Annotated in this window: 50 protein-coding genes, 1 tRNA gene and 2 pseudogenes (1 of these 53 cut by a window edge); 27 read left to right on the top strand and 26 right to left on the bottom strand. The window is 73.6% G+C overall.

All coding sequences use genetic code 11. The annotated features are described in order from the left end of the window. Window positions 1-69 precede the first annotated feature (69 nt). On the top strand, window positions 70-1347 hold the full coding sequence (locus ABFY03_RS29835) for an MFS transporter (RefSeq protein WP_319013320.1): 1278 nt from the start codon (window positions 70-72) through the stop codon (window positions 1345-1347). Here ABFY03_RS29835 and ABFY03_RS29830 read toward each other — a convergent pair. Further along, window positions 1294-1911 carry a HEAT repeat domain-containing protein gene (locus ABFY03_RS29830; protein ID WP_319013321.1) on the bottom strand — a complete coding sequence of 206 codons (618 nt, stop codon included), beginning with the start codon at window positions 1909-1911 and terminating at the stop codon, window positions 1294-1296. The genes ABFY03_RS29835 and ABFY03_RS29830 overlap by 54 nt on opposite strands. A gap of 352 nt (window positions 1912-2263) precedes the next feature. Here ABFY03_RS29830 and ABFY03_RS29825 point away from each other — a divergent pair, with 352 nt between their 5' ends. From ABFY03_RS29825 to pssA, 9 genes are all read left to right on the top strand, one after another. After that, complete coding sequence (locus ABFY03_RS29825) at window positions 2264-4045, top strand: 3-hydroxyacyl-CoA dehydrogenase family protein (protein WP_319013322.1); 1782 nt, start codon at window positions 2264-2266, stop codon at window positions 4043-4045. A 100-nt stretch (window positions 4046-4145) separates the two neighbouring features. Continuing rightward, window positions 4146-4979 carry a TetR family transcriptional regulator gene (locus ABFY03_RS29820; protein WP_346171248.1) on the top strand — a complete coding sequence of 278 codons (834 nt, stop codon included), beginning with the start codon at window positions 4146-4148 and terminating at the stop codon, window positions 4977-4979. Between the two features lie 420 nt (window positions 4980-5399). Next, window positions 5400-6737 carry a crotonyl-CoA carboxylase/reductase gene (gene ccrA, locus ABFY03_RS29815; RefSeq protein WP_346171247.1) on the top strand — a complete coding sequence of 446 codons (1338 nt, stop codon included), beginning with the start codon at window positions 5400-5402 and terminating at the stop codon, window positions 6735-6737. A 15-nt stretch (window positions 6738-6752) separates the two neighbouring features. After that, a complete protein-coding gene (locus tag ABFY03_RS29810; protein ID WP_346171246.1) occupies window positions 6753-8813 on the top strand; it encodes a protein meaA in 2061 nt (686 codons plus the stop codon). Next, the gene (locus ABFY03_RS29805; protein WP_319013326.1) at window positions 8810-9781 is read left to right on the top strand and encodes an HpcH/HpaI aldolase/citrate lyase family protein; all 972 of its coding nucleotides are present in this window, start codon (window positions 8810-8812) and stop codon (window positions 9779-9781) included. Before ABFY03_RS29810 ends, ABFY03_RS29805 begins: the two co-directional genes overlap by 4 nt. A gap of 4 nt (window positions 9782-9785) precedes the next feature. Next, window positions 9786-10310 (top strand): MaoC family dehydratase, encoded by a 525-nt coding sequence (locus ABFY03_RS29800; RefSeq protein WP_319013327.1) that lies wholly within the window; start codon window positions 9786-9788, stop codon window positions 10308-10310. A 2-nt stretch (window positions 10311-10312) separates the two neighbouring features. After that, entirely contained in the window at window positions 10313-11518 is a 1206-nt protein-coding gene (locus ABFY03_RS29795) for an acyl-CoA dehydrogenase family protein (RefSeq protein WP_031004478.1), read from the top strand. A 169-nt stretch (window positions 11519-11687) separates the two neighbouring features. Then, complete coding sequence (locus tag ABFY03_RS29790) at window positions 11688-12344, top strand: phosphatidylserine decarboxylase (RefSeq protein WP_319013328.1); 657 nt, start codon at window positions 11688-11690, stop codon at window positions 12342-12344. Then, a complete protein-coding gene (pssA, locus tag ABFY03_RS29785) occupies window positions 12337-13212 on the top strand; it encodes a CDP-diacylglycerol--serine O-phosphatidyltransferase (RefSeq protein ID WP_319013652.1) in 876 nt (291 codons plus the stop codon). Before ABFY03_RS29790 ends, pssA begins: the two co-directional genes overlap by 8 nt. Window positions 13213-13277: 65 nt before the next feature. On the opposite strand, the gene ABFY03_RS29780 is transcribed toward pssA, so the two are convergent. The 6 genes from ABFY03_RS29780 to ABFY03_RS29755 form a co-directional block, all read right to left on the bottom strand. After that, window positions 13278-14264, bottom strand: coding sequence for a GNAT family N-acetyltransferase (locus tag ABFY03_RS29780; RefSeq protein ID WP_346171245.1), 987 nt, complete (start codon window positions 14262-14264; stop codon window positions 13278-13280). A gap of 93 nt (window positions 14265-14357) precedes the next feature. Continuing rightward, window positions 14358-15626 carry an ABC transporter substrate-binding protein gene (locus ABFY03_RS29775; protein ID WP_319013330.1) on the bottom strand — a complete coding sequence of 423 codons (1269 nt, stop codon included), beginning with the start codon at window positions 15624-15626 and terminating at the stop codon, window positions 14358-14360. Further along, on the bottom strand, window positions 15623-16690 hold the full coding sequence (locus ABFY03_RS29770) for a branched-chain amino acid ABC transporter permease (protein ID WP_319013331.1): 1068 nt from the start codon (window positions 16688-16690) through the stop codon (window positions 15623-15625). The genes ABFY03_RS29775 and ABFY03_RS29770 overlap by 4 nt, the downstream gene beginning before the upstream one ends. Further along, window positions 16683-17573, bottom strand: a complete 891-nt coding sequence (locus ABFY03_RS29765) for a branched-chain amino acid ABC transporter permease (RefSeq protein WP_346171244.1) — start codon at window positions 17571-17573, stop codon at window positions 16683-16685. The genes ABFY03_RS29770 and ABFY03_RS29765 overlap by 8 nt, the downstream gene beginning before the upstream one ends. Further along, on the bottom strand, window positions 17570-18415 hold the full coding sequence (locus ABFY03_RS29760) for an ABC transporter ATP-binding protein (protein ID WP_319013333.1): 846 nt from the start codon (window positions 18413-18415) through the stop codon (window positions 17570-17572). Before ABFY03_RS29760 ends, ABFY03_RS29765 begins: the two co-directional genes overlap by 4 nt. Next, window positions 18412-19260, bottom strand: coding sequence for an ABC transporter ATP-binding protein (locus ABFY03_RS29755; RefSeq protein WP_319013334.1), 849 nt, complete (start codon window positions 19258-19260; stop codon window positions 18412-18414). Before ABFY03_RS29755 ends, ABFY03_RS29760 begins: the two co-directional genes overlap by 4 nt. A 208-nt stretch (window positions 19261-19468) precedes the next feature. Between ABFY03_RS29755 and ABFY03_RS29750 the strand changes: the two genes are divergently transcribed. The 3 genes from ABFY03_RS29750 to ABFY03_RS29740 all read left to right on the top strand — a co-directional run bounded on the left by ABFY03_RS29750 (window position 19469) and on the right by ABFY03_RS29740 (window position 21736). Then, on the top strand, window positions 19469-20668 hold the full coding sequence (locus ABFY03_RS29750; protein WP_319013335.1) for a PucR family transcriptional regulator: 1200 nt from the start codon (window positions 19469-19471) through the stop codon (window positions 20666-20668). Between the two features lie 67 nt (window positions 20669-20735). Beyond that, window positions 20736-21116 carry a hypothetical protein gene (locus ABFY03_RS29745; protein ID WP_346171243.1) on the top strand — a complete coding sequence of 127 codons (381 nt, stop codon included), beginning with the start codon at window positions 20736-20738 and terminating at the stop codon, window positions 21114-21116. 23 nt (window positions 21117-21139) lie between these two features. After that, window positions 21140-21736: a hypothetical protein gene (locus ABFY03_RS29740; RefSeq protein WP_346171242.1), complete on the top strand. Its 597-nt coding sequence runs from the start codon at window positions 21140-21142 to the stop codon at window positions 21734-21736. Window positions 21737-21780: 44 nt separating this feature from the next. Here the strand turns inward: ABFY03_RS29740 and ABFY03_RS29735 are convergent, their stop codons facing one another. After that, window positions 21781-22932: a glycerate kinase gene (locus tag ABFY03_RS29735; protein WP_346171241.1), complete on the bottom strand. Its 1152-nt coding sequence runs from the start codon at window positions 22930-22932 to the stop codon at window positions 21781-21783. 112 nt (window positions 22933-23044) lie between these two features. Here ABFY03_RS29735 and ABFY03_RS29730 point away from each other — a divergent pair, with 112 nt between their 5' ends. Genes ABFY03_RS29730 through ABFY03_RS29720 form a run of 3 tightly spaced genes read left to right on the top strand, consistent with a single transcriptional unit; the run spans window position 23045 to window position 26330 of the window. Further along, the gene (locus ABFY03_RS29730; protein ID WP_319013339.1) at window positions 23045-24751 is read left to right on the top strand and encodes a BCCT family transporter; all 1707 of its coding nucleotides are present in this window, start codon (window positions 23045-23047) and stop codon (window positions 24749-24751) included. Further along, on the top strand, window positions 24748-25839 hold the full coding sequence (locus ABFY03_RS29725; RefSeq protein WP_346171240.1) for an ADP-ribosylglycohydrolase family protein: 1092 nt from the start codon (window positions 24748-24750) through the stop codon (window positions 25837-25839). Before ABFY03_RS29730 ends, ABFY03_RS29725 begins: the two co-directional genes overlap by 4 nt. Further along, the gene (locus ABFY03_RS29720) at window positions 25836-26330 is read left to right on the top strand and encodes an NUDIX hydrolase (RefSeq protein ID WP_319013341.1); all 495 of its coding nucleotides are present in this window, start codon (window positions 25836-25838) and stop codon (window positions 26328-26330) included. The genes ABFY03_RS29725 and ABFY03_RS29720 overlap by 4 nt, the downstream gene beginning before the upstream one ends. Window positions 26331-26337: 7 nt before the next feature. Here ABFY03_RS29720 and ABFY03_RS29715 read toward each other — a convergent pair whose 3' ends face one another. Together ABFY03_RS29715 and ABFY03_RS29710 are read right to left on the bottom strand one after the other, a co-directional pair. After that, window positions 26338-26514 (bottom strand): hypothetical protein, encoded by a 177-nt coding sequence (locus ABFY03_RS29715; protein ID WP_319013342.1) that lies wholly within the window; start codon window positions 26512-26514, stop codon window positions 26338-26340. Continuing rightward, window positions 26511-26714: a type II toxin-antitoxin system VapB family antitoxin gene (locus tag ABFY03_RS29710; RefSeq protein ID WP_030497067.1), complete on the bottom strand. Its 204-nt coding sequence runs from the start codon at window positions 26712-26714 to the stop codon at window positions 26511-26513. The genes ABFY03_RS29715 and ABFY03_RS29710 overlap by 4 nt, the downstream gene beginning before the upstream one ends. A 64-nt stretch (window positions 26715-26778) precedes the next feature. Here ABFY03_RS29710 and ABFY03_RS29705 point away from each other — a divergent pair, with 64 nt between their 5' ends. Continuing rightward, window positions 26779-27498 (top strand): SIR2 family NAD-dependent protein deacylase, encoded by a 720-nt coding sequence (locus tag ABFY03_RS29705; RefSeq protein WP_319013343.1) that lies wholly within the window; start codon window positions 26779-26781, stop codon window positions 27496-27498. Here the strand turns inward: ABFY03_RS29705 and ABFY03_RS29700 are convergent, their stop codons facing one another. From ABFY03_RS29700 to ABFY03_RS29675, 6 genes are all read right to left on the bottom strand, one after another. Then, window positions 27499-28017: a methylated-DNA--[protein]-cysteine S-methyltransferase gene (locus ABFY03_RS29700; RefSeq protein ID WP_319013344.1), complete on the bottom strand. Its 519-nt coding sequence runs from the start codon at window positions 28015-28017 to the stop codon at window positions 27499-27501. Between the two features lie 12 nt (window positions 28018-28029). Further along, the gene (locus ABFY03_RS29695) at window positions 28030-29499 is read right to left on the bottom strand and encodes an AlkA N-terminal domain-containing protein (RefSeq protein WP_319013345.1); all 1470 of its coding nucleotides are present in this window, start codon (window positions 29497-29499) and stop codon (window positions 28030-28032) included. A gap of 56 nt (window positions 29500-29555) precedes the next feature. After that, complete coding sequence (locus tag ABFY03_RS29690) at window positions 29556-30335, bottom strand: metallophosphoesterase (protein WP_319013346.1); 780 nt, start codon at window positions 30333-30335, stop codon at window positions 29556-29558. A 103-nt stretch (window positions 30336-30438) separates the two neighbouring features. Further along, window positions 30439-31059 (bottom strand): L-threonylcarbamoyladenylate synthase, encoded by a 621-nt coding sequence (locus ABFY03_RS29685; protein WP_319013347.1) that lies wholly within the window; start codon window positions 31057-31059, stop codon window positions 30439-30441. 9 nt (window positions 31060-31068) lie between these two features. Then, window positions 31069-32502, bottom strand: a complete 1434-nt coding sequence (locus ABFY03_RS29680; RefSeq protein ID WP_319013348.1) for a phytoene desaturase family protein — start codon at window positions 32500-32502, stop codon at window positions 31069-31071. A 200-nt stretch (window positions 32503-32702) separates the two neighbouring features. Next, window positions 32703-33551 (bottom strand): inositol monophosphatase family protein, encoded by an 849-nt coding sequence (locus ABFY03_RS29675; RefSeq protein WP_346171239.1) that lies wholly within the window; start codon window positions 33549-33551, stop codon window positions 32703-32705. Window positions 33552-33740: 189 nt separating this feature from the next. On the opposite strand from ABFY03_RS29675, the gene ABFY03_RS29670 reads away from it, so the two are divergent. From ABFY03_RS29670 to ABFY03_RS29640, 7 genes are all read left to right on the top strand, one after another. After that, window positions 33741-34793 carry a PucR family transcriptional regulator gene (locus tag ABFY03_RS29670; RefSeq protein WP_319013350.1) on the top strand — a complete coding sequence of 351 codons (1053 nt, stop codon included), beginning with the start codon at window positions 33741-33743 and terminating at the stop codon, window positions 34791-34793. A gap of 159 nt (window positions 34794-34952) precedes the next feature. Beyond that, complete coding sequence (locus ABFY03_RS29665) at window positions 34953-35366, top strand: hypothetical protein (protein WP_346171238.1); 414 nt, start codon at window positions 34953-34955, stop codon at window positions 35364-35366. A 114-nt stretch (window positions 35367-35480) separates the two neighbouring features. Further along, the gene (locus ABFY03_RS29660) at window positions 35481-37484 is read left to right on the top strand and encodes an SPFH domain-containing protein (RefSeq protein ID WP_346171237.1); all 2004 of its coding nucleotides are present in this window, start codon (window positions 35481-35483) and stop codon (window positions 37482-37484) included. A gap of 79 nt (window positions 37485-37563) precedes the next feature. Further along, on the top strand, window positions 37564-42417 hold the full coding sequence (locus ABFY03_RS29655) for a DNA repair ATPase (RefSeq protein ID WP_346171236.1): 4854 nt from the start codon (window positions 37564-37566) through the stop codon (window positions 42415-42417). Between the two features lie 127 nt (window positions 42418-42544). Beyond that, window positions 42545-43846, top strand: coding sequence for a Na+/H+ antiporter NhaA (nhaA, locus tag ABFY03_RS29650; RefSeq protein WP_346171235.1), 1302 nt, complete (start codon window positions 42545-42547; stop codon window positions 43844-43846). 133 nt (window positions 43847-43979) lie between these two features. Then, entirely contained in the window at window positions 43980-45044 is a 1065-nt protein-coding gene (lplAB, locus tag ABFY03_RS29645; protein WP_346171234.1) for a lipoate-protein ligase LplAB, read from the top strand. 85 nt (window positions 45045-45129) lie between these two features. Next, entirely contained in the window at window positions 45130-45936 is an 807-nt protein-coding gene (locus tag ABFY03_RS29640) for a S1 family serine peptidase (protein WP_346171233.1), read from the top strand. A gap of 70 nt (window positions 45937-46006) precedes the next feature. Here the strand turns inward: ABFY03_RS29640 and ABFY03_RS29635 are convergent. The 8 genes from ABFY03_RS29635 to ABFY03_RS29600 form a co-directional block, all read right to left on the bottom strand. Then, window positions 46007-46091: transfer RNA gene (locus tag ABFY03_RS29635), tRNA-Leu, on the bottom strand. A gap of 96 nt (window positions 46092-46187) precedes the next feature. Continuing rightward, entirely contained in the window at window positions 46188-46601 is a 414-nt protein-coding gene (locus ABFY03_RS29630) for a VOC family protein (RefSeq protein WP_319013357.1), read from the bottom strand. Between the two features lie 335 nt (window positions 46602-46936). Further along, the gene (locus tag ABFY03_RS29625) at window positions 46937-47821 is read right to left on the bottom strand and encodes a branched-chain amino acid aminotransferase (RefSeq protein WP_346171232.1); all 885 of its coding nucleotides are present in this window, start codon (window positions 47819-47821) and stop codon (window positions 46937-46939) included. Further along, window positions 47818-49107, bottom strand: coding sequence for an ATP-grasp domain-containing protein (locus ABFY03_RS29620; RefSeq protein WP_346171231.1), 1290 nt, complete (start codon window positions 49105-49107; stop codon window positions 47818-47820). The genes ABFY03_RS29625 and ABFY03_RS29620 overlap by 4 nt, the downstream gene beginning before the upstream one ends. A 17-nt stretch (window positions 49108-49124) precedes the next feature. Next, complete coding sequence (locus tag ABFY03_RS29615) at window positions 49125-50141, bottom strand: DMT family transporter (RefSeq protein ID WP_319009105.1); 1017 nt, start codon at window positions 50139-50141, stop codon at window positions 49125-49127. Beyond that, a complete protein-coding gene (locus ABFY03_RS29610) occupies window positions 50135-51427 on the bottom strand; it encodes a DUF6421 family protein (RefSeq protein ID WP_346171230.1) in 1293 nt (430 codons plus the stop codon). Before ABFY03_RS29610 ends, ABFY03_RS29615 begins: the two co-directional genes overlap by 7 nt. After that, window positions 51424-51993: a type 2 periplasmic-binding domain-containing protein gene (locus tag ABFY03_RS29605; protein WP_319009107.1), complete on the bottom strand. Its 570-nt coding sequence runs from the start codon at window positions 51991-51993 to the stop codon at window positions 51424-51426. The genes ABFY03_RS29610 and ABFY03_RS29605 overlap by 4 nt, the downstream gene beginning before the upstream one ends. 266 nt (window positions 51994-52259) lie before the next feature. Next, window positions 52260-53375 carry a helix-turn-helix domain-containing protein gene (locus tag ABFY03_RS29600; RefSeq protein WP_346171229.1) on the bottom strand — a complete coding sequence of 372 codons (1116 nt, stop codon included), beginning with the start codon at window positions 53373-53375 and terminating at the stop codon, window positions 52260-52262. A 167-nt stretch (window positions 53376-53542) separates the two neighbouring features. Here ABFY03_RS29600 and ABFY03_RS29595 point away from each other — a divergent pair, with 167 nt between their 5' ends. Continuing rightward, window positions 53543-54247, top strand: a complete 705-nt coding sequence (locus tag ABFY03_RS29595; RefSeq protein ID WP_346171228.1) for a hypothetical protein — start codon at window positions 53543-53545, stop codon at window positions 54245-54247. Window positions 54248-54312: 65 nt separating this feature from the next. On the opposite strand, the pseudogene ABFY03_RS29590 reads toward ABFY03_RS29595, so the two are convergent. Continuing rightward, window positions 54313-54849, bottom strand: a pseudogene (locus ABFY03_RS29590) (amidohydrolase family protein); the annotation flags it as partial. Between the two features lie 135 nt (window positions 54850-54984). Here ABFY03_RS29590 and ABFY03_RS29585 point away from each other — a divergent pair. Further along, complete coding sequence (locus ABFY03_RS29585; protein ID WP_319013834.1) at window positions 54985-55164, top strand: AfsR/SARP family transcriptional regulator; 180 nt, start codon at window positions 54985-54987, stop codon at window positions 55162-55164. A gap of 429 nt (window positions 55165-55593) precedes the next feature. After that, window positions 55594-56256, top strand: coding sequence for a LysR substrate-binding domain-containing protein (locus tag ABFY03_RS37960; protein WP_386723548.1), 663 nt, complete (start codon window positions 55594-55596; stop codon window positions 56254-56256). Here ABFY03_RS37960 and ABFY03_RS29580 read toward each other — a convergent pair. Continuing rightward, window positions 56190-56475, bottom strand: a pseudogene (locus ABFY03_RS29580) (sigma-70 family RNA polymerase sigma factor) (it continues 613 nt past the right edge of the window). The gene ABFY03_RS37960 and the pseudogene ABFY03_RS29580 overlap by 67 nt on opposite strands.

The following is a 56475-nucleotide window of genomic DNA, read 5'->3' as shown; positions in this document are numbered from 1 at the left end:
CCGTCGTCCCCGCACGCCCGGCGCGCTCCCCCGATCGGTGACGCGCGCCCTCTTCCGAGGAACACCACCATGTCCGTGTCACCCCCTGCACCGACGCCTGCCCCCGCCCCTTCGTACGCGGCGGTCCTGCGGGCCCCGCACGCGCGCCGGACCTTCGGCGCCGCCCTGCTCGGCCGGCTCTCCTACGCGACGGCCCCGCTCTCCCTGCTGCTCTCCGTGAAGGCGGCGACCGGCTCGTACGCCACGGCCGGCACCGCGCTCGCCGCCTTCGGGCTCACCTCCGTCGCCCTGTCCCCGGCCCGGGCCTCCCTCGTCGACCGGTACGGCCCCGGCCGCGCCCTCCCGCCGCTGGTCCTCGGGTACGGGGCGCTGCTCACCGCCCTCGCCGTGGTCTGCGCCCGGCCCGGCACGCCGGGCGCCGTCCTGGTGGCCCTGTCGGCCGCGGCGGGCACGGCGACGCCGCCGCTGGGGCCGGTGATGCGGGCGCTGTGGAGCCGGCTGCTCGCCGACCGGGACCTGCTGCGGCGGGCGTACAGCCTGGACACGGTCGCGGAGGAACTGCTCTTCGTCACGGGCCCGCTGCTGGTGGGTCTGGTGCTGCTGGCGGCGGCGCCGGCAGCGGGGCTCGCGCTGGGCGCGGCCCTGATCCTGACGGGCGGTCTGCTCTTCGCCGCCTCGCCGCTGACCAGGTCCGTCCCGGGCGCGGCGGCGGCCCCCGCCGCGGCGCCGGCCGCGGGCGGCCGGTCCCTGCGCGGTCTCGGGAGGGCGGTGGCCGGGTCGGCCGCCCTGGGGCTCTGCCTGGGCGCGGTGGAGCTGCTGGTGGTGGCGTTCACCGACGCGGCCGGGCGGCCCGGTCTGATGCCGTGGGCGATGGCGGCGCTCTCCGCGGGCAGCGCGGTCGGCGGGCTGCTGTTCGGCGCCGTGCCGTGGCGCGGCTCCCTCGCCACCCGGCTCGCGGTCCTGGGGCTCGCGCTCGGCGCGGTGCTGGGCGCGACGGGGCTCGCCCCGCATCCGTACGTCCTGGTCGCCGGGGTCGCGCTGGGCGGGCTGTGCGTGGCGCCGGCGCTCACGACCGCGTACCTGCTGGCCGACGAGGCCGTCGCGGCGGAGCGGCGTACCCGGGCCGGCGCCTGGGTCAACACGGCCTTCAACGCGGGCAACACGGCGGCCACCGCCGGCGCGGGGCTGCTGGTGGGCCGGCTTCCGCTGGCCGTCTGCTTCGCGCTGGCGGCGCTGCCGCCGGTGCTGGTCGGGCTCGCCGGGGTCCTCGCGACGGCCCGGGGCCGCGCCCGGTCACACCGCGGGGCCGCCCAGCAGGGCCAGCGAGCGCTCGGCGGCGCGGCCTAGGCGGGGGTGCGGCAGGGCGGCCTCCAGGACGTCCCGGGCGAGCGGGTCGCCCAGGGCGCCGAGACCCTCGACACAGGCCAGGCCGACCCGCCAGTGCGGGTCGCCGGCGGCGAGCCGGCGCTCCAGGACGGTGACGAGGGCCGGGACGGACTCCGGGGCGCGCAGGTCGGCGAGCAGCCGTACCGCCAGGAGGGCGTAGGCGACCCGGAGTTCGTTGGTGGCGAGGGCGGCGGCGGCCCGGGCGGTGCGCGGGTCGCCGAGCCGGAGGAGGGCGTGGGCGGCGGTGACGCAGCGCTCGGGGTCCCGGTGGTTGAGGAGGAGGACGAGGGCCTCGAAGGCGCGGGGGTCGCCGGCCGTGCCGAGCCGGTAGGCGGCGATCTCGCGCGCCCAGAGCGGCTGTCCGGGGGCGGTGAGCCGGGCGTGGAGTTCCTCGGGATCTCCGGTGCGGGCGAGTTCCTCGAATGCGCCGGGAACGGTTCCTTCTTCGTTCTCGATCTCGTCCCGCAATCGATCGATCATCGAGCAGAATTCGGGATCCCGGGAGAATCCCTCGGAGTTTTCCATGAATCCGAGGCTATCCGCGATCCACATCACATTTTCCCGACTTCCCAGGACTGGCGTGCTCGTTACCGGCCGGTTAATCTCAAGTGAGCGGGGAACCCCCGCACTTCTCGCCGCGGCCTGGTGACGCAGCCGTGGTGAGCGCTGGTCGGTTCGGCAGTTCTCGACGTGGCTCCGGGACAGAGCCCTCGTCCTCCTTTTCTCCTGGCCTTCGCCGCCGTGCGGCGGGGCCGCATCCCGTCACACCGCGGCGCCGCCTCCGTGCGGCCGGCCGCGCTCCGGGTATTTCCGCGCCACTTCTCCCTCCGCGCGCGCACCGCCCTCAGTCGTCACTCTTCCTCCCAGGAGTCCCCTGATGGACACCCCTCTCTCCACCATCGCCGTCGTCGGCCTCGGCACCATGGGCACCGGCATCGCCGACGTCCTCGTCCGGGCCGGCCGCGAGGTCGTCGGCATCGACATCAGCGAGTCCGCGGCCGCCCGGGCCGTCGCCGCCCTGGAGGCGTCCACCGCCCGCGCGGTGGCCCGTGAGCGCATCACCGAGGACGAGCGGCAGGACGCGCTGGCGCGCTTCCGCGTCTACTCGGACCTCCAGGCCGCCGCCGCGGCCGACCTCGTCATCGAGGTGGTCCCGGAGGCGTACGAGACCAAGCAGGAGGTGTTCCGGGCGCTCGACGGGATCGTCCGGCCGGACGCCATCCTCGCCACCGGCACCAACGCCCTCTCGGTGACCCGGCTCGCCGCCGACTCGGCGCACCCGGAGCGCGTCCTCGGCCTGCACTTCTTCGCGCCGGTCCAGGCGATGAAGCTGGTCGAGGTGGTCTCCTCGGTGCTGACCGACCCGCGGGCGGTGGACGCGGTCACCCGGCTGGCCGAGGACCTCGGCAAGGAGCCGGTGGCGGTCGGCGACCGGGCCGGTTTCGTCGCGGACGGCCTGCTCTTCGGCTACCTGAACCAGGCGGCGGCCATGTACGAGGCCCGCTACGCCTCCCGCGAGGACATCGACGCGGCGATGAAGCTGGGCTGCGGCCTGCCGATGGGCCCGCTGGAGCTGCTCGACCTGGTCGGCATCGACACCGCCCGTACCGTCCTCGACGCCATGTACCAGGCGTCGCACGACCGGCTGCACGCCCCCGCCCCGATCCTGAAGCAGCTCTCCGAGGCCGGTCTGACCGGCCGCAAGGCGGGCCGCGGCTTCTACACCTACGCGGCGCCGGGCTCGGCCGAGAAGGTCGCCGACGGGCAGACGCCCGCGGCGTCCGGCACCGGCGGCGCGGGCCGCGAGGTGCGCGCGGTGGGCGTGGCCGGCTCGGGCACGATGGCCTCCGGCATCGCCGAGGTCTTCGCCAAGGCCGGGTACGACGTCGTCCTCGCCGCCCGCTCGCAGGAGAAGGCGGACGCGGCCAAGGCGTACATCGCCAGGTCGCTGGCCCGCTCGGTGGAGAAGGGCCGGCTGACCGGCGAGGCCCGCGACGAGACGCTGGCCCGGATCACCCCGGCCGGTTCGCTGGACGCCTTCGCCGACGTCGACCTGGCGGTCGAGGCGGTCGCCGAGGACCTGGGGATCAAGCAGGAGCTCTTCGCCCGCCTGGACAAGATCTGCAAGCCGGGCGCGGTGCTCGCCACCACGACCTCCTCGCTGCCGGTCGTCGCCTGCGCGAAGGCGACGAGCCGCCCGCAGGACGTCATCGGGATGCACTTCTTCAACCCGGCGCCGGCGATGAAGCTGGTCGAGATCGTCCGGACGGTGCTGACCGCCGACGAGGTGCACGCCACCGTCCGCGAGGTCACCGCGAAGATCCGCAAGCACGGCGTGGACTGCGGCGACCGGGCCGGCTTCATCGTGAACGCGCTGCTGTTCCCGTACCTGAACAACGCGGTCAAGATGGTCCAGGAGCACTACGCGACGCTGGACGACATCGACACGGCGATGAAGCTGGGCGGCGGCTACCCGATGGGCCCGTTCGAGCTGCTCGACGTGGTCGGTCTGGACGTCTCGCTGGCGATCGAGAAGGTGCTGCACCGCGAGTTCCGCGACCCGGGCCTGGCCCCGGCGCCGCTCCTGGAGCACCTGGTGGCGGCCGGCTGCCTCGGCCGCAAGACGGGGCGCGGCTTCCGCGAATATGCCCGGCGCTGAGCCCACCGATCCGGCACAGGCGTGGGGCGGGCTGCTGGAGCCTTCCGGCGGCCCGCCCCCGCGGGCGCGTCCTCCTGCACGGATGCAGTACGTTCGGGTCATGCCCAAGGCCGTGAAGACACCCCGTGCCACCTCCCCGTCCGACGCTCAGGAGAGCGCGGCGGGGACCCGTGCCGCCGCGCAGCGGCTGAAGATGCGGCGGGAGCTGGCGGCCGCCGCGATGGAGCTCTTCGCGACGAAGGGGTACGAGGCCACCACGGTCGACGAGATCGCGGCGGCGGCCGGGGTGGCCCGGCGGACCTTCTTCCGCCACTTCCGGTCCAAGGAGGAGGCGATCTTCCCGGACCACGACGACACGCTGGTGCGGGCGGAGGCGGTGCTGAACGCGGCCCCGCCGCACGAGCACCCGCTCGACACCGTGTGCCGGGGCATCAAGGAGGTCATGAAGATGTACGCGGGCTCCCCCGCCATCTCCGTGGCGCGGTACCGGCTGACCCGTGAGGTGCCGACGCTGCGGGAGCGCGAGATCGCCTCGGTGGCCCGCTACGAGCGGCTCTTCACCCGCTATCTGCTGGGCCACTTCGACGAGCGGGACCACCACGACGGCAACGACGACCCGCTGCTCGCCGAGGTGGCGGCCTCGGCGGTGGTCACCGCCCACAACCACGTGCTGCGGCGCTGGCTGCGGGCGGGCGGCCAGGGCGACGTGGAGGGCCAGCTCGACCACGCCTTCGCGATCGTCCGGGAGACCTTCGGGACGGGCATAGGCGCGGGGCGCCCGGCCCCCTCCCCCCAGCAGGCCGACCGGGCCCCGCAGGAGGCGCCGCCGGCCCGGGTCGCCGCCTCGGGTGACGTGGTGGTCGCGGTGGCCCGTACGGACGCTCCGCTGGACGAGGTGATGCGGACCATCCAGCAGGCACTCACGAAGGGCTGAGCGGCACTTCTCCCGCACCTTCGAAGGTCCGACACGAGGGCCGTCCCCGGTTTCCCGGGGGCGGCCCTCGTCGCGTTCTCCCAGCTCAGGGGCCATTTCGATCGATCATCGCTCATCCGTGAGTGCCTTTTCGCATCTGAGAGAAATTGTTGGCACCGAGTGCCTTGCCACGTGACACGGCGTGCCATACGTTGAGGGTGTCCGGGCGGCCGGAGCACAGCGAAAGACCGTGTTCCGGCTGTCCCCGCAGCCCTACGGCCGCGCGCCCGGACGCCTGCGTCACAGGCACCCTCGCGCCCCACCATCGGCGCCGCCACCGCACCACCCGAGCCGAACCGACGGCACACCTCCACAGCAGCAGCACTTCCCGACGTATCCCTCAGGCGTCCGCTCCCGGACGCTCTCCGCCGGAGGCACACCGTGAAGGAAATCCTGGACGCGATCCAGTCGCCGGACTCCACTTCCGCCGACTTCGCCAACATCAGGCTCCCCGAGTCGTACCGGGCCGTCACCGTCCACAAGGACGAGGCCGAGATGTTCGCCGGAGTCGCCAGCCGCGACAAGGACCCCCGCAAGTCGCTCCACCTCGACCAGGTCCCGGTCCCCGAGCTCGGCCCGGGCGAGGCGCTCGTCGCCGTCATGGCCAGCTCCGTCAACTACAACTCGGTCTGGACCTCGATCTTCGAGCCCGTCTCGACCTTCGGCTTCCTGGAGCGGTACGGACGCCTCTCCGAGCTCACCAAGCGCCACGACCTGCCGTACCACGTCATCGGCTCCGACCTCGCCGGCGTCGTGCTGCGCACCGGCCCCGGCGTCAACGCCTGGAACCCGGGCGACGAGGTCGTCGCGCACTGTCTGTCGGTCGAGCTGGAGTCGTCCGACGGCCACAACGACACCATGCTCGACCCCGAGCAGCGGATCTGGGGCTTCGAGACCAACTTCGGCGGCCTGGCAGAGATCGCGCTCGTCAAGTCCAACCAGCTGATGCCGAAGCCGAAGCACCTCAGCTGGGAGGAGGCCGCCGCCCCCGGCCTGGTGAACTCCACCGCCTACCGCCAGCTGGTCTCCCGCAACGGCGCCGGCATGAAGCAGGGCGACAACGTCCTCATCTGGGGCGCCTCCGGCGGACTCGGCTCCTACGCCACCCAGTTCGCCCTGGCCGGCGGTGCCAACCCGATCTGCGTCGTCTCCTCCCCGGAGAAGGCCGACATCTGCCGGGCCATGGGCGCCGAGGCGGTCATCGACCGCAACGCCGAGGGCTACAGGTTCTGGAAGGACGAGAACACCCAGGACCCGCGGGAGTGGAAGCGCTTCGGCTCCAAGATCCGCGAGCTGACCGGCGGCGAGGACATCGACATCGTCTTCGAGCACCCCGGCCGCGAGACCTTCGGCGCCTCGGTCTACGTCACCCGCAAGGGCGGCACCATCACCACCTGCGCCTCCACCTCGGGCTACATGCACCAGTACGACAACCGCTACCTGTGGATGTCGCTGAAGCGGATCATCGGCTCGCACTTCGCCAACTACCGCGAGGCGTGGGAGGCCAACCGCCTGATCGCCAAGGGCAAGATCCACCCCACCCTGTCGAAGACGTACACCCTGGAGGAGACCGGCCAGGCCGCCTACGACGTCCACCGCAACCTGCACCAGGGCAAGGTCGGCGTCCTCGCGCTCGCCCCCGAGGAGGGCCTCGGCGTCCGCGACCACGAGCTCCGGGCCCAGCACATCGACGCCATCAACCGCTTCCGCAACATCTGAGCCCGGGGACCGTACATGACTGAGCGCCAGAAGGATCGGCCGTGGCTCATGCGGACGTACGCCGGTCACTCGACCGCCGAGGCGTCCAACGAGCTGTACCGGCGCAACCTCGCCAAGGGCCAGACGGGTCTGTCGGTCGCCTTCGACCTGCCGACCCAGACGGGCTACGACCCCGACCACGTCCTCGCCCGCGGCGAGGTCGGCCGGGTCGGCGTCCCCGTCTCGCACCTCGGCGACATGCGGCGGCTGTTCCAGGACATCCCCCTGGAGCAGATGAACACCTCGATGACCATCAACGCCACGGCGATGTGGCTCCTGGCGCTCTACCAGGTGGCGGCCGAGGAGCAGGGTGCGGACATCACCAGGCTTCAGGGCACCACCCAGAACGACATCGTGAAGGAGTACCTGTCGCGCGGGACGCACGTCTTCCCGCCCGGCCCGTCGCTCCGCCTCACGACCGACATGATCGCGTACACGGTCAACAACATCCCGAAGTGGAACCCGATCAACATCTGCAGCTACCACCTGCAGGAGGCGGGGGCCACTCCGGTCCAGGAGATCTCGTACGCGATGTCCACCGCCATCGCGGTCCTCGACTCCGTCCGCGCCTCGGGGCAGGTCCCCGAGGAGCGGTTCGGCGAGGTCGTGGCCCGCATCTCCTTCTTCGTGAACGCGGGCGTCCGCTTCATCGAGGAGATGTGCAAGATGCGCGCCTTCGGCCGCATCTGGGACACGATCACCCGCGAGCGGTACGGGATCGAGGACGCCAAGCAGCGGCGCTTCCGCTACGGCGTCCAGGTCAACTCGCTCGGCCTCACCGAGGCCCAGCCGGAGAACAACGTCCAGCGGATCGTCCTGGAGATGCTGGCCGTCACCCTCTCCAAGGACGCCCGCGCCCGCGCCGTCCAGCTCCCGGCCTGGAACGAGGCCCTGGGCCTCCCCCGGCCCTGGGACCAGCAGTGGTCGCTCCGCATCCAGCAGGTCCTCGCCCACGAGTCCGACCTCCTGGAGTACGACGACATCTTCGCCGGCTCCCACGTCATCGAGGCCAAGGTCGACGCCCTCGTCGCCGAGTGCCTGGCCGAGATCGACCGGATCCAGGAGATGGGCGGCGCGATGGCCGCCGTCGAGTCCGGCTACCTCAAGGCCCAGCTGGTCTCCTCGCACGCCGAGCGGCGCGCCCGGATCGAGTCCGGCGAGGACAAGATCGTCGGAGTGAACGTCTTCGAGACGACCGAGCCGAACCCGCTCACCGCCGACCTCGACACGGCCATCCAGACCGTCGACCCGGCCGTCGAGGCCCGCGTGGTCGAGGCCGTCACCCGCTGGCGCGCCGAGCGGCAGGAGTCCACGGACCGCCAGGGCAACGGCGACCCGTTCGTCTTCCCGACCACCCAGCAGGCCCTGGAGCAGCTCAAGGAGGCCGCGCGGGGCACCGAGAACCTCATGGAGGCCACCCTGGAGTGCGCCCGCGCCGGCGTCACCACCGGCGAGTGGGCCGGGGCGCTGCGCGAGGTCTTCGGCGAGTACCGCGCCCCCACCGGCGTCTCCTCCGCCCCGGTCGCCGTGCCGGCCGAGTCCGGCTCCCCGCTGGCCGAGGTCCGCCGCAAGGTCGACCGGACCGCCGAGGACCTGGGCATCGGCAAGCTCCGCTTCCTGGTCGGCAAGCCGGGCCTGGACGGGCACTCCAACGGCGCCGAGCAGATCGCCGTCCGGGCCCGCGACGCCGGGTTCGAGGTGGTCTACCAGGGCATCCGGCTCACCCCGGAGCAGATCGTGGACGCCGCCCTGGAGGAGGACGTGCACGCCGTCGGCCTGTCGATCCTCTCGGGCTCGCACGCCCAGCTCGTGCCGGACGTCCTGGACCGGCTCAAGCAGGCCGGCGCCACCGACATCCCGGTCGTGGTGGGCGGGATCATCCCGAACGCGGACGGCGAGGAGCTGCGCCGCGCGGGCGTGGCCGCCGTCTTCACCCCGAAGGACTTCGGTATCACCGAGATCATCGGCCGTATCGTCGACGAGATCCGGAAAGCCAACAAGCTCAACCCCCTCGAAAGTACGGAGGTCCCCGCATGACCAGCGCTTCCCCTGTGAACCGGCTGCGCCCCCGCCGCTCCTGCCTCGCGGTGCCCGGCTCCAACCCGCGCTTCCTGGAGAAGGCCCAGGGCCTCGCCGCCGACCAGGTCTTCCTCGACCTGGAGGACGCCTGCGCCCCGCTGGCCAAGCCCGAGGCCCGCCACACCATCGTGAAGTTCCTCAACGAGGGCGACTGGACCGGCAAGACCCGCGTGGTCCGCGTCAACGACTGGACGACCCACTGGACGTACCGCGACGTCGTCACCGTCGTCGAGGGCGCCGGCCAGAACCTCGACTGCATCATGCTGCCGAAGGTCCAGGACGCCCAGCAGATCGTCGCGCTCGACCTGCTGCTCACCCAGATCGAGAAGACCATGGGCTTCGAGGTCGGCAAGATCGGCATCGAGGCGCAGATCGAGAACGCCCAGGGCCTGACGAACGTCAACGCGATCGCCCAGGCGTCCCAGCGCGTCGAGACGATCATCTTCGGCCCGGCCGACTTCATGGCCTCCATCAACATGAAGTCCCTGGTCGTCGGCGAGCAGCCGCCCGGCTACCCGGCGGACGCGTACCACCACATCCTGATGAGCATCCTGATGGCGGCCCGCGCCAACAACCTCCAGGCGATCGACGGCCCGTACCTCCAGATCCGCAACCAGGAGGGGTACCGCGCGGTCGCGCAGCGCGCCGCCGCCCTGGGCTTCGACGGCAAGTGGGTGCTCCACCCGGACCAGGTCGCCGCCGCGAACGAGATCTTCTCGCCCTCGCAGGAGGACTACGACCACGCCGAGCTGATCCTCGACGCGTACGACTACTACACGTCCGAGGCCGGCGGGAAGAAGGGCTCGGCGATGCTCGGCGACGAGATGATCGACGAGGCGTCCCGCAAGATGGCCCTGGTCATCTCCGGCAAGGGCCGCGCCGCCGGCATGCAGCGCACCAGCAAGTTCGAGATCCCGGAGGCCTGACCCCATGCAGTTCGGACGCACCTACGAGGAGTTCGAGGTCGGGGCGGTCTACAAGCACTGGCCCGGGAAGACGGTCACCGAGTACGACGACCACCTCTTCTGTCTGCTCACCATGAACCACCACCCGCTGCACATGGACGTGAACTACGCGGAGAACACGACCGACTTCAAGCGGAACGTGGTGGTCGGCAACTACATCTACTCGCTGCTGCTCGGCATGTCCGTGCCGGACGTCTCCGGCAAGGCCATCGCCAACCTGGAGATCGAGTCGCTGCGGCACGTGGCTCCGACCTTCCACGGCGACACGATCTACGGCGAGACCACGGTCCTCGACAAGACCCCGTCGAAGTCGAAGACCGACCGCGGCATCGTGTACGTCGAGACCAAGGGCTACAAGCAGGACGGCACCCTCGTCTGCGTCTTCCGCCGCAAGGTGATGGTCCCGACCGCCGAGTACATCGACGCCCGCGGCGGCGAGCAGCCCGGCCGCCCCGAACTCATCGAGCCCTCCAAGAAGCCGGAGAAGTAGTCATGGCGCGACTCGCCCAGACCCACGGTCTGACCGATGTCCAGCAGGAGATCCTCGCCACCGTGCGGGACTTCGTCGACAAGGAGATCATCCCGGTCGCGACCGAGCTGGAGCACCGCGACGAGTACCCCCAGCAGATCGTGGACGGGCTCAAGGAGCTCGGCGTCTTCGGTCTGATGATCCCCGAGGAGTACGGGGGCCTGGGTGAGTCGCTGCTCACCTACGCGCTGTGCGTGGAGGAGATCGCGCGCGGCTGGATGTCGGTCTCCGGCATCATCAACACCCACTTCATCGTCGCGTACATGCTGAAGCAGCACGGCACCCAGGAGCAGAAGGAGTACTTCCTTCCGCGGATGGCGGCCGGCGAGACGCGCGGCGCGTTCTCGATGTCCGAGCCGGGCCTCGGCTCGGACGTGTCGGCCATCACCTCGAAGGCGGTGAAGGACGGCGACGAGTACGTCCTGAACGGCCAGAAGATGTGGCTGACCAACGGCGGTACGTCAACGCTGGTCGCCGTTCTCGTCCGAAGTGACGAAGGCCACCCGGAGGGCACCGCGCCCCACAAGTCGATGACGACCTTCCTGGTCGAGAAGGAGCCCGGCTTCGGAGAGGTCCGCCCCGGCCTCACCATCCCCGGCAAGATCGACAAGATGGGCTACAAGGGCGTCGACACGACCGAGCTCATCATGGACGGCCTGCGCATTCCGGCCAATCGGGTCCTCGGCGGGGTCACCGGCCGAGGGTTTTACCAAATGATGGACGGCGTCGAGGTCGGCCGCGTGAACGTGGCGGCCCGTGGTTGTGGCGTCGCTCAGCGTGCTTTCGAACTGGGCGTCCAGTATGCCCAGCAGCGTCACACTTTCGGCAAGCCGATCGCCCAGCACCAGGCGATCCAGTTCAAGCTGGCCGAAATGGCTACCAAGGTCGAGGCCGCCCATGCCATGATGGTGAACGCAGCACGCAAAAAGGACTCCGGGGAACGAAACGACCTCGAAGCGGGGATGGCGAAGTACCTCGCCTCCGAATACTGCAAGGAGGTCGTCGAGGATGCCTTCCGCATTCACGGCGGCTACGGGTTCTCGAAGGAGTACGAGATCGAGCGTCTCTACCGCGAGGCGCCGATGCTGCTCATCGGTGAAGGTACCGCCGAGATCCAGAAAATGATCATTGGCCGCCGCCTCCTGGAGGAGTACCGCTTCCAGGGCTGATTGTCGGTTTTGAGTCGATTCGGCCGCGAAGAAGATCACACACCGTGCTCGTCTTCCGGCCCTCGACTCGGTTCCTGGCTTGCCCAGTTGCGCCCCGCAACCGATAGCATCGCCGGAAAGCCGCCGTCCCCCGTTGCCAGCGCGGCATCATCCGCTACGAAGGTCATCCATGCCCCACAGCCCAAACTCTGCACACCGCGACAGCCTCAAGGGCGCACGCATCGCACGCGGAGCATCGCCGTGGCTCCTGCCGACCGTCGCCACGGCGGCGCTCAGCCTCGCGCGCTCCGGCCGCTCGAAGCGCGCCCGGGCCATCGCCGTGCCGACCACCGCGCTCGCGGCCGGCATGCTGTGGTTCTTCCGCGACCCCGAGCGCGAGATCGCTCAGGGCCGCGTCATCTCCCCGGCCGACGGCGTGGTGCAGAGCATCATGCCGTGGAAGGACGGGCGCACCCGGGTCGCCATCTTCATGAGCCCGCTGAACGTGCACGTCAACCGTGCGCCGCTGGCCGGCACGGTGACCTCGGTCGAGCACGTCCCCGGCGGCTTCGTCCCGGCCTTCAACAAGGAGTCCGAGAACAACGAGCGCGTCGTCTGGCACTTCGACACCGAGCTCGGTGACATCGAGATGGTGCAGATCGCGGGTGCCGTGGCGCGGCGGATCGTGCCGTACATCCCGCAGGGGACGAAGGTCGAGCAGGGTGACCGGATCGGCCTGATCCGCTTCGGCTCGCGGGTCGACATCTACCTCCCGGAGGGTGTCGAGGTCGCCGTCGAGGTGGGGCAGGTCACGACCGCGGGGGTGACTCGCATTGACCGTGATTGATCCCGACACACGAGCCGCCGACTGGGCCGCCGACGCCGAGGCGGACGGGGTCGACGAGGCGGAGGAGATGCCGCTGTCGCTGAGGCTGTCCATAGCGGACGCCCTCACGCTCGGCAACGCCACGTGTGGCTTCATGGCGGTGTACTTCACCACCACGGGCATCCTCATCCCGCACCTCACCGGCAGCACGGAGACGGGCATGGCGCGCAACAGCGCCGCCACCGCCGTGATACTGATGCTGTGCGCGGCGATCTTCGACCTCTTCGACGGCATCGTGGCGCGCAAGCTCCGCAGCTCGCCGATGGGCGCCGAGCTCGACAACCTGTCGGACCTGATCAGCTTCGGTCTGGCCCCGGCGTACTTCGTGCTCGTCTACGGCATGGTCGCGGACGACGCGCAGCAGAAGGTCTCGGCGGTCGCCGCGATCGTGGTGCTGCTCGCCGTGGTGCTGCGGCTGGCCCGGTTCTCCTGCGTGACGATGAAGGACGGCATGTTCCAGGGCATGCCGAGCCCCTTCGGCGCGCTGACGGTGGTCTCGATCATCCTGCTCGAGCTGCCGTTCATCCCGACCCTGCTCGCGATCATCGGCACGGCGTGGCTGATGGTGAGCCGGGTCGAGTACCCCAAGCCGCGGGGTGTCCTCGCCGCGGCCATGCTCAGCTGGATCGTCGGAGCGATGGCCATGCTGGCCGCCTGGGCGTTCGACGCCCCCGGCGGGCAGTTCCTGCTCCAGGCCGGCTGTGCCCTCCAGGTCGTGCTGGGCGCCGTGATCCCCCTCTTCGCGACGGCCCGCCGAGTCAACACCTTCCGCGGCAACCGGCGGGAGAGCCGGGAGGCGCGGCAGGCGGAGGCGGCGCAGCTGCGCTGACCCCGGCCGCACGGAACGGGTGAAGGGCCCGGAAGCATCGCGCTTCCGGGCCCTTCGTCATGCCGTCACGCCGCCAGGAGCTTGTAGTAGAGGGTCGTGGGCCGCAGGACGCCCGCCGGGTCGGCGGCGTACTCCGGGACGGTGCCGGCCGCGGTCCAGCCGGCGCCCCGGTACAGGCGCTCGGCGGGGCTGTCGGTCTGGGTGTCCAGGACGAGGAGGGTGAGGCCGGTGGCGGCCGCGTGGGCCTCGGCGGCGGCGAGCAGGCGGCGGCCGAGACCCCGCCCGCGGGCCGAGCGGTGGACGAGGAGCCGGGCGATCTCGCCGCGGTGGCTGCCGTTGGCGGTGGTGGTACGGAGGAGGGTGACGGCCCCGGTGACGGCGCCGTCCGGCCCGAAGGCCGCCCAGACGTCCCGGGTGCCCGCGGTCCCGGCCCACCAGGCGGCCGCCTCGGCCGGCTCCACGGGCGCCAGGAAGCCGACGGAGGCGCCGCCGTCCACGGCGTCCACGAGGAGGGCGGCGAGGCCGTCGGTGTGCTCCCGTACGCGGTCGGGGGCGAGCAGCTCGACGCGGTCGCCGGGCGCGAGGCGCTTCTCCAGGAAGAGCAGGCCCGGCCGGTCCTCCCAGGGCTCGGCGGGCTCGAAGCCCAGCTTCCGGTAGAGCGCGAGCGGGCCCTCCCGCCACTCCCAGACGGTGAGCCGCACCGCGGGGGCGCCCGCCGCGGCGGCCCGGCGCAGCGCCTCGCCCATGAGCGCCCCGGCGAGCCCCCGGCCACGGGCTTCCGGCTCGACCCAGACGCGCTTGACCTCGGGGACCGCCCCGGACTTCAGGACCAGACAGCCGACGGCCTCGCCCGTCTCCGGCGCGGCGGCGAGCAGCACGGTGTCGGCGGCGAAGGCGGTGACGGGGTCCTCGGCCTCGGCGCGGCGGGCGGCCGGCAGGTCGGCGGGCCCGGTCACCGCGGCGCCCTTCTCGGCCTCGGTGGCGAGGTGGTAGGCGGTGAGCAGGGCGGGCAGGCGGGGGTGCGCGGCGTTCTCCTCGATCAGTGCGTTCATGATCCGAGCATCACACCGGAACATTTCCTCCAGGTGACGCGCCCGCGGGGCGAGGACGATGGTCGTCCTCGCCCCGCGGCGCGTCGGAGCCGGTCAGGGGGTGTAGCTCTCGGCCGCCTCGGAGACGAAGGGCTGCCGGACCGTACGCATCCCGCCGGGCACCTTCTTGTCGGGCTGGAGGATGACCGACTGGCGCGACGACGGGGCCTTCGGGTCGCTGAAGTCGTGGGTCATGCCGAAGCCGGGGTCGTGGGCGCTGAGGATGAGGAGCGCCTTGGCGACGCCCTCGCGGCTGAGGTCGCCCTTCTCGCACGCCTTCTTCAGGATCTCGCCGAAGGCGGACGCCGCGGTCCAGCCGGCGACGACGCCGTTGTCGAGGCCGTCGTCCGGGTAGGCGGCCGCGTAGTCGGCGGCGAGCTTCTTCGCGGCCGGGGTGTCGGCGCCGATGGGGAGGCTCGGGGAGGCGAACCAGTACATCTTCTCCAGGGCCGGTCCCGCCTGGGTGCCGAGGAGCTGCGGGGCGAAGGCCGAGTTGTTGCCGACGACGGGGACGCGCAGGCCGGTCGCGGCGGCGACGCCGACCAGGGAGGCGGCCTGGCGGGGTCCCGCGCTGACCAGGACGGCCTTCACGCCGGCCTGCTTGAGCGCGGCGACCTGGGCCGACATGTCGTTGTCGGTGGGCTTGATCTTCTGCTCGACGACGGTGAGACCGGCCTTCTCGGCGGCGTGCTTCGAGCCCTTGAGCGCGTTCTCGCCGTAGTCGCCCTCGAAGTAGACGTGCCCGAGCTTGTCGCCCTTGGCGAGGCCCTTCTCGGTGACGAGGAAGTCGACCGCGTTGATCGTCTCGACGTCGTAGGTGGCGCCGAGGACGCGGATGTACGGGGAGCCGAGCAGCGAGGCGGACCACGCCTGGGGCATGACCAGGCCCTTGTCCTGGCCGTCGACGCGCTGCTTGACGGCGGCGACGAACGGGGAGCCGATGAACTGGGGGTAGCCGACGACCTTGGGCTCCAGCTCGGTGTAGGCGGCGAGCGCCTTCTGCGGGTCGTAGCCGTGGTCGCGGACGGTGAGCTCCAGCTTCCGGCCGCAGATGCCGCCGGCGGCGTTGACCTGCTTCACGTACAGCTGCTGGGCCTGGGTGACGCTCTTGCCGAGGGTGGCGTAGACGCCGGTCATGTCGGTGAGCGCGCCGAGCGTGATGGTGGTGTCGGTGACGCCCTCGCCGGTCTTGATCCCGCCCGCGCCGGTCTCCTTGCCGTCGCCGGTCTTCGCCTTGGAGCTGCAGCCGGCGGCGGTGAGCGCGACCAGCGTGGCGAGCGCCGCGGCGAGGCCCCGCACGGCCGCCTGTCGTCTGTGCTTCATCGTGACTCCCCTGAGGGTCGGTGGATCGGGGTTCGCGCGACGAGCCTCGCGAGGCCGCCGGGCAGGAAGAGGACGACGCCGACGACGGCGGCGCCGTAGAGGTAGCGGGCGGCCTCGCCGGGGGCGACGCCGCCGGTGCCGGGGGCGGAGACCAGCGGCAGGGCCTCGGCGTACCGGCCGAGGACCTGCGGGAGCAGGGCGACGAAGACGCCGCCCGCGACGGCTCCGGCGACCGAGCCGAGCCCGCCGATGACGATCATCGCGAGGTACTCCAGGGAGAGCGCCATGCCGAAGTACTCGGGGACGGTCCGCTGGAAGACCAGGGCGAGCAGGACGCCGGCCAGGCCCGCGTACATGGAGGAGAGGACGAAGACGGCGGCCCGGTGGCGGGCCACCGGGATGCCGAGGACGCCGGCGGCGATCCGGTGGTCGCGGATGGCGTTCATGGCCCGCCCGGGGCGGCCCCGGAGCACCCCGCGGGCGAACAGCACCCCGCCGAGGAGGAGGGCGAGCCCGAGGTACCAGAGCTTCTCGACGGAGCCGAACGGCACCTGGAGGACCAGGAGTTCGGTGTCGTCGAAGGTGAGGCCGAAGAGGTTGAGCGGGGGCACGGCCCGCCCGTTGTAGCCGCCGGTGAGACCGTGGGCGTTGAAGAGGAGGTGCTGGCCGATGAAGATCAGCGCGAGGGTGGCGATGCCGAGGTACGCGCCGTGCAGCCGGCCCGCGATGGGGCTGAACACGCCTCCGGCGAGGCCCGCGAGGCAGACGGCGAGGACCGCGGCGAGCCAGCCGGGCAGGCCGAGGCCGGAGAGCCCGTCGGTGCCGTCGCCGGCGAGGGCGCAGTAGCCGTAGGCGCCGACGGCGAGGAAGAAGGCGTGGCCCATGGAGAGCTGGCCGGTGGCGCCCGTGAGCAGGTTGATGCCGACGGCGCCGAGCGCGGCGGCCATGGCGAAGAGCCCGGCCTGGAGCCAGAACCGCTCCAGGTAGAAGGGCAGGACGAGGAGCACGAGACCGGCGGCGGCGTAGCCGTACGCCTTCGGGGGGATCCTGCGGCGCTCAGACACGGGCGAGCTCCTTGGTGCCGAAGAGGCCGGCCGGGCGGATCAGCAGCACCGCGACCATCACCAGGTACGGGGCCAGGTCGCCGATCCCGCGGCCGAGGAAGGCCAGGTCGGACTGGTAGCCGGTGGCGAGGGACTCGGTGACGCCGACGATCAGTCCGCCGGCGAGCGCGCCGGTGGTGGAGTCGAGGCCGCCGAGGATGGCGGCGGGGAACGCCTTCAGCGCGGCGAGCGAGGTGCCCCGCTCCAGGCCGGGGGTGGGGAAGACGGTGAGGAAGAGCGCGGCGACCGCTGCCAGGGCCCCGGCGACCGCCCAGGCGCCGAGCGAGACCCGGCCCAGCCGGACGCCCATCAGGGCGGCGGTCTCCTGGCTCTCGGCGGCCGCCCGCATGGCCACGCCCCAGGAGGTGTGCCGGAAGGCGAGGAGGAAGGCGGTGATGAGGAGGCCGGCGGCGAGCAGGGCGGCGATGCGGGTCTCCGCGATCGTCACCGATCCGAGGGTGACGACGGCGTCGCCCCACGGGTCGCCCAGGGCGAGGATGTCGGTGCCGATGCGGCGGGTCAGCTCGGTGGCGAGGAGGATGTCGACGCCGATGGTGACGATGGCGAGGACGCTGTGGTCGGCGCCCCGGTGGCGGCGCATCACCAGGAACTCGACGGCGGCGCCGACGACGGCCGCGCCCGCCGTCCCGGCGGCCAGCGCGGGCCAGAAGCCGAGCGGTTCGTGGAGGACGGCGACGAGGTAGCCGCCGGCGAGGAGCAGCGAGGCGTGGGCGAAGTTGACGACCTCCGTGGCCCGGAAGATGACGACGAAGCCGAGGGCGATGAGGGCGTAGACGGAGCCCAGGGAGAGCCCGTTGATGAGGAACTCGGCGAAGGTGCTCACGCGGCGGTCTCCTCTCCGAGGTAGGCGCGGACGACCGCCGGGTCGTTCTGGACGTCGGCGGGGCTGCCGTCGGCGATGCGGCGGCCGAATTCGAGGACGGTGACGGAGTCGGCGAGCCGCATGACCAGGCCCATGTCGTGCTCGACGAGCAGCACGGAGATGCCGAGGCCGTCGCGGACGCCGGCGATGACGGCGGCGGTGTCGCGCCGCTCGTCGGCGGTCATGCCGGCGACGGGTTCGTCGAGGAGGAGCAGGGTGGGCTCCATGCAGAGGGCCCGGGCCAGTTCGGCGAGCTTCTGCTGTCCGTACGGGAGGGAGCCCGCGGGTTTCGCGAGCTGGTCGCCGAGGCCGACGAAGTCCGCGATCTCGCGGACGCGGGCCCGGTGCCGGGCCTCCTCGCGGGATGCGGACGGCAGCCGGAGCCCGGCGGCGAGGAAGCCGGTGCGGGTGAGCCGGTGGCGGCCGAGCATCAGGCTGTCCTCGACGGTGGCGCGCGGCGGCAGCGCCAGGTTCTGGAAGATCCGGCCGACGCCGAGGCCGGCGATCCGGTGCGGAGGCAGCTCGGTCAGCTCGTGGGCGCCGAGGCGCACCGAGCCGGAGGTGGCCTTGTACACCCCGGAGAGCACGTTGAAGCAGGTGGACTTGCCGGCGCCGTTGGGCCCGATGAGGGCGTGCACGGTGCCGGGGCGGACGGTGAAGTCGACGCCGTCGAGGGCGGTGAGCCCGGCGAAGCGGACGGTGAGGCCGGTGACGGTGAGGGCGGGGACGTCGTCGCGGGCGGACGGCGCGCCAGGAGTGCGCGGGGCGGGGACGGTCGGCTCGTCCGGGGTGCGCTCGCTCATCGGGGGGTCTCCTTGCGGCGCGGGCCGCGGGGTGCTTCGTCCCAGCGGGACAGGACGGGGTGGGCGGCCCGGGCGCGGGCGGCGTCCTCCGCCGCCTCGGCGTCGACGACGCCGAGGTAGCGGCGGCGGACCTCGTCGGAGGCCGCGAGTTCCGCCGCCGGGCCGGAGAGGGTGACCTCGCCGACCTCCAGGACGTACGCGTGGGAGGCGAGCCGCAGGGCGAGCGCCGCGTTCTGCTCGACGAGCAGCACGGCCGTGCCCTGGGCGTTGATCTCCCGGACGGCGTCCGCGATCCGGGCCGCCATCAGCGGGGCGAGGCCGAGCGACGGCTCGTCGAGGAGCAGCAGTTCGGGGGCGGCCATGAGGGCGCGGCCGACGGCGAGCATCTGCTGCTCGCCGCCGGAGAGCAGCCCGGCGGGCTGCCGGGAGCGCTCCGCGAGGACGGGGAAGAGTTCGTGGACCCGGCGCAGGGCGGCGGCCTTCGCGGCGCGGTCGCCGCGCCGGGCCAGCCCGCCGGCCCGCAGGTTGTCCTCGACGGTCATCCGGGCGAAGACCTGCCGGCCCTCGGGGACCTGGCAGACGCCGGCGGCCACGACCCGGTCGGGCGGCAGCCCGTCGAGCGGCCGGCCGGCCGCGGCGACCGTGCCGGAGACCACGGCGCCGCCGTGGAACCGCAGGGTGCGCGAGACCGCCCGCAGCAGTGTGGACTTGCCGGCGCCGTTGCCGCCCAGGACGGTGACGACGGCGCCCGCGGGCACGGTCAGCGACACGCGCCTGAGCGCGTGCACCGGTCCGTATCCCGCCGTCAGGTCCGTCACCGTCAGGGCGGGTGCGGTACCTCCCATGACTCCCCTTTCCCCGGCCGCCGTTGTTACTCGTGCGTGCTACTCGGCCGTTCGGTGGCGCTCACCCCAGCACCGCGCGGACCTCCCGTCCACGCCCGGCGGGAGAAACGCTGCCGGTGACCAGCGGGGCCGCCGGGGGGCTGTGCATGCGCACAACGCTGCGCGTCAGGGCGTTGCCGTGGGGCCCGGGGCGGTGGATGCTCCCGGCATGGGACGGCGCAGACGGCGGACCGGTGACGACTGGAAGGTGCTCGCGCGGGCGTGCACGGCGCTTCTGGAGCGGGTGCCGGAACTGGTGGACGAGCATCTGACGGAGCTGCACGCGTACGAGCCCGCCTACGGGCGGATCGTGCCCTACGACCAGCACTGGCAGGAGGCTCAGGAGGCGATGCGGATCGGGATCGAGATGATCTCGGCGCCCCGGCACTCGCCCCGGCGGGACCTGGAGCACGCGGAGCTGCTGGGCCGCCGGCGGGCCGAACAGGGCCTGCCGCTGGAGCTGGTGGTGCACGCGTACCGGCACGCCGGGCACCTGGTGTGGGACGCGCTGATCGAGGGCGCGGGCCCGGACGCGGCCCAGCTGGCGGCGCTGATGCAGTCGGCGACGACGGTCTGGTCGGCGGTGGACGCGCAGGCGGACCGCGCCTCGGAGGCGTACCGGGCCACCGAGGCGGAGCTGCGGCGCCGCACGGACGAACAGCTGCAGGCGCTGCTGGACGCGCTGTTGCAGGGGCAGCGGGCGCCGGAGATGGTGGCGCGGGCCGCGGCGGGCCTGGACCTGCCGGAGCAGGGGCGGTACGCGGTGGTGGTGCTGCGGCCCGACCGGCGCGAGGAGCGGGAACCCTTCCACCGGCAGGTGCGGGCGGAGGGGCTGCGGTTCCTGTGGCGGATGCGGGCCGACTGCGAGATCGGGGTGGTGGCGCTGGCCGACGGCACGGACCTCGACGCGCTGGCGGAGCTCCTCGACGGGCGGGCGCCGGGCCCGGGCGGCATCAGCCCGGTCGTCACGGGCCTCACCGAACTGGGCCGCGCCCGCCGCCTCGCCGAACTGGCCCTGCGCACCTGCCCGCCCGGTTCCCGCCAGGTCGTCCGGCTGGACCGCCGCATGACCGGCGCGCTGATCGTGGGCCAGCCGGACCTGGCGGACCTCCTCGTCACGGACGTCCTCGGCGGCCTCCTCGAACTGGACCCGGCGGACCGGGCGGTGCTGCTGGAGACGCTGGACGCGTGGCTGGAGTGCGAGGGGTCGGCGGGCCGGGCGGCGGGCCGCCTCTACTGCCACCGCAACACGGTCTTCAACCGGCTGCGGCGGCTCGAGCAGTTGACGTCCCGGTCGCTGTCCCGGCCGCGGGACCTCACGGAGATGACCTTGGCACTGGACGCGTTCCGGCTGACTGCGTCAGGGTGAGCGGATGACGCCCGAGCCTTCGCTGTCCTTGGCCCCGCCGGAGCCGCCCGGTTCCGGGAGGACGCCCGTGCCCGCCTGGGTGGTGGTGGTCCCGTCGGTGTTCCTCGCCATTTTCGTGCTGGCCGTGCTGGGGACGCTGTACAGCGTCGCCACCGACGGTCCGCGCTACCTGGAGACCGCCGACGTCGTCGGCGTCTGGACCGAGGAGGGCGGCGAGGGGCGCCTGACGCTGCGCGAGGACGAGACGTTCGAGCTCGTCGAGACCCCGTCGGACATCGGGGCGCCACGCCGGGGGACCTGGAGGGTGGGCATCCTCGACGAGCCGGACCTGGTCCAGTTGGACTTCCCGAACGGCAGGAGCCTGTATGTCGACGAGTCCGGCCGCCGGGCGACCCTGTACAGCTTCAACGGAGACTCCTCGGCCGAGTACGTACGCGCACCCGGGTGACCTGGCAGGATTCCCCCGTGACCATGACGACGAACACGCGTACGACACCACGGCGGACGACCCTCGGGAAGGTGCTGATCGCCGTGGGGCTGCTGGCTCCGGTGGTCCAGGCGCTGGGGTCGCCGGTGGCGGAGTCGACGCGGCTGGTGGTGCTGCTGGCCGTGTTCGGGGCCCCGTGGCCGTACTGGCTCGCCATGGCGGTGCTGTGCGCGGTGGGCGTCCGGCTGGCCGGCAGGCGGGGGTGGGCGCGTGAGGGGCTGTTCGCCGTGTGCGCGGCGGCGGCCGTCCTGCTGGTGTTCCTGCGGGTGGTCCTCGGCGGCTTCCTCTCCCCCGGCTGGGAGGAGTCGGAGCGCTGGGCCGCGCCGGGCGGTGCGGAGCGGTACGTGACGGTGGACACGGGCGCCGCGCTCATCGACCCGCTGTGGCGCGTGACGGTGGTCTCCGGCTCGGGTCTCACCGCCCGGAGCCATCCGGTGGCCACGTACGGCGAGCGGTCGGGCTTCGTCGCGGTCGCCTGGGACGGCCCGGACGCCCTCCTGGTCACCGGCAGCGACGGTACGACACGGATCACTCTGGACCCGTCGACCGGCGCGCCGGACCGGACGGTCGACGCGGGCTGACGGCCGCGCGGGCCGGACGTCACGGGACGCCCGGCCCGTACCCGCTACGCCAGGAAGTCGCGGGCGATGTGGGAGGCGACCTCCTCCAGGAGGGGGCCCGCGTTCGGGATGGACTTGGCGGGGTCGGGCTCCAGGGCGGAGAGGGGGTAGGCGCGGCGGATGCCGGCCGCGCCGAGGGTCTCGGGCGGGAGGGCCAGGCGGCCGCAGACCGCGACGACCTCCTTGCCGGCCGCGCGGGCCGCCGCCGCGACGCCCGCGGGGGCCTTGCCGTGGAGGGTCTGCGCGTCGAGCGAGCCCTCGCCGGTGATGACGAGGGTCGCGCGCTCCAGCGCGGGGGCGAAGCCGAGGACCTCCAGCATCAGCGCGATGCCGGGGCGGAAGCTCGCGCCGAGGAGGAGCGCGCCGTAGCCGATGCCGCCCGCGCCGCCCGCGCCCGGGGAGGCGGCGAGCTCGGTGGCCTTCGGGCCGATCGCCCGCTCCAGGACCTGGGCGTAGTGCGCGAGGGCCGCGTCGAGGGTCTCGACGTCCTCGGGCGTGGCGCCCTTCTGCGGGCCGTAGACGGCGGGCGCGCCCTTGGGACCGGTCAGCGGGTTGTCGACGTCGCTGGCCAGGATGAACTCGACGCCGTCGAAGCGCGGGTCGAGGGCGGTCAGGTCGGCGGAGGCCAGCTCCGCGAGGGCCGCGCCGCCCGGGCCGACCGGCCGGCCGTCCGCGTCGAGGAAGACCGCGCCGAGCGCGGCGAGCATGCCCGCGCCGCCGTCGGTGGTGGCGCTGCCGCCGACGCCGAAGACGATGGTGGTCGCGCCCGCGTCGAGCGCGGCCCGCAGCAGCTCGCCGGAGCCGTACGTCGTGGCGGTCAGCGGGGCGAACGTGCCGGGCGGGAGGAGCTGGAGCCCCGACGCCTCCGCCATCTCGACGACCGCGGTGGTGTCGCGCAGCGCGAACGCGGCGGTGACGGGGTCGCCGACCGGTCCGGTGACCCGTACCTCGCGCCGCTCGAATCCGGCCGCGACGGCCGCCGCGACGGTGCCGTCGCCGCCGTCGGCGACGGGCAGGGCCTCGACCGAGAGGCCGGGGACGACCTTCCGGAGCCCCGCCGTGACCCGCTCCGCGACCTGTACGGCCGTGAGCGAGCCCTTGAACTTGTCGGCCGCCACCAGCACGTGAGCGACCTGAGTTGCTGCTCCGTCCGTCACCTTGCATCCCTTGCTTTCGAACAGGCAGTCGCGCCAGGGCCGACCCTATCCGTACGGCCAGACGGCGTGCCACCCCCGGATGAAGCGAAATGTCCGACCATAGTGGGCTCACATGAGCACGGATATGAACGAGGGACCCTCCCCGGATCACGTACCGGAACGGCACGCGCCCGACGCGCAGGTCATCGGGATCGGCGTGGCCGCCGTCGTCGGGGTGGTCGCCTGGGCGGCACTCGGCAAGGAATCCTTCGACAGCGCCTCCTCCGCCGCCCTCTCCTGGGTCCTGGACAACTTCGCGTGGCTGTTCGTGGTCGGCGCGGACGCCTTCCTGGTGCTGTGCGTGGTGCTCGCGATGAGCCGCTTCGGCCGGATCCGGCTGGGCGCGGACGACTCCGAGCCGGAGTTCACCAACCTGGCGTGGGTCGCGATGATGTTCAGCGCCGGCATGGGCATCGGCCTGATGTTCTACGGCGTCGGGGAGCCGCTCCAGCACTTCCTGGACCCGCCGCCGGGCGGCGGCCCGGCGGGCACGGGTGCGGCGGCCCGGACGGCGATGGAGTACTCCTTCTTCCACTGGACGCTGACCCCGTGGGCGATCTACGGCATCGCCGGTCTGGCCCTGGCGTACGCGGGCTTCCGCAAGGGCCGCGGCAACCGGCTGAGCAGCGCTTTCGTCCCGCTCCTCGGCGCCCGCCGGGCCGCCTCCTGGCAGGGCAGGGCGATCGACCTGCTCGCCGTCTTCGCGACCGTCTTCGGCACGGCCACCAGCCTCGGCCTGGGCGCGCTCCAGGTCTCCGAGGGACTCGACCTCACGATGGGCGTCGAGGACTCGACGGCCACCCAGCTGATCATCATCGCCTCGCTGTCGGCGGCGTTCGTCCTGTCGGCCTTCTCGGGCCTGCACAAGGGCGTCAAGTGGCTGTCGACGCTGAACATCGTGCTCGCCGCCTGCCTGGCGCTCTTCGTCTTCCTGCTCGGACCGACGGTCTACATCCTGGACACCATCCCGGCCTCGGTCGGCGGCTACCTCCACCAGCTGCTGCCGATGGCGAGCCGCACCGGCGCCTTCACCGACCGCGCGTGGCTGGGCGCCTGGACGATCTTCTACTGGGCGTGGTGGCTGTCCTGGGCGCCGTTCGTCGGCACCTTCATCGCCCGGATCTCGCGCGGCCGGACGATCCGCGAGTTCCTGGTGGGCGTGCTGCTCGTGCCGTCGGGGGCGACGGTGGTCTGGTTCTGCGTGATGGGCGGCACGGCCATCCGGCTGGAGTCCACCGGCGAGGCCGATCTGGCGACCGCCGTGAAGGACGGGGCGGAGGCCTCGCTCTTCGCGATGCTGGAGGCGCTGCCGCTGGGCACGGTCACCTCGGTCATCGCGATGCTCCTGGTGATGACGTACTTCGTGACCAGCGCCGACTCGGCCTCCCTCGTCATGGGCTCGCTGACCAGCCGGGGCTCGCTGCACCCGCCGACCTGGCTGGTGGTGACCTGGGGCGTGCTCATGGCGGCCGTGGCGGCGGTGCTGCTGGTGGTGGGCGGCCTGAACTCGCTCCAGACGGCGACGATCCTGGTGGCGCTGCCCTTCGTGGTGGTCATGCTGCTGCTGTGCTGGGCGCTGGTACGCGAGCTGCGGGAGGACCCGGGCGCGGGCCCGGCCCGGCACCACGCCCTGCACGGGATGCGGGACGCGGTACGGGCCCTGGTCGGCGAGGCGATGACCGAGCAGGGCGGCACGGCCCGGCACCACCGGCTGCGCCGCGCGGCCCGCTCCCGCGCCGACGCGGAGGGCGGCGAGCCGCCGCGGGAGGGAGGGGCGTGACGGCCGGCACGGCGCCCCGGCCGGCGCCCGCCGGACCGGACCTCGCCGACCGGATCCTCGGCGGCTGGACCGGGCGGATCGCCGGGAACATGCTCGGCAAGCCGGTCGAGCAGGGCGAGCACTGGACGCGGGAGCGGATCGACGCCTATCTGCGGCTCACCGGCGCGCTGCCCCTCACCGACTACCTGCCGCCCCCGCCGGACGGCGCGCAGGGCTTCGAGCTGCGGCCCGAGTGGCCGGCGTGCGTGCGCGGCGGGATCCGGGAGAGCTGCCGGGACGACGACGTCGACTACACCCTGCTCGGGCTGCACCTGCTGGAGACGCACGGCTTCGGCTTCACCACCGAGCAGGTGGGCGAGCTGTGGCTGCTGCGGCTGCCGTACCTCCAGACGTACACCGCCGAGCGGGCCGCGTACCGGAACCTCGCCAACGGGCTGAGACCGCCGCTGACCGCCACGTACGACAACCCCTACCAGGAGTGGATCGGGGCGCTGATCAGGGCGGACGTCTACGGCTGGACGAGCCCGGGCGACCCGCGCAGGGCGGCCGGCCTGGCCCGCCGGGACGCGGTGGTCTCGCACACCGGGAACGGGGTGTACGGGGCGATGTGGGCGGCCGCCCTGGTCGCCGCCGCCTTCACCGCGCCCGACGCCCGCTCCGCCCTGGTCGCGGCCCTGGAGGTGGTGCCGCCGGGCTGCCGGCTGGCCCGGACCGTGCGCGAGACGATCGCGCTGTACGAGGCGGGGCTCGGCTGGTCGCGGACGCTCGACGAGATGGCGGAGCGCACGGCCGGCCTGGGGTGGATCCACGTCGTGCCCAACGCGGCCGTGCTCACGGCCGGGCTGCTCCACGGCGAGGGCGACTTCACCCGCACGATCGCGCTGACCGTCCGCGGCGGCCTGGACACGGACTCCAACGGGGCGACGGCCGGATCGGTGGCCGGGGTGCTGTGCGGGGCGGCGGCGATCCCGCCGCAGTGGTCGGCGCCGCTGCGCGACCGGGTGCGCAGCGCGGTGTACGGCTTCGACGGCGCCGGGATCGGCGAACTCGCCGCGCGGACGCTGCGGCTGGCTACGCTGGCACCGTGACCGTCACCGACTACGCCACGTACATCGCCGGCCTCCCCAAGGTGCTCGCCGGTGCCGCCGCGCTCTTCCGGGACGCCCGGGGCCGGGTCCTCGTCGTGGAGCCGAACTACCGCGAGGGCTGGGCCCTGCCCGGCGGCACGATCGAGTCCGACACGGGCGAGACGCCCCGGCAGGCGGCCCGCCGCGAGACCGCGGAGGAGATCGGCCTGGACGTGCCGCTGGGGCCGCTGCTCACGGTGGACTGGGTGCAGAGCACGCTCCGGCCGCCGATCGTGGCGTACGTGTACGACGGCGGGGTGCTGTCCGAGGAGCGGTTCGCGGAGATCCGGCTCCAGGAGGAGGAGTTGCTCTCCTGGAAGCTGATCGAGCCCTCCGAGGTGACCGCGCACCTGCCGGGCAGCCTGGGCCTGCGGGTGCTCGCCGCGCTGGACGTGCTGGCCGGCGGGCACGGTCCGGTGGAGCTGGAGAACGGCCTCCCCGCCGCCAACTGACGGCTCGTCACATGGAGGGTGTGGGGACGGGCTCGGAGTCGTGGCCGTCGCGGTCGTAGAAGCCCGTGATCGCCACGGACATCAGCAGCATCGCGACGGCCGCGAGCACGATCCCGCCGATGACGACGCCGAAGCAGCCGCCGAGGAGCAGCCGGGCACGCCGGTCGGGGTCCGGTGCCGTCATCCCTGCGGGGGTTCGGGCGGCAGCATCTCGCCCGTGCGGTTCGCCTCGTCGCGGGTGGCGGTCCGGGCCTCCGTGCGGTGGCCGCGCGCGATGTAGTCGCGGACGACCGCCTCCACGGCGTCCTGCGGGCTGCCGACGCCTGCCAGGACCATGACTTCCACGACGAGTTCCGCGTCGAGCGCGATGTTCACCTTGGCCATGAGCGGAACCTAGCACCGGGAAACCCGGTCGCGGGAGCCGGTCCGCGGTGCCTACCCTCCCGCCATGACGATGGTCGCGATCCTCAGCGGTGCCGGTATCTCCACGGACTCGGGCATCCCGGACTACCGGGGGCCGAACGGGCTGTGGCGGCGGGACCCGGAGGCCGAACGGCTGGTCACCTACGGGCCGTACATGGCCGACCCGGAGGTCCGCCGCCGGTCGTGGCTGATGCGGCGGGACACGCCCGTGCTGACGGCGGAGCCGAACGCGGCGCACCGGGCGATCGCGGCGTTCGAGCGGACGGGCGGCCACGCGCTGCGGGTGATCACTCAGAATGTGGACGGGCTGCACCAGGCGGCCGGGGTGCCGGACCGGAAGGTCCTCGAACTGCACGGCACCGTACGGTCGGTGGTGTGCACGGCCTGCCATGCCCGCTCGCCGATGGCGGAGGCGCTGGAGCGGCTGGCGGCGGGCGAGCCCGATCCGGCGTGCCGGGCCTGCGGCGGGATCCTGAAGCCGGCGACGGTGATGTTCGGGCAGCGGCTCGACCCGGTGGTGCTCGGCGACGCGATGTCGGTCGCCAAGGCGGCCGAGGTGTTCCTCGCGGTCGGCACGAGCCTCCAGGTGCAGCCGGCGGCCTCGCTGGCCGGGATCGCGGCCGAGCACGGAGCCCGGCTGATCATCGTGAACGCCGAGCCGACCCCGTACGACGCGCTGGCCGCCGAGGTCGTGCGCGAACCGATCGGCACGGCCCTGCCGGCCCTCCTGGAGCGGCTGCGCTAGTCAGAAGAGCGCGTCCGGGGCGGCGGCGCCCGACTCGAAGGCGAGCAGCCGCTGCTTGCGGTCGAGGCCGCCGCCGTAGCCGGTGAGGCTGCCGCCGGAGCCGATGACGCGGTGGCAGGGGACGATGACGCTGACCGGGTTCTTGCCGTTGGCGAGGCCGACCGCACGGGAGGCGCCCGGGTTGCCGAGGGCCTCGGCGAGCTCGCCGTACGTGCGGGTCTCCCCGTACGGGATGAGCCGGAGCTGCTCCCAGACGCGCAGCTGGAACGGCGTGCCCTCCAGGTGGAGCGGCAGGTCGAAGTCGGTGAGCTCGCCCGCGAAGTAGGCGTCGAGCTGGCGGATCGCCTCGCCGAAGGGGCGCGGATCGGGTGCGCCGAAGGTCTCCTCGGGCGGGCGGTGGCGCTGGCCGGTCATGTGGACGCGGCTGAGGACGCCGTCGACGGCCACCAGGGTCAGCGGCTCGTAGGGGCTGTCCACGACCGTGTGCACGACCGTGCGGGACGCGGCGGTGCGGGGCATGGCGGAACGTCCTTACGCGGGGAGGTGGTTGATCGGGTGGGCGTCGGTCGCCCACAGGTACTGGACGGCGTAGGCGCGCCACGGCGCCCAGTGGGCGGAGCGGACGGTGAGGGCTGCGGGGCTGCCGGGCAGGCCCAGGCCCTCGGCGGCGCGGCGGACGCCGAGGTCGCCGGGGAGGAAGGCGTCGGGGTCGCCGAGCGCCCGCATGGCGATGACCTCGGTGGTCCAGGGGCCGAAGCCGGGCAGGGCGAGCAGCCGGGCGCGGGTCTCGGCGCGGTCCGTGTCGGGGCCGAGGGCCAGCTCGCCGTCGGCGAGGGCCCGGACCAGGGTGAGCAGGGTGGTGCGCCGGCTGCGGGGCAGGGCGAGGGTCTCGGGGTCGAGCCCGGAGAGCGCCTCGGGGGTGGGGAAGAGGTGGGTGAGGCCGCCCTCGGGGTCGTCGACGGGGACGCCGTGGGCGGTGACGAGCCGGGCCGCGTGGGTGCGGGCGGCGGCCGTGGAGACCTGCTGGCCGAGGACGGCCCGGACGGCGAACTCGGCCGGGTCGACGGTGCCGGGGACCCGGCGCCCGGGCGCCTTGTCGACGAGCGGGGCGAGCAGCGGATCGGCGCGGAGCCGGTCGTCGACGGCGACGGGGTCGGCGTCGAGGTCGAGGAGGCGGCGGCAGCGGCTGATGGCGTGGGTGAGGTCGCGGGGGTCGGTGAGCGAGAGCCGGCAGGCGATGTGGTCGGGGCGCGGGGCGAGGGCGACGATGCCGTGCCCGTACGGGAGGGCCAGGGTGCGCCGGTAGGCGCCGTCGCGCCACTCCTCGACGCCGGGGACGGCGGTGGCGGCGAGGTGGCCGAAGAGGTTGGACGGTTCGAGCGGGGCCCGGAAGGGCAGCCGGAGGCTGATCACGCCGGGGGTGTGCGGCGCGGCGGGCCGGGCGGCCCGGGCCCGCAGTTCGCCGGGGGTGAGCGCGAAGACCTGGCGGACGGTGTCGTTGAAGGAGCGGATCGAGGAGAAGCCGGCGGCGAAGGCGATCTCGCCGAAGGGCAGCCCGGTGGTCTCGACGAGGGTGCGGGCGGTCTGCGCGCGCTGGGCGCGGGCCAGGGCGAGCGGGCCGGCGCCCAGCTCGGCGAGGAGCTGGCGCTCGACCTGCCGGGTGGACCAGCCGAGCCGCCGGGCGAGCCCCGGCACGCCCTCCCGGTCCACCACCCCGTCCTGGATGAGCCGCATCGCGCGGGCGACGGCGTCGGCGCGCACGTTCCACTCCGGGGAGCCGGGGCTGGTGTCGGGGCGGCACCGCTTGCAGGCCCGGAAGCCGGCCCGCTGGCAGGCGGCGGCGCTGGGGTGGAACTCCATGTTCTCGGGCTTGGGCGGGACCGCCGGACAGCTCGGCCGGCAGTAGATCCGAGTGGTGCGGACGGCGGTGAAGAAGACGCCGTCGAAGCGGGCGTCCTTGGACTGGACGGCCCTCACGCAGCGCTCGGTCTCGGTGTGCATGGATCCAGGATCGGGGATCGGCGGGCGCCCGGCTGGCAGAAAAGCGACATGGACGTTCAGTCGGCGACGGGCACCGTCCGGTAGTGGGTGGTGAGGCGTCCGTCGTCGCCGAGGACGTGGAAGGCGACCCCCGGCGGGGTGTCCAGGTGGACGTGCGGGCTGTCCGGGCCGGGGTGCTCCCAGGGCAACCGGATCGTGGAGACGGTGCCGGGGGCGACGAGCAGGGGGCGGCCGGCGAAGGTGGTGGCGGCTGCGGTGTGGGCGTGGCCGGCCAGGAAGGCGGTGAGGTGGGGGTGGCGGTCGGCGAGCGCGGCGAGCCGGTCCTCGCCGAACTGGCGGATCTCGTCCACGTACGGGGTGTGCAGCGGCACCGGCGGGTGGTGGAAGGCGACGAGGACGGGGGTGTCGCGCGGGGTGTCGGTGAGGACCCGGTCCAGCCGCTCCAGGGTGCCGTCCTCCAGGTGGCCGTCGTGCTTGCCGGGGATGGAGGAGTCGCAGACGGCGAGGACGAAACCGTCGCCGCGCAGCACCTGGTCGACGGGGGCGGTGGGCGCCGGGTCGCCGTCCTCGTGGAGCAGCGGCCCGAGCCCGGCCCGGAAGGCGGCGCGGTCGTCGTGGTTGCCGGGGCAGACGACCAGCGGGTGACGGCCGGCGAGGAGTGCGCGGGCGCGGTCGTACTCGGCGGGGGCGCCGTGGTCGGCGATGTCGCCGGAGACGAGGACGGCCGCGAGGTCGTACGGCAGGTCCTCCAGGTGGCGCAGGACGGCGCGGGTGCGCGCGGCGGCCCGCTCCTCCGTGTCGATGTGGATGTCGCTGACATGGGCGATGACGATCACGCGGTGGCCTCCGGCGGTCGGGGTGAACGGTGGTTCACCCGTCCGACCGTACGGTGATCGCCTGCGGGCGCGTAAGGGCCACCTGGCGCGGGGGCCCTTCCGGTCACTCGAAGCGGGTGGGGTCCCCGGCGCCGACGCGGACGATCTCGGGGTCGCCGCCGGAGAAGTCGACGACGGTGGTGGGGACGGTGCCGCAGTCGCCGGAGTCGAGGACGGCGTCGACCTGGTGGTCGAGCCGCTCCTTGATCTCCCAGCCCTGGGTCAGCGGCTCCTCCTCGTCGGGCAGCAGCAGGGTGCTGGAGAGCAGGGGTTCGCCGAGTGAGGCGAGCAGCGCCTGGGTGACGGTGTGGTCGGGGATGCGGACGCCGACCGTCTTCTTCTTCGGGTGGAGGAGCTGGCGGGGCACCTCCTTGGTGCCCGGCAGGATGAAGGTGTACGCGCCGGGGACGGCGGCCTTGACGGCGCGGAAGACCCGGTTGTCGATGTGCACGAGCTGGCCGAGCTGGGCGAAGTCCGCGCACATGAGGGTGAAGTGGTGCCGGTCGTCGAGGCGGCGGATCTCCCGGATGCGCTGGAGCCCGTCGTGGTTGCCGATGCGGCTGCCGAGGGCGTAGCAGGAGTCGGTGGGGTAGGCGATCAGCCCGCCCTTGCGGATCGAGTCGGCCACGCCGTCGATGATGCGCGGCTGGGGGTTCGCGGGGTGCACGTCGATGTACTTCGCCATGGCCCGAGTCTAGGTTCCGCGGCCGTCCAGGTTCCTGAGGTGGCGCCAGACGGCCTTGGCCGCGTTGTGCCCCGACATGCCGTGGACGCCGGGGCCGGGCGGGGTGGCGGCGGAGCAGAGGAAGACCGAGGGGTGGGGGGTGCGGTACGGCCACGGGGAGAGGGTGGGGCGCAGGACGAGCTGGAGGCCGCGGGCGGCGCCGCAGGCGATGTCGCCGCCGATGTAGTTGGCGTTGCGGGCGGCGAGTTCGGGCGGTCCGGCGGTGGCCCGGGCGAGGATCCGGTCGCGGAAGCCGGGGGCGAAGCGCTCGATCTGCCGCTCGATGGCGTCGGTGAGGTCGCCGCGCCAGCCGTTGGGCACGTGCCCGTACGCCCAGAAGACGTGCTTGCCCTCGGGGGCCCGGCTGGGGTCGACGAGGCTGGGCTGGGAGGTGATGAGGAACGGCACGTCGGGGGCGGTGCCGGAGGACGCCTGGCGCAGCGCGGTGTCGATCTCGCCGGCGGTGGGCCCGACCTGGACGGTGCCGGCCCGGCGGGCGGCCTCGGCGGTCCAGGGCACGGGGCCGTCCAGGGCGTAGTCGATCTTGAAGGCGGAGGCGCCGTACCTGTAGTGGGCGTAGTGGTGGGCGCCGAAGCCGGTGATGCGGGCGAGGGCGGTGGGCGAGGTGTCGAAGAGGTAGGCGCGGGCGGGCGGCAGGTCGTCGAGGCGCTTGACCTCGAAGCCGGTGTGGACGGTGCCGCCGAGCTCGGTGAGGTACGCGGTGAGGGCGTCCGGGATCGCCTGGGAGCCGCCCCGGGGCACGGGCCAGCCGACGGCGTGCGCGGCGAGCGCGAAGACGAGGCCGACGGCGGAGGTGGCGAAGCCGTCGAGGGGGGCGATGACGTGCCCGACCATGCCGGCGAGGAGGCCGCGGGCCTTCTCGTCGCGGAAGCGGCGCAGCAGCCAGGTGGAGGGCGGCAGTCCGGCGAGGCCGAAGCGGGCGAGACCGACCGGGTCGCGGGGCAGCGCGGTCAGCGGCAGCTGCATGAAGTCCCGGAAGAGGGTCTCCCACCGGCCGAGGAAGGGGGTGACGAGCCGGCGGTACGTGCCGGCGTCGCGCGGCCCGAGGGAGGCGGCGGTCTCGGCGACCGAACGGGACAGGACGGCGGCCGTGCCGTCGTCCCACGGGTGGGCCATGGGCAGGTCGTGGTGCAGCCATTCCAGGCCGTACCGGTCGAGCGGCATGGTCCGGAAGACGGGCGAGCCGGCGCCGAGCGGATGGACGGCGGAGCAGGGGTCGTGGCGGAAGCCGGGGAGGGTGAGCTCCTCGGTACGGGCTCCGCCGCCGACGGTGTCCTTGGCCTCGAAGACGGCCACGGAGTGGCCGCGCCGGGCCAGTTCGACGGCGGCCGTCAGACCGTTGGGCCCCGCCCCCACGACGACGGCATCGAGCAGCGACGTCACCTCGGACTCCTCCCGTCGGCCGGCGGTTCGGCAGGGCCAGGATAGGCCCGTGTCCCCCGGCGGTGGCGCGGCCCCTCGGGAGCCGCCGGTTCCGCCGCCGGACCGGGGTGGCGGCCCCGGTGCGGGAAGGGGCGGTTCCGCGGCCGGCCCCGGTCGGCGGAGGGCCTGTTCCCCGGCCGGGCGGGCCTCGTGACCACGCGTCAGTCCCCGGCCGGGGCGCCGGCGAGGAGGGCGCGGATCCGCTCGGCGGTGGCCGCGTCCCGCGCCGCCGTGAACGGCAGCGTGTTGCCCCCGGCGATCCGGAACGGCTCGCCGGTGACGGTGGCCTGCGCGCCGCCGGCCTCGGCGACCAGCAGCAGCCCGGCGGCGTGATCCCACGCGAGTTCCCAGCTGAAGGCCGTCGCGTCGAGGGTGCCGCGGGCGAGGGACAGGTACTCCAGGCCGGCCGAGCCGCACGGCCGGGGTCGTACGCCCTCGGTGACCAGGCCGAGCAGGGCGCGCTTCTGGTCCGGGGTGGTGTAGTCGGGGTGCGAGGTGGCGACCTCCAGGACCGCGCCCGGGGTGGGCGAGCCGCAGCGGAGCGGCCGCCCGTCGAGCGTCGCGCCGCGTCCCCGCACGGCGACGGCCAGCTCGCCGAGGGCGGGCGCGTAGGTCCAGGAGGCGAGGACCTCGCCGTGCCGGGCGAGGGCGACGAGGCTGCAGAAGCCCGGATCGCCGTGGACGAACTGGCGGGTGCCGTCGACGGGGTCGACGATCCAGACGGGCGCGTCGCCGCGCAACGCGCCGTACAGCCCCGGGTCGGCGTCCACGGCCTCCTCGCCGACCACGACGGAGCCCGGCAGCAGGGCGGTCAGCGCCCGCGTGAGGTGCTCCTCGGCGGCCCGGTCGGCGACCGTCACCAGGTCGTAGGGCCCCTTCTTCTCGCTGATCTCGTGGTCGGCGAGCCGGCGGAAGCGCGGCATGATCTCCGCCGCGGCCGCCTTGCGGACCGCTTCCTCCACCTCGGTCGTACCGCCGTCGAGGACGTGCTCAAGGAAGGATTCGATCATGCGTCCAGCTAAGCACGCGGGTCGGACAACCGGTACGGGGCCTCCGCGGACCGGCCGCGGGCGGGCGGCCGACGCCCGCGGCCGGTGCCCCCGCGGGGCCCTGCCGTTAGGATCGTCCGCTGGTCGGCCGCAGTCCAGGGGGCGGTCTCCTGGTCACGGCGAGGGCCGGGCGGGGAACGGGGCGGGGAGATGACGGACGACGACACCCATGCGTACGCGGCGCTGTTCGCGGAGGTCGTGGCCACCGGCCGGCGCCTGACCCGGGGCGAGATCGAACGCCGCCGGGAGTCGGGCGAGGAGGCGGCCCGCGCGGGACACTCCCTGCGGGAACTGGTCGGCGGCCAGCTCCGCGCGGTGCGGTCCGCCTGGCCCGAGCAGACCCTGGACCGCAGGACGGCCCTGGACCTGCTCTCCGCGGTCGAGCAGTCCGTCGACGCCTTCTCCTCGGGGTTCGAGCGGGCCCAGCGGCTCGCCGTCCGGCAGGAGGAGGCCGAGCGCCGCGAGTTCATCGACGACCTGCTGTACGGGCGCAGCGACCTGGGCCGGACGGCCGAGCGGGCCGAGCGGTTCGGGCTGCGCCTCTCCCGGGCGCACGCGGTCGCCGTCGCCCGCGGCCCCCACCCGTACACCGAGGCCGACTCCGCCCCTCAGCAGGTGGAACGGGCGCTGATCGGGAGGTTCGGTGACCGGCACATCCTGCTCACCACGAAGGGCGGCCGGATGGTCTGCGTCGCCCCGGGCGACCAGCGCGAGGTCCTCGCCTCCTTCGCCAAGCAGGCGTACGCCGCCACCGGCGGGGGCCAGACCGCGATCGGCCGGCCGCAGCCCGGGCCGCGCGGGGTCGCCCACTCCTACGAGGAGGCGCTCGGCGCGCTCGACCTCGCCGACCGGCTCGGGCTCGACGCGCCGGTCCTGCACGCCGCCGACCTCCTCGTCTACCCGGTCCTCACCCGCGACCGGCAGGCGATGGAGGACCTCGTGCGCAGCACGCTCGATCCCCTGCGGTCCTCCCGCGGCGGGGCGGAACCGCTCCTCGACACGCTGACCGCCTACTTCGACAGCGGATGCGTGACGACGAAGACCGCCCAGAACCTGAACCTGTCGGTCCGGGCGGTCACCTACCGCCTGGACCGCATCCACCGGCTGACCGGCACCGACCCGGCCGACCCCGCGAGCCGCTACACCCTGCAGACCGCCGTGATCGGCGCCCGCCTCCTCGGCTGGCCCGCCAAGGAGTTCTGACCGGCCCCGAGGGGGTGAAGCCCGGCATCAAGAAGTCGTCAAGACTGCCGGACTCCGGCAATGCGGCCGCCGGCCGGTTCCCGCCAGAATGGCCCCGGTGGCGCCGCGGCGGCGCCACCGCTGCCGGAGTGCGGCAGCACCGGACGGGGGGAGGCGGGCATGGGCGAACTCATGGACGCGGCCTTCGGCTTCCCCGCGCTCGTCCTGACCGCGGCGCTCGTCGCCGTGATCGGTTTCCGGGTGCTGGTGCTCTGCCGCGCGGTCGCGCCGGACGCCTTCGACTCCGACGCGGAGCGGGGAGCGCTGGGCCTCGGTGACCTGCCCGTCGCCACGGCCGCGTCCGTCTTCGTCGTGACCGGCTGGGTGCTCGACGTCGCCGGCATGGTGCTGCTCGGCCGGTCCGGGCTGCCCGGCGCGTGGCGCCTGCCGCTCTCCGTCGTCCTGCTCGCGGGGGCGCTGGTCTTGGCCCGGCGGCTGACGACGTGCCTGGCCGGCCGCCGACGGCGGGCCGCCTCCGCCGGCGCGGCGCGGGGCGCCGTGCCCGAACCGGGTCCCTCGCGCACCTCCGTCTGAGCGGCGGCGCGGAGCCGTCTCGCCTTCGCCTTCTCCTCGTCTTCCCTCGTCTTCCCTCGTCTTCCCTCGTCTTCTTCTTCGTCTGCTTCTTCGATCGACTCGGGGTTCTCTCTCATGGATGCCATCACCTCGGGCGTCGGCGTGCTCGCCGCCGTCGTCCTGCTCGCCGCCGTGGCGGCGCTGTTCGCGGTCGGCCGGCTGTTCCGGAAGGTGGAGCAGGGCAAGGCACTGATCGTCTCCAGGATGCGGAAGGTCGACGTGACCTTCACCGGGCAGGTGGTCCTGCCCGTGCTCCACAAGGCCGAGGTCATGGACATCTCGGTGAAGACCATCGAGATCTCCCGGACCGGCCGGGACGGCCTGATCTGCCGGGACAACATCCGGGCCGACATCCGGATCTCCTTCTTCGTCCGGGTCAACAAGACCGTCGAGGACGTCATCCGGGTCGCGCAGGCGATCGGCACCGCCCGCGCCAGCGACCAGGCCACCCTCCAGGACCTGTTCAACGCCAAGTTCTCCGAGGCCCTCAAGTCCGTCGGCAAGCAGATGGACTTCACCGACCTCTACACCAAGCGCGAGGAACTCCGCTTCCGCATCATCGAGTTGATCGGCATCGACCTCAACGGCTACAGCCTGGAGGACGCGGCCATCGACTACCTGGAGCAGACGCCGCTGACCCACCTCGACGCCGGGAACATCCTCGACGCCCAGGGCATCCGCAAGATCACCGAGCTGACCGCCGCCGAGAACGTCCGCACCAACGAGCTGCGGCAGCACGAGCAGAAGGAGCTCACCCGGCAGAACGTCGACGCCCGGGAGGCCATCCTGGAGCTGGAGCGCCGCCAGGCGGACGCCGAGATCAAGCAGCGCCGCGAGATCGAGACGGTCCGGGCCCGCGAGGAGGCCGAAACCGCGAAGATCGTCGAGGAGGAGCGGCTGCGCGCCCAGAGCGCCTTCCTGCGGACCGAGGAACAGCTCGGCATCCAGCGGGAGAACCAGGCCCGCGAGGTCGCGGTCGCGCAGAAGAACCGCGAGCGGGTCATCGCCGTCGAGAACGAGCGGATCGAGAAGGACCGGATGCTGGAGGTCATCGCCCGGGACCGCGAGACCGAACTCACCCGGATCTCCGCCGAGAAGGAGGTCGAGGCGGAGCGCCGGGAGATCGCCGAGGTGATCCGCGAGCGGGTCGCCGTCGACCGCACGGTCGCCGAGCAGGAGGAGTCCATCAAGCGGCTGCGGGCCGTGGAGGAGGCCGAGCGCGAGCGGCAGGCCCTCGTCATCGCCGCCGAGGCCGAGGCCCAGGAGAAGCTGGTCAAGGACATCAAGGCGGCAGAGGCCGCCGAACAGGCCGCCGTGCACCGCGCGGCGGAGGAACTCACCCTCGCCGAGGCCCGGCACAAGGCCGCCGACCTGGACGCCCGCGCCAAGATCCGGCTCGCCGAGGGCCTGCAGGCCGAGGCCGCCGCCGAGGGGCTGGCCGCCGCCCAGGTCCGCGAGAAGGAGGCCGACGCCACCGAGAAGGCCGGCCGCGCCGAGGCGGAGGCCACCGAGGCCCGGCTGCGCGCCGAGGCCGAGGGCCTGCGCGCCAAGGCGCTCGCCGAGGCCACCGCGATCGGCGAGAAGCTCAAGGCGGAGGCAGAGGGCCTGAACCAGAAGGCCGTCGCCGTCGCCGCCTTCGACGAGGCGTCCCGCACCCACGAGGAGTACCGGCTCCGCCTGGAGGCCGAGAAGGACATCCGGCTCGCCGGACTCGACGTGCAGCGCCAGGTCGCCGAGGCGCAGGCCGCCGTGCTGGCCACCGGCCTGGAGAACGCGGACATCAACATCGTCGGCGGCGAGTCCGTCTTCCTCGACCGGCTCGTGCAGTCCGTCGCCCTCGGCAAGGCCGTCGACGGCTTCGTCGACCACTCCTCCACGGCCCGGGCGCTGGCCGGACCCTGGCTGGACGGGGAGGGCTCCTTCACCGAGGACCTGACGACGGTGCTCGGCTCCCTCTCCAGCGCCGACGTGCAGAACCTCAGCGTGTCCGCGCTGCTCGCGAAGGTCATGCGCTCCGGCCTGCCGACCGCCGCCGCGCCGGCGGAGAGCCGCGTGCCGAACGGCACGGCGGCGAACTGACGGACGACCAAGGAAGGGAGGGCCGGCGCCGGGTACGGGGGTCCCGGCGCCGGCCCTCCGCGGAGCGAACGGGAGAGACATGAGCGGGCTGAACACCGAGAGCGCGGGCACCGGACCGCGGGGCGTCGACGAGGACGCGTACGCCGTGCTGCGCGGCCGGCTGACCGCGCAGGCGGCCGAACTGGCCGCGCGGACCCAGGCGCTGAACGAGGCCAGGACGCGCGCGTTCGGCTCGGGCGAGCTGGAACTCGCCGGGACGGGGCAGGCGAGGACGGAGGCTCCCCGTGTCCTGACCGACGTCGTGGCCGTCGGGGGGCTGCTGCTCTTCGGCGGCACCCGGCCGGCCGGCGCCGGTGCCGCGGAGCCCCGGGTCGCCGACGTCTTCGCCCTGTACGACCGGGAGTTGGCCGCCCGGTCCGAGGACGCGGTGCCCGGGCTGCTCGACGACCCGGCCTTCGTCCGCGAGTTCGCCGCCCTGCACCGCTACTTCCGCGGCGCCCGCCTGGTCCGGCTGCGCCGCACGGAGAGCCGGCTCCTGGCCGTCTTCCGTACCGGCGAGAAGGCCGACGACCTGCGGGTCCTGCGCTGGGCGGTCGGCCCGTCGGGCGAGTGCCGCTTCCTGGACGCCCAGGGGGAACGGGACCTCGTCACACCGCCCGGCCAGGACGTCGACTGGGTGGCCGCCACCCGGGAGGACCAGGTGCCCGGCCGTCACCCGCACCTCTCGCTCGGCGGGCGGCTGTTCGTCTCCACGGTCGGCGGAGCGCTGACCGTCAAGACCGAGAACGACCCGGAGAGCGCCGAGGGCGTGTACGCCGAGCCCGTCGAGGAGCCCCTGCAGGCCCTCGCCGACGCCGAGGTCGCGCACGCCGTCGTCGGACCGCTGGTCCTCGTCCGGGTCCTCCCCTACCGGGAGGAGACCGCGCGCCACCTGGTCTTCCACTCGCTCACCGGCGCGGTCACCCGCGTCGACGGCCTCGGCCGGGCCTGTCTGCGGCTGCCCGACGACCGGGGCGTGGTGTTCCCGGGCGGCTACTGCCTCGCCGACGGCACCGTGCGGACCTTCGACACCGACACCGAGGGCATGGAGTTCGACGGGGCCGTCACCTCGCCGCACGACGAGGACGTCCTCTACGCCTTCCGGGCGCCCGCGGACGGCCGGTCGCTGCTGCTGCCGTACAACCGGGTCCGGGAGGAGATCGCCCGCCCCGTCGCCGGCCGCGCCCACGCCCTCCTCGACGACGGCACCATGGCCGTCCTGCGCGGCACCGGCGCCGAGCCCGGCCGCGTCCACCCGGTCCAGATCTGGCGGACCCCGTTCGCGGCCGACACCCATGCCGTCCCGGCGGGGACGGGGCCGCTGGCCCGGCTCGGCAACGCCGACCTGGTCCGCGGCATCTCCGACTGCCTCGCCGTCGCCCGCCAGGCCGCCGAGACCGTCCCCCACCGCGCGGCGTACGAGGCGCTGATCGCCGCCTGCGACCGCGCCGCCGACACCCACCACTGGCTCGGCGACCCGGAGACCGGCGACCTCGCCGCGCCGCTCACCACCCTGCGGACCACCGCCGGGCAGGTGCTCGCCGAGTTCGAGACCGTCGCCACCCTCACCGACCGGGCCGCCGCCGCCCTCGCGGAGACCGGGGAACACCTCGCCCGGCTCACCCGCCGGGTCCGCGGGGAGACCCCGGCCACGGCGCGCGAGTGGATCTCCCGGCTGACCGGACTGCGCCGCGCGCAGGGCGACCTGCTGGCCGTGAAGGAGCTGCGGTACGCCGACACGGACGCCGTCGACGCCCTGGCCCGCCGGGCCGAGGAGGACCTGGCCGCCGCCGCGCGGCGCGCCGTCGCCTTCCTCGGGCGCGCGGACGCCTTCGCCGAGCAGCGGGCGGAGGCCGAACGGCTCGGCGCCGCCGCGGCCGAGGCCGACAGCGTCGCCGCCACCCGTGACCTCGCCGGCCGGCTCGACGAGCAGACCGTCGGACTGCGCACCCTGAGCGAGGTCGTCGCCGGCCTCGACGCCGCCGACGCCACCGCGCGCACCACCGTCCTCGAACGGGTCGCCGACCTCCTCGGCTCCCTCAACGCCACGCGGGCCACCCTGGACGCGCGGCGGGCCGACCTCCTCGACCGGGAGGGACGGGCCGCGTTCACCGCCGAGTTCGCGCTGCTCGCCGAGGCGGTCACCGGGGAGCTCGCCGGGGCGGACACGCCCGAGGAGTGCGACGCCCGGCTCGGCGGGCTGCTGCTGCGGCTGGAGAACCTCGCGTCGCGGTTCGCCGACCACGACGGCTTCCTCGGCGAACTGGACGAGAAGCGGACCGGGATCCACGACGCCTTCGCCGCCCGCCGCCAGGCCCTGACCGACGCCCGCGCCCGCCGCGCCGCGCGGCTCGCCGAGTCCGCGGGCCGGATCCTGGAGGCGGTCGCGCGGCGGGCCGTCGCGCTGGACGGCGCCGGCGACGTCCACGCGTACTTCGCCTCCGACCCCATGGTCGCCCAGGTGCGGCGCACCGCCGAGGAGCTGCGGGAGCTCGGCGACCAGGTGCGCGCCGAGGAGCTGGAGGGGCGGCTCACGGCCGCCCGGCAGGAGGCCGGCCGGGCCCTGCGCGACCGCTCCGAGCTGTACGCCGACGGCGGCGACGTGCTCCGCCTCGGCCGGCACCGCTTCGCCGTCCAGCGCCGGCCGCCCGAGCTCACCCTGGTCCCGCACGACGGCGGCCTGGCCTTCGCGCTCACCGGCACCGACTACCGCCGTCCCGTCACCGACGACCCGGCGTTCGCGGACACCCGCGCCTGCTGGGAGCGCACCCTGCCGTCCGAGTCGCCGGACGTGTACCGCTCCGAGTACCTGGCCGCCCGCCTCCTCGCCGAGCACGGCGTCGAGGCCCTCGCCGCCGCCGACCTCCCCGCCCTGGTCCGGCGGGCCGCGGAGGCCGCGTACGACGAGGGGTACGAGCGCGGCGTGCACGACCACGACGCGGCGGCGATCCTCGCCGCGGTGCTGCGGCTCCACGAGCGCGCCGGCCCGCTGCGCCACCCGGCGGCCGCCAGGGCGCGGGCCCAGCTGTTCTGGGCGCACACGGCGTCCGACGGCGAGCGGGCGGCCTGGTCCCGGCGGGCCGTCTCCCTCAGCCGCGCCCGTGACCTGTTCGGGACGGCGCCGGGCCTCGACGGGCTCCGCCGCGAACTGGCCGAGCGCGCCGGCGATCCGGCGGCCGCCGCGTACCTCGTCGAGGAACTGGCCGCGGGGCCGGACGGGTTCGCGTTCTCCGCGGAGGCGCGCGCGCTGCTGGAGAAGTTCCGCAAGGCGGTCGGGACCGACGCGTTCGACGAGGACCTGGGAGCGGTGCCGGAGCCGGGGGCCCGGCGGCAGCTCGTCGAGGGCTGGCTGCGCGCCTACGCCGACGCGTCCGGCGATCCGGTCGACGACGGCGTCCTGGCCGAGGCCGCCGCCGTCGAACTCTGTCCGGACCTGGGCCGTTACGACGTCGACGGCGCGACCGCCGCCACCGTCTCCGGACTGCTCGGCAGCCACCCGCGGCTGCGGGCGGGCGCGCTGGAGCTGCGGCTCGACGAGTTCCTGCTCCGCACGGCCCGGTTCGCCGCCGACGAGGTCCCCGCCTTCCGGGCGTACCAGCGCCGCCGCGGCGAACTCGTCGCGGCGGAACGGGCCCGGCTGCGCCTGGACGAGTACCGGCCCCGGGTCATGTCCTCCTTCGTGCGCAACACCCTCGTCGACGAGGTGTATCTGCCGCTCGTCGGCGACAGCCTCGCCAAGCAGCTCGGCGCGGCGGGCGCCGGCCGGCGCGCCGACCGCCACGGCCTGCTCCTGCTGCTCTCCCCGCCCGGCTACGGCAAGACGGCCCTCGTCGAGTACGTCGCCGACCGCCTCGGGCTGCTGTTCGTGAAGGTCGACGGCCCGGCCCTCGGGCAGCGGACGGTCTCGCTGGACGTGGCCGAGGCCCCCGACGCCACCGCCCGCAGAGAGCTGGAGAAGATCGCGTTCGCGCTCGCGGCGGGCACCAACGTGATGCTGTACCTGGACGACATCCAGCACTGCTCGGCCGAGTTCCTGCAGAAGTTCATCCCCCTCTGCGACACCACCCGCGGCCTGGCCGGGCACGACCTGCGCGGCAAGCGCTTCGCGGTGTGCATGGCGGGGAACCCGTACACCGAGTCCGGACGGCGCTTCCGCGTCCCCGACATGCTCGCCGACCGCGCCGACGTGTGGAACCTCGGCGACGTCCTCAGCGGCCGGGAGGCCGCCTTCGCCTTCAGCTTCGTCGAGAACGCCCTCACCTCCCACCCGGACCTCGCTCCGCTGGCCGGGCGGGACCGGGCCGACCTGGAGCTGCTGACCCGGCTCGCGGCCGGGGACCCGACGGCGTCCCGGGCCCGGCTCGCCCACCCGTACGCCCCCGCGGAGCTCGACCGGATCCTCGCCGTCCTGCGTCACCTGCTGGCCGCGCGGACCACCGTGCTGGCCGTGAACGACGCCTACATCGCCTCCGCGGCCCAGACCGACGACGCCCGCGCGGAGCCGCCCTTCCGGCTCCAGGGCTCGTACCGCACCATGAACAAGATCGCGGCCCGGATCTCGCCGGCCATGGACGCCACCGAGCTCGCCGCGCTCGTCGACGACCACTACAAGGCGGAGGCCCAGACCCTGACCGGCGACGCCGAGGCCAACCTCCTCAGGCTCGCCGCCCTGCGCGGCACCCTCACCCCGGGGCAGGCCGCCCGCTGGACGGATATCACCGCGGCCCACGTCCGGTCCCGCTCCCTCGCCGGAGCGGGCGACGACCCCACGGCCCGTGCGGTCGCCGCCCTCGGCCTCCTCGCCGACCGCATCACGGCCGTCGAGGCGGCCATCACGCGGGCGACGGACCGAGCAGGGTCCCCCTGTTCCAGCGGATCGGAGACGCCGTGGTGAGACTCCCGCGCACCCGATAGGGTGTGAAGAACGCATCAAGAACACGATGCCGGTGTGCCGGGAAGTCTGGTCGGCGTCCGAAGGGCCTCTGCGCCCACCTGCCGACATGCCCGGAGGCTTCCTCCCCATGACCCAGGCACGCCCTCGCAAGACCGTCTTCGGACTCCTCCCCTGGCCCGAGCGCCAAGCCGTCGCCGAAGCCCTCCGAACGGAGACGGTCGGCGGACTCGTCCTGCTGGCCGCCGCGGTCGTCGCGCTGCTCTGGGCGAACAGCCCGTGGAGCGCCGCGTACGAGTCGATACGGGACTTCCACGTCGGGATACCCGCCCTCGGCCTCGACCTCTCGGTCGGCCACTGGACCTCGGACGGCCTGCTCGCCGTCTTCTTCCTCGTCGCCGGCATCGAGCTGAAGCGCGAACTGGTCGTCGGCGAGCTGCGCACCCCCGCCACCGCCGCACTGCCCGTCATCGCCGCCCTGTGCGGCATGGCCGTCCCCGCCGCCCTCTACACCCTCACCGCCACGGCGGGCGGCGGCAGCCTCGACGGCTGGGCCGTGCCGATGGCCACCGACATCGCCTTCGCCCTCGCCGTCCTCGCCGTCATCAGCACCCACCTCCCCTCCGCCCTGCGCGCGTTCCTGCTGACCCTCGCCGTGGTCGACGACCTCGGCGCCATCCTCATCATCGCGATCTTCTTCACCGGCGACCTCGATTTCCGGGCCCTGGGCGGAGCCTTCGCCGGCCTCGCCCTCTTCTACGCCCTCCAGCGCCTCCGCGTCCGGGGCTGGTGGTGGTACGTGCCGCTCGGCGTCGCCATCTGGGCGCTCATGTACCACTCCGGCGTCCACGCCACCGTCGCCGGCGTCGCCATGGGCCTGATCCTGCGCACCACCCTCGACAGCGGTGAGGAGCGGTCGCCGGGCGCGCGGGTCGCCCACCTCGTCCACCCCTTCTCCGCCGGCGTCGCCGTCCCCCTCTTCGCCCTCTTCGCCGCGGGCGTCGCCCTCTCCGGCGACGCCCTCGCGAAGGTGTTCACCGACCCCGAGCCGCTCGCGGTCTTCGTCGGCCTCGTCGCGGGCAAGATCCTCGGCGTCTTCCTCGGCACGTACGCCGCCGTGCGCTTCACCCGCGCGAGACTCAACCCGGACCTCGCCTGGGCGGACGTCTTCGGCCTGGCCGTCCTCGCGGGCATCGGCTTCACCGTCGCCCTGCTGCTCGGCGAACTCTCCTTCACCGACCCGGCCCAGGTCGAACACGTCAAGGCCGCCGTCCTGCTCGGCTCGGTCACCGCGGCCGTCCTCGCCGCCGTGCTCCTCCGCCGCCGCAACCGCCTCTACAGGCGCCTGTGGGAGGAGGAGAACCGCGACGACGACGCGGACGGCATCCCCGACGTCTACCAGAGCGGCACCCGGCCGGGCGGACCCCGTTGACGGCCGACCGCCCCGGACCCGCGCCGCTCGGTGGGCATGACCTAGAGTGCGATGCGCGGTATCCGTAGATTCATCCGATTCCGGGGCCGGACCGGACCAGGGTCCCGGCCCCGCGCGGGAAGGGGACGACACCGTGCACGGTGAGTACAAGGCGCCCGGCGGCAAGCTCGTCGTCGTCGATCTGGACGTCGAGGACGGGGCGCTGCGCGACGTCCGGGTGGCCGGGGACTTCTTCCTGGAGCCCGACGAGGCCATCCTCGCGATCAACGGCGCCCTGGAGGGCGCGCCTTCGACCGCGGACGCCACGGAGCTCGCGGCCCGGATCACGGCGGCCCTGCCCGAGTCCACCGTGATGTTCGGGCTGACCGCGGAGGGGATCGGCATCGCCGTCCGGCGGGCGCTGGCCCACGCGACCGAGTGGAGCGACTACGACTGGCAGCTGGTGCACGCGGGCCCCCAGGAGCCCGCCCTGCACATGGCGCTGGACGAGGTGCTCACCGCCGAGGTCGCCGCGGGGCGGCGGGCGCCGACCCTGCGGGTCTGGGAGTGGGCGTCGCCCGCCGTGGTGATCGGCAGCTTCCAGTCGCTGCGGAACGAGGTGGACCCCGGCGGGGCGGCGAAGCACGGCATGACCGTGGTGCGGCGCGTCTCCGGCGGCGGGGCCATGTTCGTGGAGCCCATGAGCACGATCACGTACTCCCTGTCGGTGCCGGAGTCCCTGGTCTCGGGCCTCTCCTTCGCCGACAGCTACGCCTACCTCGACGACTGGGTGCTGGGCGCGCTCGGCGACATGGGGATCAAGGCCTGGTACCAGCCCCTCAACGACATCGCCACCGAGGCCGGGAAGATCGCGGGCGCCGCGCAGAAGCGGATGGTCGGCCCGGACGGCGGCCCCGGGGCCGTGCTGCACCACGTGACCATGTCGTACGACATCGACGCCGACAAGATGCTGGAGGTCCTGCGCATCGGCCGGGAGAAGATGTCCGACAAGGGCACCCGGAGCGCCAAGAAGCGGGTCGACCCGCTCCGCCGGCAGACCGGCCTGGCCCGGGAGCAGGTGATCGAGAACATGATCGCCTCCTTCCACGACCGGTACGGGCTGACCGCCGGCGAGGTCACCGCGGACGAGCTGGCCCGGGCGGAGGAGTTGGTCCGGACGAAGTTCGCCACCGAGGAGTGGACCGCCCGGGTGCCGTAGCCGCCGCCCCTCCGGCCGGGTGACCCGCCCGTCATCGGCTCGTTGACGTCGTGGACACGCTGGGTCGACGGCCATGGAGGGCACATTGGGACGGGCGAGAGCACTGACGGCGGCGCTCCTGGGGACGCTCCTGGCGACCGCGCCGGTCGCGCCGCGCGAGGCCGGCGCGATCGTCGGCGGCCGGGAGGCGGCCCCCGGGGCGTACCCGTACGTCGCGGCGCTGGTCGACGTCGAGCGGCACCGCCCGTTCTGCGGCGGCGCGCTGATCGGCCCCCGGCACGTCCTGACCGCCGCGCACTGCCTGACCGGCTCGTACGGCGACACCGGCCGGGTCGCGGTGCTGCTCGGCGAGCACGACCTGCGGACGGCGACCGAGTCCCGCCACGCGCGCGTGGCCCGCCCGGCCCGCTTCACGATCCACCCCCGCTACGACCGCCGGACCCAGCACGACGACCTCGCCGTGATCACCCTGGCGGACCCGGTCCGCGCGGACGCCGGCGTCCGCCCCGTCGCGCTCCCCGCACCTGAGGAATCGTTCACCCGCACCCGTCTGGAGGCGGTCGGCTGGGGCGCGACCTCCTTCGGCGCGGACCCCTCACCGGTGCTGCGCACGGTCACCCTCGACACCCTCTCCAACCCCGCCTGCGCCCGCCGCGGCGTCGACGGCCTCACCCCGGCCCAGCTCTGCACCTGGACCCCCGGCCGCGACACCTGCGTGTACGACTCCGGCGGCCCCCTGGTCCACCGCTCCCCCACCGGCCGCCCCACCCTGGCCGCCCTGGTCTCCTACGGCCGCGGCTGCGCCACGGACACCCCCGCGGTGAACACCAGGATCACCGCCCACCTCCCCTGGCTCACCCGGCTGACGGGCCTCAGCCCACCGGCCTCCTGAGGGTTCCGGGCATACGGCGACGAGCCGTGCACTCCGGTTCTCACCGGCCTGCACGGCTCGTCGTCGATCGTGTCCGAGGGGGGACTTGAACCCCCACGCCCGATAAAGGGCACTAGCACCTCAAGCTAGCGCGTCTGCCATTCCGCCACCCGGACAAGGTGTTGGCCGCTGCTCGTTCCCTCGCGGCGACGAACATCAATCTACCAGGTGTTCGAGGTGCTTCTCACCCACGTTTCCGGTGGTCAGGAGGGTCAGGAGGGCTGCCCCGCGATGTCGACCATCCAGGTGATGCCGAACTCGTCGGTGCACATGCCGAAGACGTCGCCCCACATCTGCTTCTCCAGAGGGACGGAGACGGTGCCGCGCGCGGCGAGCTTGTCCCAGTAGCCGCGGAGCTCGGTGTCGTCGTCGCCGCTGAGGCTGATGCTGATGTTGTTGCCGACGGTGTGGTCCATGCCGGGCGGGTTGTCCGAGACCATCAGCGTGAAGCCGGCGGGCGTCTCCAGCATGCCGTGCATGACCTTGTCCTCGTACCCGGGCGGCGCCTGCCCGAACTGGGCGTAGGTGTTGACCTCCGGGGAGCCGCCGAAGACCTCCTGGTAGAAGTCGAGGGCCTGCCTCGCCTTGCCGGTGAAGCTGATGTACGGGTTGAGCCGGGACGCCATGGATCACTCCTCTGCGGATCGCGGGGCGCGGGGCGCGGGACGCGGACGCGGACGGCACATCGGGTACGGATGTGCGCCCCGACCCTAGGCACCTCTCCCCCCCGGCGGGCGTGCCGCGCCGGGAGGCGGCGGCACGGCCACCGGAGCGGACGAGCCGCGGCGGGTTCCGCCCCCTGGGCCGTCTCTTTCGGATCAGGCCGGATCAGGGAGCGGCGTCTGGTGCGTGCGCTCGCAAGGCGGAGGAGGGAGTCGACGCGGAGCGTTGCTGACTGACGACAACGCCGCGACGGTGCGTGCCAGGCGTCGCGAGCCCGGCATGATCCGGAAGAGACGGCCTAGGGCGCGGTGACGGCGCGGGTCAGGTCGGTGTACGCCTTGGAGAGTGCCGTGGTGACGCTTCCGACCTCGTAGGAGCGGGCGTCCACGGCGCGCACCGGCTGCACCTCGTAGGCCGTGCCGGTGAGGAAGAGCTCGTCGGCGCGGTCCAGTTCCTCGGGCCCGATGTGCCGTTCGTGGACGGTGATCCCCAGGTCCGCGGCGAGGGACAGGACGGTCTGCCGGGTGATGCCGTCGAGGAAGGTGTCCGGGGTCGGCGTGTGCAGGGCGCCGTCGATCACGAGGAAGAGGTTGGCCCCGGTGGCCTCCGCCAGGTGTCCGCGGAAGTCCAGCAGGAGCGCGTCGTCGTATCCGGCCGCCTCGGCCTCGTCGCGGGCGAGGGTGCAGATGTTGTACAGCGACGCCGCCTTGGCCCGTACCGGCGCGGTGTCGGGGGCGGGACGCCGCCACCGGGAGGTGCGCAGCCGGATGCCGCGGCTGCGCGCGTCGCCGGAGAAGACGTGCGGCCACTCCCACGCGGCGAGCGCGACGTGGACGGACGTGCCCGCTCCGGAGACGCTGAGCTGCTCGCTGCCCCGCCAGGCCACGGGCCTGACGTACCCGTCGACGATGTCCTGGCGCCGGACGGTCTCCCGCATCGCGGCGTCCAGCTCGGTGACGTCGAAGGGGACGCGGAAGCCCAGCTCCCGTGCCGAGGCGTGGAGGCGCTCGAAGTGCTCGACCGGCTTGAAGGCGCGGCCGCCGTAGACGCGGACGCCCTCGAAGACGCCGCCGCCGTAGTGCAGTCCGTGGGACAGGACGTGCAGGCGGGCGTCGCGCCACGGCACGAACGCGCCGTCCAGCCAGATCACGCCGTCACGGTCGTCGAACGCGGTGGTGGTCATGCCTGCCCCTCGTGGCCATGGTCGGCGACCTCGGCGTACTCGATGCGGATGGACCGCTCCAGGAAGCGGTGGAACTCCTCGGTCTCGGCGAGGTCCTCGTGCCGGGACAGCACGAACGCGGGGTAGCCGGTGAAGTCGGGGTAGGGCCGCACGACGTCGCCGGGGAAGAGCATCTGCACGACGTGGTCGACCCGGGGGTCGTCCCGCAGTGCGTCCAGGCCGTGGATCGCGGTGATCCGTCCGTGACCGCCGCAGGGGACGATGTAGTTGGCCGCGGCCCCGACGGGTGCCGGCAGCCCGTCGGAGACCGGGAGTCCGGCGCCGAGGCCGGCGGCGAGGCGCAGGGCCTGCGCGGCGAAGTCGATGCCGGTCACCCCGGAGACGACGTGATGGGAGACGCCCGAGCCGCCGATCCGGGCCCCCATCTCCAGCAGGTACGGGGTCGTGCCGCCGCGCAGCCGCAGCTCGGTGTGGGTGGGGCCGTCCGTGATGCCGAGGGCCTTGTGCGCGGCGGTCACCTCCCGCAGGACGGCGTCCCGGACCGCCTCGGGCAGCGCGGCCGGCGCGCGGTAGACGCCCTCCTCGAAGTGCGGCCCCTGGGGGTCGCCCTTGTAGCCGATGGTGAGGATCCGTACGGCACCGTCCTGGGCGAGGGACTCGACGGCGAACTCGGGGCCGTCGAGGTACTCCTCGACCACCAGCCCGTCCACCTGTCCGAGCTTGCCCTCGCTGGTCCGCCACACCTCGTCCACGACGCTCTTCAGGCTCTGCGGGGTGTCCGCCTTGGTGACGCCGAGGCTGGAGAAGCCGTGGGCCGGCTTCACCACGACGGGGAAGGTCAGCCGCGCCGCCTCCGCCCAGTCGGCCGGCCGGTCCAGCCGGACGAAGCCCGGCACGTTGAGGCCCGCGGCGGCCAGGCGCTCCCGCATGACCCGCTTGTCCTGCGCGCCGAGCGCCGCGTCCCGGCCGATGCCGGGCAGCCCGAGCAGCTCCGCGGCCTCGGCGACGAAGGGCACGGCGGGGTCGAAGAGCGTGACGACGCCCTGGAAGGCGTTCTGCTCGTACCGCCGCCGCAGGGCGTCCAGCGCGCCGGCCCGGTCGGCCTCGATGTCCAGCCGCAGGAGCTCCACCACTGCGGGCGGCAGCCGGTCCTCGGACACCGCCTCGTCGGGCCGGGGCACCAGCACGAGGTCGATGCCGGCCCGCTCCGCGCCCTCGAAGACCCAGGGGAGCGAGGCGCGCTGGTAGACCAGCACGAGGGTGGGGCGGGGGCTGTCGGTCGTCATCACCAGGTCCTTTGCCGTCACGATGTTTCCTGCCGGGTGCGCGCCCCGGCCGTTTCCCCGGCGGACTCCTCGTCCTCCGCCGCGCCGGTCGTGGCGCGCCCGGGGGCGGGGGCGCCGCCGATGGTGAGCCACACGCCGCCCGCGCACAGCAGGAGCAGCAGCAGCACGAGCGGTCCCGGCGCGGTCTCGCGGCCCAGGGCCCACTCGCCCAGTCGCACCAGGAACGGTACGACGAGCGCGAGGGCGGAGGTGAACAACGGGCCCTTGCGCAGGATGAGTTCGTGCGAGATGAGGAAGACCGGCGCGGTGAGGAGCACGCCGAGGGCGGCGATGCCGCCCCAGTCGGCCGGGGAGACTCCGCCCAGCGGGACGAACAGGACGACCGTCAGTCCCAGCATGACCGTGCCCGCGCCGGTGATGGCGGGCAGGGACGCGACCGGTGACAGGTCCGCCATGCGCCGCCGGTAGACGTAGCCGTACACGGCGTAGGTGAAGGTGCCGCCGAGTGCCAGCAGGCCCCCGCTCACCAGGGCGCCGCCGCCGGTCCCGGATGCCTCGCCGGCGGAGGCGTCGGCCAGGGCGTATCCGAAGGCCGCGACCACGGCCAGTACGGTGCCCAGGACCTTGCGCCGGGTGGAGGGCTCGCGGAAGGCGAGGGCTCCGATCACGAAGGTGAGGCAGGGCAGCAGGGAGACGATCAGGCCGACCCGGGAGGCTCCGATGAAGCCGGTCCCGAGCAGGGTCCCGGAGTAGTACGCGAAGAAGCCGAGGAAGGCCAGCAGCGCCACGCTCCCGCCGCGGGCGGCCGCGGTACGGGCCTCGGACCGCAGCCGGGGGTGCAGCAGGGCGACGACGGTGATGACCGCGAAGCTGGCCGCGGTCCGGCCCGCCGCCACCAGCAACGGCGGTGCGCCGTCGACGAGATGGCCCGCCAGCAGCCAGCCGGCCGCCAGCAGTGCGATCATCAGCACCGACAGGGCGGGCACCACGAGGAGCCCGCCCCGGTGGGTGCGCGGGGGTCCGTCCGTCACCATTCGGCGCGCTCGAACTCCAGCGCGGGCATCCGGTCGAGGCCCTGCTTGGCCCGCAGCAGCACCCGCTGGTCCTCGGTGAAGGCGTACCGCTGCCGGGGCGCGCCGGCGGGCGCGGGCTCGGGGGCGGGAAGGTACCGGCGTACGAGTTCCCTGGCCGCCGCCCGGTACTCGTCGTCGGTCGTGACCTCGGCCTCCAGCTTCTCGACCGTGGCGACGAACTCCCGCAGGGCGTCGAGGGCCTTGGCCCGGTCGAAGCGGAGCAGGGCGCCGCCGGCAGGGTCGCCGGCCAGCGCGCCGTGCTCGCGCAGCCAGGAGTAGAGGAAGACCCCGGTGCCCGAGTCGAAGTTGCGGGTGGCGTCGTCCGCCTGCGGGTAGCGGAAGATCCGCTCCAGCAGGATCATGTCGGTCTGCTCCTCGGCGAACGGGACGACGTCGCCGTCCTGGCAGGCGAGGACGGTCTTGGCATCGACCTTGATCTCCTCCAGCAGGCCGACGAACCAGTTCATCTTCAGCGAGATGTGCTCGTCGAACGGCCAGAGTCCCTGGTAGTGCATCGAGTCGTGGAGATAGCCCCAGATGGCGCGGGCCTCGAAGCACACGTCCGCGTCGAGGCCCGTGGACGCCCGGGGCAGGGACTCCGGCGTCAGGACGGCCTCCGCCCCGGTGAGCGCGTAGGTCTCGTGGATCTTCCGCATCTTGTTGTAGAAGAACATGGCGTAGGGCTGCTCGGTGATCTTGTCGTGAGCGGCCACGTTCTCCGGGAAGAAGACCAGGCAGTTGCCCTGCCGGAACCCGGCGCTGCCGGTGATCAGCACCAGCGACTGGCAGTTGTTCTTGGGGTGCGGATACGACACGGCCAGCTCGGGCAGGGCGGCGGGCTCCTTGCGCAGGGCGAAGAAGCAGTCCAGCCGCTTGCCGACGGGCGGCGCGCTGTTGGTGCTCTGCAGCGGCGCGAGGAAGAAGACGGCCTCGCCGTCCTCGGGCACCCGCAGGGCGTCCCGCGAGCGGGCGAAGTGGGGCCGGGTGTCCAGGCCGGCCGCGAGCCAGTCGTCGACGTCGGCCGCCAGCGCGCTGCCCTGCGCGTCCCCGCCGCGCCGGGCGTACCAGGCGCACGCCTCGTCGCGGATGCGGGCGAGCAGCGCGCGGTCCGCGTCGGTGGCGTCGGGGACGGTCCCGTCGTCCTCCTGCCGTGCCCGGAAGCGGTCGACCATCGGGACGAGGGAGCCGGTCAGTTCGTCGGCGTCGGCGAGCAGGCCGGCCGGGACGGGAGCGGTCGCGGGGTTCACAGCGCGGCTCCCGCCGGGAGCGGGCGCTCGGTCTGGGCGCCGACCGCCAGCACCTGGTGGACGGTGAACACCATGGGCACGGCGCCGAAGTCCCGTACCACGCGCAGTCCGTGGTTCTCGGCCGCGACGATGGTGGTGATGCAGCCCTCGACGCGTCCCTCGGCGCAGTCGATGGCGGCCTGGGAGTTGCTCAGCACCTCCCGGAACTCCGCGCCGGCGGGGATGAGACCCTTCGGCGCCGGGTGGGAGGCGACGGTCGCCGGCCGGGCCGTGCCGCCGGTGGCGAGCACCATGTTGTGCGTCGGCATGACGAAGCTGTCGATCATCTGCAGGCGGTGCAGGTTCCCGAAGACCAGGGTGTGCAGCGCGGGGTAGACCGCGCAGGCGACCAGCGCGTGCTGTCCGTCGTCCGGGACGGCTTCGAGCGCGGACTCGATCGAGGCGTGCAGCTCCACCGTTCCCCGGACGCCGTTGCGCCGGAGCCATTCGTGGGAGGCGGCTTCCAGGTTGGTGCCGTGGGGACCGAGTGTGTGCAGGTGCCGGACGCGTTCCGACTGATGGTTCACATGCCTCATGGAATCCCCCGTAACGAACAGTTGGTCGACGGCCTCACCGGGTGCCTCCGGCGAGGCGTGCGCAGGCTCGCCACCATGCCTCACGGAAGTGATCACGTGAGGCCGGGCACGAACCCGGAGGGCGGGGGTCCGTGGCGATACGCACCCCTTGCTCCCCAACTCCGCCGCCGTGGCAGGACCTTGAGGTGCAGGTTCGTCCGCCTCACGCACCGACCTGACAGACTCCGTGATCACCCGTCGCGCCATGGCGAAATATGTCAGGTGAAGTCGTCCGAATCTCGTCGACGCGGGACACGCGGTCCGCCCGGGGCGGCAGGTGCGGCCGGCGGACCGGCGTCCGCCGATGAGGTCGCGAGCGCCGTCCCGAGGCCGGTCCGTGCGTAGCGGACGACGCGGCCCCGGCGGTGGCGGTCGACCAGCCCCGCCCGCAGCAGGATGCCGAGGTGGTACGAGACGGTGGCGCTGCTCCAGCCGGTCCTCCGGCTCAGGTCGAGCGTGGACGCGGGCACGTCGAGCGCGGCCAGCAGGGTGGCCCTGGTCACGCCCACGAGGCCCGAGAGGGCCGACGCCTCCGCACCCGACGGGCGCTCCCCGAGAGCGCCGATGCCGCGTGCCCGGTAGACCAGCACCGGCGTGTGCGGACGTTCGGCGGCGAACAGCACCGGTCCGACGTGCGTCGTGGCGGGCACGAACAGCACTCCTTCGCCGGCCCAGTCGATGACCCCGGAGTAGTCGCGCTCCAGGACGAGTTCGGTGCCGGTCCACCGCATCCGTTCGCCGAGGTCGTCGAAGACCGCCGCGGCGCCGTGCGCGGCCATCCGGTCGGCACGGTGGCCGATGTCGGCGTCCAGCACCGCGCGGACCCGTGCCCAGTCCGGCGCCAGCACGGTCTCGAACAGGGTCGCCATCGCCGCGGCGGCGGCGGTCGCCACCGCGGCACCGCCGTCGCGCGCCACCCGCGCGAGCGCCGGGGGCATCGGCCGCCGCCACCGCTCGTACGCCGCCGCGCTCCGGTGCAGCGCGAGGACGTGCGGCCACACGCGCCGACCGCGGACGGCGATGTCGAGCTGGTAGTCGACCTCCTCGCCCGGGGTCGCCGCGATGCGGGCGGCCACCTCCCGCGTCGATTCGCCGGGGCGTGGCACCGGCGTCAGGAAATCCGGGGCGTAGCTGTGATCGGCGGGCACCAGGTCCTCGAGGAGCGCCAGTTGCTCCGGCGGGAGTGCCCGCCGGGCACGGGCGTGCCACTCCCGTGCGTGCGCGGCCGGGTGCCGGCCGCGCTGCCGCAGCACGCCGAGGACCTCCATGGCCGGAGACGTGGCGAACCGCGACCTGCTCCAGGCCCCTGCGTCCAGCTGCAGCCTCATCGCCATCCCGGGAGTGTCCCACCGCCGCCGGGAGGGGCCGATGGATTCGAAGGGCCTCGAATCCGTGGAAGCCGCCGCCACCACCGCCGGAGGGTGATCCGCGACGGTACGACCCCGACCGAGGAGGCGCCTTGAACTCCGACCGAACCCCTCTGAACTCCGACCGAACCCCTGTGAACGTCGGGCACGCACCTGCGCATTCCGGCCCCGACCTGCCGTCAGCCGCGATCGGCCGGCGCGGCCTCGTGCGCGTGGGCGCCGTCCTCGGCGTGACGGGACTCCTGGCCGCCGCCGGGCCGGCGGCGGCCGCCGGCGACGCTCCGGGCGCCGATCCCGCCCTGCGCAGGCCGATCCTGGTCGGCGCCAACCCCGGCCTGCAGCTCTTCGACGGAGCGGGCTCGTGCACGGCCTACGTCTCCACCTGGCAGGTGGAGTGGTCCACCCATGGCGCCGGGAACGCTCTCGTGCTCTGGCGGCCGGACGGCGTGCGGGTCGTCGGGGAGGACCCGCACCTCGCGCTCTGGCTGGCCGACCACTTCGTCCGGCACTTCCCCGAACTGGACGGCCTGCCCTGGTCCGCCCCCCGCTTCCACCGGTCCGCGGTCCAGGTGCGGCTCGACCTCGCGTCCGGGCTGCGCGCCCGGGGCGGAGGCGTCGACGTGCGGATGGCCGAGGTCCTCGACCGGCGCGCCTTCGCCACCGACGGGTTCCCGCTGGCCGGCGTGGACCACAGCCTCAGCCTGGTGTTCGGCCCGTGCGGGCGAGCCGGACTGCGCGTCGACGGCCGGGTCCAGCCCGGCGAGATCCGTCGGGGAGGGACTCCCGGCCGCCCGTCGTCGTCGGCGTTCCTCGCCGCGGCCGAGGTGTGGCGGGCCTGACCGCCCCGAGACCGGGGGCGACCGGATCTTCCCGGCCGCCCCTCCGCCTCTCCGGCAGCGGTCAGCAGCTCCTTCTGTCCGACGAAGCAGAAGGGGCAGTGGTCGGTGGAGACCACCTGGAGGTCGTTCGTCCGCAGGCCCCGCCACAGCGCCGCCTGGTGCTCCTTCGGCCGCAGCGGCGTCGAGCACACGTACTTCGCGCCCTCGAAGTCCGGCTCCGCCAGGTTGTCCGTCGACAGGAAAAGGTACTGCGGACAGGTCTCCCCGAAGACCGGCAGACCCAGGTCCCGGGCCGCCGCCAGCTCGGCCACCGCCTCCTGCGCCGACACGTGGACGACGTACAGCGGCGAGCCCGCCACCCGGGCCAGCTGGATCGCCCGGTGCGTGGCCTCCGCCTCCAGCAGGGCCTTGCGGACCTCCCCGTGGTAGCGGGGGTCCGTCTCGCCCCGTGCCAGGGCCTGCTCCACCAGGACGTCGATCGCGATGCCGTTCTCCGCGTGCATCATGATCAGCCCGCCGGACCCCGCGGCCACCTGCATGGCCCGCAGGATCTGCCCGTCGTCCGAGTAGAAGACGCCCGGGTAGGCCATGAAGAACTTGAATTCGTTGAAGTACTCCCTGGGAGTCGCGAAGCCGCCACAGCCCGTTGAGGGTCCTCCTCCATCGTCGAGCTGCGCGCCACGTGATGCGTCACAAGAAGCAGCACCCGTTGCGCAAGCGCCCCGCGTCCCTTCTTGATGCGCGCACTACATCTGGCCGGCCGCCACTCCGACACACTGGAGGTCTACACACGGACCCGGCGGCTCCTGATCGACGAACTGGGTGTCGACCCAGGCCCTGAGCTGCGCGCCCTCCACGACCGATCCTGTCCGGGTCGCCATCCGCCGCGTACGAGGAGGCGTCGCCCGTCATCGTGACCGCTGCGGCTCCCACCGTCGCCCGTCGGCACCGAAGCCCTCCGCCGTGGCCTTTCCATCGGTGGAACGAGAGGTCCACCTCGCCGTGATCGTGACCCTCGCCGAGCGAGCGGCAGTCGCCGAGGGCGGCTTGGCCCTCGTGCCCGGCATCTACGGGCACGGCAAATCGCGCTTGCTCGATGAAGTCGCTCGCCTGATGCCGGCTGCGCGGCGGCTCAACCTGCCGAGGACTCGTTCCGTCGGGGACGCGCCCCCCGGTCTGCTCAACGCGATTCTGGGCGGGATCAGTCGCGGAGCAGGTGACGGTCGTGCGGCTTCCTCCGCTCTCCAGACCCACGTCACGGACCACCGGCTGGCGGAGCAGGTGTTCGCCCTTCTGGTCGAACGTGCCGCAGGTGCCCCGTTGGTACTCCTGGTGGACGATGTCCTGTGCATCGACGAGCGCTCGACGAAGGTCCTCACGCTGGTGGCACAGCGGCCGCTTACCACACGCGTCCTCCTTGTGCTGGCGGTGGAGGACCGTTCCTGGGATCCGGAGGCGTACCGGCGGACTTGGATCTGGGAAACGACGCGACCGTGCTCGCGGTCCACGCGGCGCACCCGCTGGCGGCGCGGGAGGCGGTCCGTCTGGAGGACCTCGCCGACGAGACGCTGCTGGTCATGGACTGCATGCCGGAGACGTCCAGGGCCCGACACATGCCCGACCACACGCCGTCGGGCCGCCCCGTGCACCTCAGAACGACGACGCGGTACTGGCAGGAACTGCTCGCCCTGGTGGCCTCTGGCGAGGGCGTCACCGTCGCCGCGCCCAGGGCACCCGCTACTACCCGCGCCCCAGCTCGTGTACCTCCCGATCGAGAACGTGGAACCCTTCGAGTAGCGATGATCTGGCGCTCCCACGACCTGTCGGCCGAGGCCCGCTCGTTCGTCCGAGCCGCCCTGAACCTCCACCCCAGCCCCCCCGGTCACGTCCGGCGCGGACCAGTCCTCGTGATCGGTTTGCCCCCGGCCGCCACCGCCCCCCGTCACGAGGCGCCGAGCGGCGTCCCGGAGACGAGGTGGGTCAGCCTCTCGGGGTTGCGGACGAAGTAGAGCCGGGTGATGCGGCCGTCCTCGACGCGGACGGCCATGACGCCGTCGAGTTCGCCACCCACGTGCATGGCTGGCGCTGGGCCGCCGTTGATGAGCGCTGGCTCCCAGGTGATGGGCTGCCGGACCTTGGCGGAGCCGCCGGTCCAGAAGCGGACTAGCTTGTCGGCGCCGACGATCGGGTGCAGCGCGGCCTGTTTGACGCCGCCGCCGTCGCTGAGC

Origin of the sequence: Streptomyces roseofulvus, assembly GCF_039534915.1 — a bacterium.
GTDB lineage: Bacteria > Actinomycetota > Actinomycetes > Streptomycetales > Streptomycetaceae > Streptomyces > Streptomyces roseofulvus.
Note: the sequence above shows the minus strand (reverse complement) of the source record. Positions and strands in the feature narration are given on the sequence as shown.

Coding starts and splice junctions, on each gene's coding strand:
- ABFY03_RS29790 (WP_319013328.1), top strand. CDS start 11,688: ATGCCCCACAGCCCAAACTCTGCACACCGCGACAGCCTCAAGGGCGCA.
- ABFY03_RS29600 (WP_346171229.1), bottom strand. CDS start 53,375: ATGGCGATGAGGCTGCAGCTGGACGCAGGGGCCTGGAGCAGGTCGCGG.
- ABFY03_RS29685 (WP_319013347.1), bottom strand. CDS start 31,059: ATGGCGAAGTACATCGACGTGCACCCCGCGAACCCCCAGCCGCGCATC.
- ABFY03_RS29825 (WP_319013322.1), top strand. CDS start 2,264: ATGGACACCCCTCTCTCCACCATCGCCGTCGTCGGCCTCGGCACCATG.
- ABFY03_RS29655 (WP_346171236.1), top strand. CDS start 37,564: ATGAGCGGGCTGAACACCGAGAGCGCGGGCACCGGACCGCGGGGCGTC.
- ABFY03_RS29780 (WP_346171245.1), bottom strand. CDS start 14,264: ATGAACGCACTGATCGAGGAGAACGCCGCGCACCCCCGCCTGCCCGCC.
- ABFY03_RS29715 (WP_319013342.1), bottom strand. CDS start 26,514: ATGACGGCACCGGACCCCGACCGGCGTGCCCGGCTGCTCCTCGGCGGC.
- ABFY03_RS29810 (WP_346171246.1), top strand. CDS start 6,753: ATGACTGAGCGCCAGAAGGATCGGCCGTGGCTCATGCGGACGTACGCC.
- ABFY03_RS29760 (WP_319013333.1), bottom strand. CDS start 18,415: ATGAGCGAGCGCACCCCGGACGAGCCGACCGTCCCCGCCCCGCGCACT.
- ABFY03_RS29740 (WP_346171242.1), top strand. CDS start 21,140: ATGACGACGAACACGCGTACGACACCACGGCGGACGACCCTCGGGAAG.
- ABFY03_RS29660 (WP_346171237.1), top strand. CDS start 35,481: ATGGATGCCATCACCTCGGGCGTCGGCGTGCTCGCCGCCGTCGTCCTG.
- ABFY03_RS29755 (WP_319013334.1), bottom strand. CDS start 19,260: ATGGGAGGTACCGCACCCGCCCTGACGGTGACGGACCTGACGGCGGGA.
- ABFY03_RS29625 (WP_346171232.1), bottom strand. CDS start 47,821: ATGACCACCACCGCGTTCGACGACCGTGACGGCGTGATCTGGCTGGAC.
- ABFY03_RS29805 (WP_319013326.1), top strand. CDS start 8,810: ATGACCAGCGCTTCCCCTGTGAACCGGCTGCGCCCCCGCCGCTCCTGC.
- ABFY03_RS29835 (WP_319013320.1), top strand. CDS start 70: ATGTCCGTGTCACCCCCTGCACCGACGCCTGCCCCCGCCCCTTCGTAC.
- ABFY03_RS29615 (WP_319009105.1), bottom strand. CDS start 50,141: ATGGTGACGGACGGACCCCCGCGCACCCACCGGGGCGGGCTCCTCGTG.
- ABFY03_RS29700 (WP_319013344.1), bottom strand. CDS start 28,017: ATGCCCCGCACCGCCGCGTCCCGCACGGTCGTGCACACGGTCGTGGAC.
- ABFY03_RS29585 (WP_319013834.1), top strand. CDS start 54,985: ATGCGCGCACTACATCTGGCCGGCCGCCACTCCGACACACTGGAGGTC.
- ABFY03_RS29630 (WP_319013357.1), bottom strand. CDS start 46,601: ATGGCGTCCCGGCTCAACCCGTACATCAGCTTCACCGGCAAGGCGAGG.
- ABFY03_RS29620 (WP_346171231.1), bottom strand. CDS start 49,107: ATGACGACCGACAGCCCCCGCCCCACCCTCGTGCTGGTCTACCAGCGC.
- ABFY03_RS29695 (WP_319013345.1), bottom strand. CDS start 29,499: ATGCACACCGAGACCGAGCGCTGCGTGAGGGCCGTCCAGTCCAAGGAC.
- nhaA (WP_346171235.1), top strand. CDS start 42,545: ATGACCCAGGCACGCCCTCGCAAGACCGTCTTCGGACTCCTCCCCTGG.
- ABFY03_RS29675 (WP_346171239.1), bottom strand. CDS start 33,551: ATGATCGAATCCTTCCTTGAGCACGTCCTCGACGGCGGTACGACCGAG.
- ABFY03_RS29750 (WP_319013335.1), top strand. CDS start 19,469: ATGGGACGGCGCAGACGGCGGACCGGTGACGACTGGAAGGTGCTCGCG.
- ABFY03_RS29705 (WP_319013343.1), top strand. CDS start 26,779: ATGACGATGGTCGCGATCCTCAGCGGTGCCGGTATCTCCACGGACTCG.
- ABFY03_RS29830 (WP_319013321.1), bottom strand. CDS start 1,911: ATGGAAAACTCCGAGGGATTCTCCCGGGATCCCGAATTCTGCTCGATG.
- ABFY03_RS29710 (WP_030497067.1), bottom strand. CDS start 26,714: ATGGCCAAGGTGAACATCGCGCTCGACGCGGAACTCGTCGTGGAAGTC.
- ABFY03_RS29775 (WP_319013330.1), bottom strand. CDS start 15,626: ATGAAGCACAGACGACAGGCGGCCGTGCGGGGCCTCGCCGCGGCGCTC.
- ABFY03_RS29820 (WP_346171248.1), top strand. CDS start 4,146: ATGCCCAAGGCCGTGAAGACACCCCGTGCCACCTCCCCGTCCGACGCT.
- ABFY03_RS29795 (WP_031004478.1), top strand. CDS start 10,313: ATGGCGCGACTCGCCCAGACCCACGGTCTGACCGATGTCCAGCAGGAG.
- ABFY03_RS29730 (WP_319013339.1), top strand. CDS start 23,045: ATGAGCACGGATATGAACGAGGGACCCTCCCCGGATCACGTACCGGAA.
- ABFY03_RS29665 (WP_346171238.1), top strand. CDS start 34,953: ATGGGCGAACTCATGGACGCGGCCTTCGGCTTCCCCGCGCTCGTCCTG.
- ABFY03_RS29800 (WP_319013327.1), top strand. CDS start 9,786: ATGCAGTTCGGACGCACCTACGAGGAGTTCGAGGTCGGGGCGGTCTAC.
- ABFY03_RS29670 (WP_319013350.1), top strand. CDS start 33,741: ATGACGGACGACGACACCCATGCGTACGCGGCGCTGTTCGCGGAGGTC.